The sequence below is a fragment of the Ekhidna sp. ABH4_415 genome, from assembly GCF_056161305.1.
The window spans coordinates 458,224-515,894 of the sequence record NZ_JBSWYW010000002.1; the positions used below are offsets into that span (position 1 = coordinate 458,224).

The 57,671-nt window shown below is 42.3% G+C and carries 51 protein-coding genes and 2 tRNA genes (2 of these 53 only partly in view); 23 read left to right on the forward strand and 30 right to left on the reverse strand.

Features of this window, described 5'->3' with window-relative positions; translation table 11 throughout:
* Positions 1 to 288, forward strand: the end of a protein-coding gene (locus ACXAH9_RS05010) for a bifunctional alpha,alpha-trehalose-phosphate synthase (UDP-forming)/trehalose-phosphatase (protein WP_474893765.1). The gene continues 1,890 nt to the left of window position 1, outside the view; only the last 288 of its 2,178 coding nucleotides appear in the window; the start codon falls outside the window, past its left edge; its stop codon occupies positions 286 to 288.
* On the opposite strand, the gene ACXAH9_RS05015 is transcribed toward ACXAH9_RS05010, so the two are convergent.
* The 3 genes from ACXAH9_RS05015 to ACXAH9_RS05025 form a co-directional block, all read right to left on the reverse strand.
* Entirely contained in the window at positions 278 to 2,062 is a 1,785-nt protein-coding gene (locus ACXAH9_RS05015) for a glycoside hydrolase family 15 protein (protein ID WP_474893766.1), read from the reverse strand. The genes ACXAH9_RS05010 and ACXAH9_RS05015 overlap by 11 nt on opposite strands.
* A 132-nt stretch (positions 2,063 to 2,194) precedes the next feature.
* Positions 2,195 to 2,551 (reverse strand): hypothetical protein, encoded by a 357-nt coding sequence (locus ACXAH9_RS05020; protein ID WP_474893767.1) that lies wholly within the window; start codon positions 2,549 to 2,551, stop codon positions 2,195 to 2,197.
* A gap of 573 nt (positions 2,552 to 3,124) precedes the next feature.
* Positions 3,125 to 3,198, reverse strand: a tRNA-Ile gene (locus tag ACXAH9_RS05025).
* A 192-nt stretch (positions 3,199 to 3,390) separates the two neighbouring features.
* Here ACXAH9_RS05025 and ACXAH9_RS05030 point away from each other — a divergent pair.
* The gene (locus ACXAH9_RS05030; RefSeq protein WP_474893768.1) at positions 3,391 to 4,026 is read left to right on the forward strand and encodes an HAD family hydrolase; all 636 of its coding nucleotides are present in this window, start codon (positions 3,391 to 3,393) and stop codon (positions 4,024 to 4,026) included.
* Complete coding sequence (locus tag ACXAH9_RS05035; protein ID WP_474893769.1) at positions 4,019 to 5,239, forward strand: site-2 protease family protein; 1,221 nt, start codon at positions 4,019 to 4,021, stop codon at positions 5,237 to 5,239. The genes ACXAH9_RS05030 and ACXAH9_RS05035 overlap by 8 nt, the downstream gene beginning before the upstream one ends.
* Here the strand turns inward: ACXAH9_RS05035 and ACXAH9_RS05040 are convergent.
* The 7 genes from ACXAH9_RS05040 to ACXAH9_RS05070 are packed head-to-tail and all read right to left on the reverse strand — an operon-like array spanning position 5,236 to position 13,917.
* Positions 5,236 to 5,535, reverse strand: a complete 300-nt coding sequence (locus ACXAH9_RS05040; RefSeq protein WP_474893770.1) for a rhodanese-like domain-containing protein — start codon at positions 5,533 to 5,535, stop codon at positions 5,236 to 5,238. The two genes, ACXAH9_RS05035 and ACXAH9_RS05040, sit on opposite strands and share 4 nt — an antisense overlap.
* Positions 5,532 to 7,376 carry a T9SS type A sorting domain-containing protein gene (locus ACXAH9_RS05045; RefSeq protein ID WP_474893771.1) on the reverse strand — a complete coding sequence of 615 codons (1,845 nt, stop codon included), beginning with the start codon at positions 7,374 to 7,376 and terminating at the stop codon, positions 5,532 to 5,534. The genes ACXAH9_RS05040 and ACXAH9_RS05045 overlap by 4 nt, the downstream gene beginning before the upstream one ends.
* On the reverse strand, positions 7,373 to 8,224 hold the full coding sequence (locus tag ACXAH9_RS05050; protein WP_474893772.1) for a PASTA domain-containing protein: 852 nt from the start codon (positions 8,222 to 8,224) through the stop codon (positions 7,373 to 7,375). Before ACXAH9_RS05050 ends, ACXAH9_RS05045 begins: the two co-directional genes overlap by 4 nt.
* A gap of 33 nt (positions 8,225 to 8,257) precedes the next feature.
* Complete coding sequence (locus ACXAH9_RS05055; protein ID WP_474893773.1) at positions 8,258 to 11,236, reverse strand: choice-of-anchor J domain-containing protein; 2,979 nt, start codon at positions 11,234 to 11,236, stop codon at positions 8,258 to 8,260.
* Positions 11,202 to 11,480 carry a NifU family protein gene (locus tag ACXAH9_RS05060; protein WP_349562528.1) on the reverse strand — a complete coding sequence of 93 codons (279 nt, stop codon included), beginning with the start codon at positions 11,478 to 11,480 and terminating at the stop codon, positions 11,202 to 11,204. The genes ACXAH9_RS05055 and ACXAH9_RS05060 overlap by 35 nt, the downstream gene beginning before the upstream one ends.
* 3 nt (positions 11,481 to 11,483) lie before the next feature.
* Positions 11,484 to 12,575 carry an Mrp/NBP35 family ATP-binding protein gene (locus ACXAH9_RS05065; RefSeq protein ID WP_474893774.1) on the reverse strand — a complete coding sequence of 364 codons (1,092 nt, stop codon included), beginning with the start codon at positions 12,573 to 12,575 and terminating at the stop codon, positions 11,484 to 11,486.
* Between the two features lie 31 nt (positions 12,576 to 12,606).
* Positions 12,607 to 13,917, reverse strand: coding sequence for a hypothetical protein (locus ACXAH9_RS05070; RefSeq protein ID WP_474893775.1), 1,311 nt, complete (start codon positions 13,915 to 13,917; stop codon positions 12,607 to 12,609).
* An 83-nt stretch (positions 13,918 to 14,000) separates the two neighbouring features.
* On the opposite strand from ACXAH9_RS05070, the gene dnaG reads away from it, so the two are divergent.
* The 4 genes from dnaG to surE are packed head-to-tail and all read left to right on the forward strand — an operon-like array spanning position 14,001 to position 18,507.
* Positions 14,001 to 15,935 carry a DNA primase gene (gene dnaG / locus ACXAH9_RS05075; protein WP_474893776.1) on the forward strand — a complete coding sequence of 645 codons (1,935 nt, stop codon included), beginning with the start codon at positions 14,001 to 14,003 and terminating at the stop codon, positions 15,933 to 15,935.
* The gene (locus ACXAH9_RS05080; protein ID WP_474893777.1) at positions 15,935 to 17,134 is read left to right on the forward strand and encodes a bifunctional 3,4-dihydroxy-2-butanone-4-phosphate synthase/GTP cyclohydrolase II; all 1,200 of its coding nucleotides are present in this window, start codon (positions 15,935 to 15,937) and stop codon (positions 17,132 to 17,134) included. Before dnaG ends, ACXAH9_RS05080 begins: the two co-directional genes overlap by 1 nt.
* Entirely contained in the window at positions 17,131 to 17,733 is a 603-nt protein-coding gene (locus ACXAH9_RS05085) for a hypothetical protein (protein ID WP_474893778.1), read from the forward strand. The genes ACXAH9_RS05080 and ACXAH9_RS05085 overlap by 4 nt, the downstream gene beginning before the upstream one ends.
* Before the next feature lie 3 nt (positions 17,734 to 17,736).
* Positions 17,737 to 18,507 carry a 5'/3'-nucleotidase SurE gene (gene surE, locus ACXAH9_RS05090; RefSeq protein ID WP_474893779.1) on the forward strand — a complete coding sequence of 257 codons (771 nt, stop codon included), beginning with the start codon at positions 17,737 to 17,739 and terminating at the stop codon, positions 18,505 to 18,507.
* Here the strand turns inward: surE and ACXAH9_RS05095 are convergent.
* From ACXAH9_RS05095 to ACXAH9_RS05125, 7 genes are all read right to left on the reverse strand, one after another.
* A complete protein-coding gene (locus ACXAH9_RS05095) occupies positions 18,485 to 18,916 on the reverse strand; it encodes a hypothetical protein (protein WP_474893780.1) in 432 nt (143 codons plus the stop codon). The genes surE and ACXAH9_RS05095 overlap by 23 nt on opposite strands.
* Before the next feature lie 10 nt (positions 18,917 to 18,926).
* Complete coding sequence (locus ACXAH9_RS05100) at positions 18,927 to 19,388, reverse strand: hypothetical protein (RefSeq protein ID WP_474893781.1); 462 nt, start codon at positions 19,386 to 19,388, stop codon at positions 18,927 to 18,929.
* Between the two features lie 64 nt (positions 19,389 to 19,452).
* On the reverse strand, positions 19,453 to 20,979 hold the full coding sequence (locus tag ACXAH9_RS05105; protein WP_474893782.1) for a bifunctional GNAT family N-acetyltransferase/carbon-nitrogen hydrolase family protein: 1,527 nt from the start codon (positions 20,977 to 20,979) through the stop codon (positions 19,453 to 19,455).
* Positions 20,980 to 21,011: 32 nt separating this feature from the next.
* Entirely contained in the window at positions 21,012 to 21,947 is a 936-nt protein-coding gene (locus ACXAH9_RS05110) for a lipid A-modifier LpxR family protein (protein WP_474893783.1), read from the reverse strand.
* Positions 21,948 to 21,957: 10 nt separating this feature from the next.
* Complete coding sequence (locus ACXAH9_RS05115) at positions 21,958 to 22,836, reverse strand: cation diffusion facilitator family transporter (RefSeq protein ID WP_474893784.1); 879 nt, start codon at positions 22,834 to 22,836, stop codon at positions 21,958 to 21,960.
* Between the two features lie 9 nt (positions 22,837 to 22,845).
* Positions 22,846 to 24,174, reverse strand: a complete 1,329-nt coding sequence (locus tag ACXAH9_RS05120; protein ID WP_474893785.1) for a dihydrolipoamide acetyltransferase family protein — start codon at positions 24,172 to 24,174, stop codon at positions 22,846 to 22,848.
* Positions 24,175 to 24,225: 51 nt separating this feature from the next.
* Positions 24,226 to 25,470 carry a competence/damage-inducible protein A gene (locus ACXAH9_RS05125; protein WP_474893786.1) on the reverse strand — a complete coding sequence of 415 codons (1,245 nt, stop codon included), beginning with the start codon at positions 25,468 to 25,470 and terminating at the stop codon, positions 24,226 to 24,228.
* An 81-nt stretch (positions 25,471 to 25,551) separates the two neighbouring features.
* On the opposite strand from ACXAH9_RS05125, the gene ACXAH9_RS05130 reads away from it, so the two are divergent.
* From ACXAH9_RS05130 to mtgA, 3 genes are read left to right on the forward strand one after another with little or no spacing between them, the layout of a single operon-like run.
* Entirely contained in the window at positions 25,552 to 26,253 is a 702-nt protein-coding gene (locus ACXAH9_RS05130) for a DUF4197 domain-containing protein (protein WP_474893787.1), read from the forward strand.
* Positions 26,254 to 26,278: 25 nt separating this feature from the next.
* Positions 26,279 to 26,839, forward strand: a complete 561-nt coding sequence (locus ACXAH9_RS05135) for an EF-hand domain-containing protein (protein WP_474893788.1) — start codon at positions 26,279 to 26,281, stop codon at positions 26,837 to 26,839.
* 20 nt (positions 26,840 to 26,859) lie between these two features.
* Entirely contained in the window at positions 26,860 to 27,561 is a 702-nt protein-coding gene (gene mtgA, locus ACXAH9_RS05140) for a monofunctional biosynthetic peptidoglycan transglycosylase (protein ID WP_474893789.1), read from the forward strand.
* Here the strand turns inward: mtgA and ACXAH9_RS05145 are convergent, their stop codons facing one another.
* From ACXAH9_RS05145 to ACXAH9_RS05170, 6 genes are all read right to left on the reverse strand, one after another.
* On the reverse strand, positions 27,562 to 31,647 hold the full coding sequence (locus ACXAH9_RS05145) for a S8 family serine peptidase (RefSeq protein ID WP_474893790.1): 4,086 nt from the start codon (positions 31,645 to 31,647) through the stop codon (positions 27,562 to 27,564).
* Entirely contained in the window at positions 31,644 to 32,438 is a 795-nt protein-coding gene (locus tag ACXAH9_RS05150) for an SDR family oxidoreductase (protein WP_474893791.1), read from the reverse strand. The genes ACXAH9_RS05145 and ACXAH9_RS05150 overlap by 4 nt, the downstream gene beginning before the upstream one ends.
* On the reverse strand, positions 32,419 to 32,820 hold the full coding sequence (locus ACXAH9_RS05155; protein ID WP_474893792.1) for a hypothetical protein: 402 nt from the start codon (positions 32,818 to 32,820) through the stop codon (positions 32,419 to 32,421). The genes ACXAH9_RS05150 and ACXAH9_RS05155 overlap by 20 nt, the downstream gene beginning before the upstream one ends.
* A 7-nt stretch (positions 32,821 to 32,827) precedes the next feature.
* A complete protein-coding gene (locus tag ACXAH9_RS05160; RefSeq protein WP_474893793.1) occupies positions 32,828 to 33,328 on the reverse strand; it encodes a dihydrofolate reductase in 501 nt (166 codons plus the stop codon).
* Positions 33,329 to 33,521: 193 nt separating this feature from the next.
* Positions 33,522 to 34,448, reverse strand: a complete 927-nt coding sequence (gene fmt, locus ACXAH9_RS05165; protein WP_474893794.1) for a methionyl-tRNA formyltransferase — start codon at positions 34,446 to 34,448, stop codon at positions 33,522 to 33,524.
* A gap of 26 nt (positions 34,449 to 34,474) precedes the next feature.
* Positions 34,475 to 35,641: an aspartyl protease family protein gene (locus tag ACXAH9_RS05170; protein ID WP_474893795.1), complete on the reverse strand. Its 1,167-nt coding sequence runs from the start codon at positions 35,639 to 35,641 to the stop codon at positions 34,475 to 34,477.
* Positions 35,642 to 35,773: 132 nt separating this feature from the next.
* Between ACXAH9_RS05170 and ACXAH9_RS05175 the strand changes: the two genes are divergently transcribed.
* Positions 35,774 to 36,634 carry an oxidoreductase gene (locus tag ACXAH9_RS05175; RefSeq protein ID WP_474893796.1) on the forward strand — a complete coding sequence of 287 codons (861 nt, stop codon included), beginning with the start codon at positions 35,774 to 35,776 and terminating at the stop codon, positions 36,632 to 36,634.
* 13 nt (positions 36,635 to 36,647) lie between these two features.
* On the opposite strand, the gene ACXAH9_RS05180 is transcribed toward ACXAH9_RS05175, so the two are convergent.
* The 4 genes from ACXAH9_RS05180 to ACXAH9_RS05195 all read right to left on the reverse strand — a co-directional run bounded on the left by ACXAH9_RS05180 (position 36,648) and on the right by ACXAH9_RS05195 (position 39,481).
* Positions 36,648 to 36,827, reverse strand: a complete 180-nt coding sequence (locus tag ACXAH9_RS05180; RefSeq protein ID WP_474893797.1) for a hypothetical protein — start codon at positions 36,825 to 36,827, stop codon at positions 36,648 to 36,650.
* A 173-nt stretch (positions 36,828 to 37,000) separates the two neighbouring features.
* Positions 37,001 to 37,369, reverse strand: a complete 369-nt coding sequence (locus ACXAH9_RS05185) for a VOC family protein (protein WP_474893798.1) — start codon at positions 37,367 to 37,369, stop codon at positions 37,001 to 37,003.
* A 42-nt stretch (positions 37,370 to 37,411) separates the two neighbouring features.
* The gene (locus ACXAH9_RS05190; RefSeq protein ID WP_474893799.1) at positions 37,412 to 38,329 is read right to left on the reverse strand and encodes a glutaminase; all 918 of its coding nucleotides are present in this window, start codon (positions 38,327 to 38,329) and stop codon (positions 37,412 to 37,414) included.
* Between the two features lie 3 nt (positions 38,330 to 38,332).
* The gene (locus ACXAH9_RS05195) at positions 38,333 to 39,481 is read right to left on the reverse strand and encodes an exo-beta-N-acetylmuramidase NamZ family protein (RefSeq protein WP_474893800.1); all 1,149 of its coding nucleotides are present in this window, start codon (positions 39,479 to 39,481) and stop codon (positions 38,333 to 38,335) included.
* A 60-nt stretch (positions 39,482 to 39,541) separates the two neighbouring features.
* Between ACXAH9_RS05195 and ACXAH9_RS05200 the strand changes: the two genes are divergently transcribed.
* Entirely contained in the window at positions 39,542 to 40,759 is a 1,218-nt protein-coding gene (locus ACXAH9_RS05200; protein WP_474893801.1) for an ABC transporter permease, read from the forward strand.
* Here ACXAH9_RS05200 and ACXAH9_RS05205 read toward each other — a convergent pair.
* On the reverse strand, positions 40,756 to 41,490 hold the full coding sequence (locus tag ACXAH9_RS05205; RefSeq protein ID WP_474893802.1) for a polyprenol monophosphomannose synthase: 735 nt from the start codon (positions 41,488 to 41,490) through the stop codon (positions 40,756 to 40,758). The genes ACXAH9_RS05200 and ACXAH9_RS05205 overlap by 4 nt on opposite strands.
* Before the next feature lie 77 nt (positions 41,491 to 41,567).
* Positions 41,568 to 42,953 carry a type III PLP-dependent enzyme domain-containing protein gene (locus tag ACXAH9_RS05210; RefSeq protein ID WP_474893816.1) on the reverse strand — a complete coding sequence of 462 codons (1,386 nt, stop codon included), beginning with the start codon at positions 42,951 to 42,953 and terminating at the stop codon, positions 41,568 to 41,570.
* 170 nt (positions 42,954 to 43,123) lie between these two features.
* Between ACXAH9_RS05210 and ACXAH9_RS05215 the strand changes: the two genes are divergently transcribed.
* The 9 genes from ACXAH9_RS05215 (at position 43,124) to ACXAH9_RS05255 (ending at position 53,212) form a co-directional block, all read left to right on the forward strand.
* Complete coding sequence (locus ACXAH9_RS05215) at positions 43,124 to 44,038, forward strand: dimethylarginine dimethylaminohydrolase family protein (RefSeq protein ID WP_474893803.1); 915 nt, start codon at positions 43,124 to 43,126, stop codon at positions 44,036 to 44,038.
* Positions 44,031 to 44,966, forward strand: a complete 936-nt coding sequence (gene ctlX / locus ACXAH9_RS05220) for a citrulline utilization hydrolase CtlX (RefSeq protein WP_474893804.1) — start codon at positions 44,031 to 44,033, stop codon at positions 44,964 to 44,966. The genes ACXAH9_RS05215 and ctlX overlap by 8 nt, the downstream gene beginning before the upstream one ends.
* 11 nt (positions 44,967 to 44,977) lie before the next feature.
* A complete protein-coding gene (gene argS, locus ACXAH9_RS05225; protein WP_474893805.1) occupies positions 44,978 to 46,762 on the forward strand; it encodes an arginine--tRNA ligase in 1,785 nt (594 codons plus the stop codon).
* Between the two features lies 1 nt (position 46,763).
* Positions 46,764 to 47,660, forward strand: a complete 897-nt coding sequence (gene menA, locus ACXAH9_RS05230; protein ID WP_474893806.1) for a 1,4-dihydroxy-2-naphthoate octaprenyltransferase — start codon at positions 46,764 to 46,766, stop codon at positions 47,658 to 47,660.
* 91 nt (positions 47,661 to 47,751) lie between these two features.
* Entirely contained in the window at positions 47,752 to 48,597 is an 846-nt protein-coding gene (locus tag ACXAH9_RS05235) for a universal stress protein (protein WP_474893807.1), read from the forward strand.
* A gap of 39 nt (positions 48,598 to 48,636) precedes the next feature.
* Complete coding sequence (locus ACXAH9_RS05240; protein ID WP_474893808.1) at positions 48,637 to 51,762, forward strand: caspase family protein; 3,126 nt, start codon at positions 48,637 to 48,639, stop codon at positions 51,760 to 51,762.
* Between the two features lie 89 nt (positions 51,763 to 51,851).
* A complete protein-coding gene (locus ACXAH9_RS05245) occupies positions 51,852 to 52,079 on the forward strand; it encodes a hypothetical protein (RefSeq protein ID WP_474893809.1) in 228 nt (75 codons plus the stop codon).
* A 379-nt stretch (positions 52,080 to 52,458) separates the two neighbouring features.
* Positions 52,459 to 52,530, forward strand: a tRNA-Glu gene (locus ACXAH9_RS05250).
* A 274-nt stretch (positions 52,531 to 52,804) separates the two neighbouring features.
* Positions 52,805 to 53,212 carry a hypothetical protein gene (locus tag ACXAH9_RS05255; protein ID WP_474893810.1) on the forward strand — a complete coding sequence of 136 codons (408 nt, stop codon included), beginning with the start codon at positions 52,805 to 52,807 and terminating at the stop codon, positions 53,210 to 53,212.
* Between the two features lie 307 nt (positions 53,213 to 53,519).
* Here ACXAH9_RS05255 and ACXAH9_RS05260 read toward each other — a convergent pair whose 3' ends face one another.
* A complete protein-coding gene (locus ACXAH9_RS05260; protein ID WP_474893811.1) occupies positions 53,520 to 53,729 on the reverse strand; it encodes a hypothetical protein in 210 nt (69 codons plus the stop codon).
* 238 nt (positions 53,730 to 53,967) lie between these two features.
* Here ACXAH9_RS05260 and ACXAH9_RS05265 point away from each other — a divergent pair, with 238 nt between their 5' ends.
* Both ACXAH9_RS05265 and ACXAH9_RS05270 read left to right on the forward strand, forming a co-directional pair.
* Positions 53,968 to 54,405: a lipocalin family protein gene (locus tag ACXAH9_RS05265; RefSeq protein ID WP_474893812.1), complete on the forward strand. Its 438-nt coding sequence runs from the start codon at positions 53,968 to 53,970 to the stop codon at positions 54,403 to 54,405.
* A gap of 5 nt (positions 54,406 to 54,410) precedes the next feature.
* Positions 54,411 to 57,671 carry the beginning of a DUF6443 domain-containing protein gene (locus ACXAH9_RS05270; protein WP_474893813.1) on the forward strand. The gene runs 3,825 nt beyond the window's last position, so the window shows 3,261 of its 7,086 coding nt (coding positions 1-3,261); the start codon lies at positions 54,411 to 54,413; its stop codon lies off the right edge, out of view.

The window sequence follows — 57,671 nt, forward strand, 5'->3', positions numbered from 1 at the left end:
AAGTACGTTTCTGCTGAAAGAGACATACAGGTTCAGGAGGGTGATAAAGTGATCGAGGTGAAAAACTCAAACGTAAATAAAGGAATAGCAGCAGCTTCATGGATCAAGAAAAACAGCTTTGATTTCTTCTTAGCCTGTGGAGATGACTGGACGGATGAGGATACGTTTAAGGCCATGCCACCCAAAGCTTTTACGGTAAAAGTTGGTGCTGCATCCAGCTCAGCTAAATACCGGGTGAAGGATTATCATGATGTCAGAGAGCTCCTTGAATCTTTGGCTAATCAATAAAGTCAGGCTTGTCCAGTTTTCGTGAAATTCTGCTTGCGGCATTGAGAAGTCCAACGTGACTGTAGGCCTGCGGAAAATTACCCCACATGCTGCCATCTTTTGCATTTACATCTTCACTTAGTAGCCCTAGATGGTTGCTGTACTCATTCAATTTCTGGAAGAAAGTGAGTGCTTCATCAATACGACCAACACAAGCTAACGCTTCCACATACCAAAAGGCGCAAATAAGGAATGTGCTCTCAGGCTTTCCAAAATCATCTTCGTGTAAATACCTGTAAAACAGGCCTTCACCAGCATGTAGTTCTTTCTCCATCGCTTTCAGGTGATCTTTAGCCGCTTGTGTATGTCCGGGCAGGTAATTCATCAGGATGAGCTGAAGGTTACTTGCATCCATTCGGTCAACGCCCACAGCTTGAGCATAGGCTTTCTTCTTTGGTACATAGCACTTTTCAATCATCTCAGTTGCTCTCGCTTTGAGTTTGGTCGCCAGCTCTCCAATTTTTTTGTCCTTGAGTGTTCGTGCTATTTTGATTGCTGCACTGCTTCCTGCCCAATGAAACAAGTATGTGTAGCAGTGATGTTGAGCCAGGTTTCTAAACTCCCACAATCCGGCATCCTTCTCATCAAATGTCTTTTCGATCATTTTTAGGGTCTTGTAGATCAGCTCTGGTGTATTGTATCGCTCATCAAAGATGATCCGCATGTCATTGAAAAGTGGGAGGAGGGAGACAAGCACCTGTCCATAAACATCATTTTGAATATGTGTATAAGCATCATTTCCGATCCGCACCGGCTGATTATCCAGGTATCCCTGAAGGGGTAGTTCTTGTTCAGTTAATATTTTTCTGCCATCAATGCCATATAGTGGTTGGAATCGATCGTTTTCCCCGGATGTTGTATTGAGAATAAAGTGGAAATACTTTTCAGACTCCTCAAAGTGGCCAATGTTATTGAATGCATTTAGTGTGTAGTAGGTATCACGCATCCAGCAAAAACGGTAATCCCAGTTTCGGGTACTGTCTGGGCTTTCCGGCAAACTGGTGGTGGTAGCAGCTACAATGGCTCCTGTATCTTCATATTGATGGATTTTAAGTATCAGTGCCGAGCGGATGGCATTGCGCTGGTAGAAATTGACAATGTTGGCTGATTTGATCCAGCCTTGCCAATACTTGGTTGTTTTGATCAAAAATGATTCACTGGTTTCCTCTAGGGCTGCTTCTAATGGTGGACCCCACGTGAGCACCATGTATTTTGTTTCGTTCAACACGAAGCTTTGCTCATCCAGGATGTGTGTGAGCGAAATGTTGGTGGTCAAACGGACGGCCGAATCCAGTCCCAGGAACCGAATATGGTTACTGCCAAAACTAGGCTCAGGTGTGACTTCACCGTAATTTCCTTTGGGTTTGCATCGAACTACCAGATTGGGAGACCCTTCCAGCCGTTCGATTTTTCGGATCAACATCAAAGGCTTGAAGTATCGATCTTGTTGAAAAAAACGTGGAGCAAAATCTGTAACGCGATAAGATCCTGAAGCACTGGTAATTTCAGTACACAGGATGTTGGTGTTTTCAATATAATACTGATGAGTCCGTTTGATTCCTTCTGAAGGCGATATGCAGAAAGTTCCTCCCTTTTCAGGATCCAGCATTTTACCAAAGATGAAACTGCTATCAAATTTGGGCCAGCACATCCAGGAAATATTGGTGTCTTTATGAATATGTGCGGTGTAAGCGCAATTTCCTATTACTCCATAGTCATATGAATGTCTCGTCATGCTCAGTATTAAAATGAAACATGTGGGAAAATTATGGAGGAATGATGAGCTATTTTAATCTGCAAGTAGAATTCTATGCAATCGATTTAAATAATGTGATACATTTCTGCAGATATCAAACAACTGGCAGCATTATGAAGCTAAATAATCTTTTGCTTCTTCTTCATCATCAAAAGGCTGTACGTCAGTTTTTGTTACCATGGCATAACCTTTAAGCATGATCTTTTTTATTCCACTAACACCTAGAACAGCTCTTTTTTTCGATCTTCCACTGAAGTATTGCTTGCCGTAGTGTTTCAGCTTGTCCATCACTTCAGGATCCGTAAATGTACCTCTTACATCGAGTAGCAAATAGATTTTATCTGTTGCTTCCAGATAGAATTTTTTCATCTCCTCAATGTTGGTAAGAACTGCTTCTTTGGATTTTATGTCCTTAAAATCGACATATAGAATTTTTCTTCCTTTGTGTGTTATGTATGATACGGGCATGGGTTAAATGTATATTTTATTTAGTGAAACTATAAAGGGTGATTGATGTTTGTCTGATTACAAAGTTGGGGCGTTAGAACATGCCAAGAAGTAGTGTTTACATTGCTTTAGTTCAACCTTGCTGAAATGATTATAAAACCATGAAAAAAGCAGATAAAAAAGGTATGCTTGCCTAATAAAATGCTTCCTTCGTCAAAATGAGGATAAATCCCTCGCCTAAAATCTCCATAAGCAACAAGACCCTACCAGATAGCAGGGTCTTGCTGTTTGTGGGCCCACCAGTCCCGATAGTTATCGGGACGAACACTTTACGTGTAGTGATTTAGTAGTCTTTGTTGCAATTCAGGATACTGAATCAGATTTTCAATGAATTTTGAGCTCTTCATCCTTTTTTTAGCGACTTGCTGTAAAGTATGTAGCAGTAGGTTTTCATAAAACAAAAAAAAGCACAACTTCTTTCGCTGTGCTTTATGTGGGCCCACCAGGGCTCCCTGTGCTCGTCACACTCCACGGGGCACGCTTCTCGCCCATAATGAGGTATAAAAAAACCCAACCTTACGGTCGGGTTTATTGTGGGCCCACCAGGGCTCGAACCTGGGACTTACTGATTATGAGTCAGTTACTCTAACCAACTGAGTTATAGGCCCATATAATAAACTTAGGGACTTACTGATTATGAAGCTACGCGCTCCGGACTATGCGTCCCAGTCAGTTACCCTAACCAACTGAGCCTGCCTACCTGTGGTAGGTTATAGGCCCATGAAGAATCGTCCAATATAGAATATTCTTCTTTTAAAACGGAGCGCAATATTACATATTTGCGACTTAATAGCCAACGAATGTCAGACCTACTACAAGGCATTGATGCCGTAATTTTTGATTTTGGAAATGTACTGATCGACCTGGATTACCCCAAGGTCATCCGGAAGTTTTCAGAAGTAGCAAAAAAGAATCAGGATGAGATCGAAGAACTGGTCGTCACCGCTCCTGTACTTCAAAAATTCGAAATGGGGATGATCGGTCCGGATGAGTTCCGGGCCAGCATCAATTCACTTTTAGGTACCAAGATGGGTGAGCGCCAGTTTGAGAGTATCTGGAACAGCATGCTCAAGTCCATCACGAAAGAACGCATGGACAAAGTGTTGAAAATAGGAGAGAGGTTTGACACGTTTATTCTTTCAAACACCAACATGATTCATGAGATTGCCTACGAGGAGATGATCATGGAAGCGACTGGTAGGTTTAGTCTTAGGGACTTTGTGAAGGAGGTATACTATTCTCACGAAATTGGTATGCGAAAGCCAAACCTGAACTGCTTCAAGTTTGTTATAGACGATATCGGTCTTTATGCATCCAGGATGCTCTTTCTGGATGATCGCTTAGATAACGTAGAAGGAGCACAACGTGCGGGAATGAAGGCTGTTCAAATTTTTGATCCTGACACACAATTAAACCAAATATTTGGGCTTGAATAAACAACGGAAGACACTTTTAATTCAACTCGGTTTATTCATAGTTACACTCATAACCACCACATTTGCTGGTGCAGAGTGGACCCTTGGGAAGTATGTGATTTTTGGGATGACTTGGGATGATTTTCTCTTTGGATTCAATTTTTCAATCCCGTTTTTGCTCATTCTTACTGTCCATGAATTTGGACACTATTTTACTGCACGTTATCACAAAATCAACGTTACACTTCCTTACTACATACCCATGTGGTTTGGATTTGTTGGACTGGCTTCTCTTGGTACCATGGGCGCTTTCATACGCATCAAGGAAAATATTTTGAGTCGGACCAAGTATTTTGATGTGGGTGTTTCAGGACCCATTGCCGGATTTGTAATAGCCATTGCTCTTTTGGTTTATGGCTTTCAAACACTACCAGAGACGGATTATATCTACGAGATTCATCCGGAGTATGAGGTATTTGGAGAAAATTTTGAAGAACGAATGGAGGGTCTGGACACACTCATTCTTAAGAAGGATTTGAATCGGGATCGGCTTGCATTTGAAACCCTGCAGGATACCATTGATACTGGTAGAGAAGGGTCTGTTTACTTTGGGGATAATATTCTAATGAACCTCGGCAGGCAATACCTGGCTCCTGATGATCGATATGTCCCGAGCTCAAAAGAGCTGATGCATTATCCGGTACTTTTAGCTGCTTACCTTGCCTTTTTCTTTACTGCACTAAACCTACTGCCGATTGGACAACTGGATGGGGGACACGTACTATTTGGGCTATTTGGCGCAAAAAATCATGCGATCATTTCCAGAGTACTATTTACTGCTTTTCTTTTCTATGCTGGTTTAGGATGGGTAACCACGGCGGATCTGCCTAATAACTCCATGGAAGCCATGAGTAACTTCGTCATCAGTATAGCGCTATACCTCTTTGTGGTTTACTGGAGTGCGTTTAGTGTGTTTAAGCAGAAACGAGATCGGCTGCTCTTCGCAACCGTATTGTTTACTGTGCAATTTTTTGTGGCCTCCATTTTCAAGGTGGAGGGCTATACCGGCTGGTTGTTATTCTCTATTTTGATTGGACGATTTATTGGTGTAGATCACCCACCTGTTGTGGACAATTCTGAACTGACCATCGGAAGGAAAATACTTGGCTGGGTAGCCCTTATCATATTTATACTGAGCTTCAGTCCCCAGCCATTAGTAATAGAGGGACTTTAGAGTTCCAGGTAGGCTGTGATGCCGCCTTCCATGTTTCTGACGTTAGTGAATCCCTGCAAATTGAGAAATTTCTTTGCTCTTCCCGATCTTGCGCCAGACTTGCAATGAACGATTACTTCATCATCTTTCATGTGTTCTATTTCTGAAAGTCTGCTCGGTAGATCTCCAAGGGGTATCAATTTTGCGCCGATGTTGGCTTCTTCATATTCCCACTCTTCTCTTACGTCAATGAAATTGAATTTTTCGCCGTTTTCCAATCGTTGCTTTACTTCCTGGCAGGTAATGTCTTCGTTCATTTTTTGATGATTTTTATGGTTTGGTCACCTTCCTTTCGGTGAATGGTGAGCAAATATAAGCCCGGCTTCAAACTTGTAAAATCATGGATTGATTGTGCATGCTCGCTATGCAGTTTTCTTCCCGAAAAATCGATAACTGAAACTGCCTCATATTCACCCTCAATGGAAACCATTCCAGTTGTAGGGTTAGGATATACTTTTAGCTTTTGTTCTGGTTTTGCATTCAGCACTATGCTGTCTATTTTGGCGAAGACCGGGCGAACCATAAGCGCTCCGGAAAGGCGTACATTCTGCTCCCATTCACCCGTTTTATTTTCATAGATATACTGAGAGGCCTCCGGATTGCTGCGGTCAAAACCTACCCCGATATATTCATTTTTACTTTGCTGATACCCAAGATAAAAGGTATCTGAAAGTAGTATTGGCTTGCTCAGTTCATACCGGGTAAACTGATTAAGAGCGCCTGCGTTGATCACCAGGATGTCTTGCGATTGAATAGGGTCATCATTCAGGTCCTTAAAAATGTTAAGATCCAGTGGACTTCCATTGCTGATCGGATCAATATTCGGAAAGTGGATGTCTACATGGGTTAGCGTATCGGGTGCTTCCAGCCAAAATTTGATAGCTACCTGTCCACCACTGATATTGGTACCTGCAGCATATTCAGCCGTCCCATCATCAAACGCATAATAATTATGAAGGAGGTATTGAGTTCTGAGAGTATCGTTGATTCGTAGATCAACGTTGGTTCCATCAAGAAACTCATCGTCAGAACTCTCAAGATACACCTCAGAAAGCAGGTTAATTGAATCTTCATTAGGAATGGTTGACAGGTCAATTCCATCTAATTCGATGAATCGTTCAACGCTGGCTTTTAAGGGATTAGGGTTAGGAAATAGGGGGTCTTCGTCACCATATTCTATCGAATCGATCTGAGTTCCATTATTTGAATCCCTAATAACCAGAATATACTCAGTAGGTTGGAGTTGTTCATCTAGGTTGAATCCCTGTACAAATTGACTGTTGGTTAGTTCAGCTTGATTTAATTTGAATTGATGAATAGGCATTGATTTGAATGGGGCAATTGGAGAGGTTAATTGTCCTGTTAAGCCTCGATCCAAGTAGTAAAAATCATCGTCCTGTCTGTTTTCATTCAGGTAAATCCAGTCCACGTGCCAGGCATCAAAAGGGCCATCTTTATCTCCATAGGATTGAAACCGGAATACGAATGCGTCTGTCAGGAAGATGGATTCAACATCCGCTGCGACCTGGGTAAAGACTGAATCCTGATCAGACTCCAGGTCTCCTCCATCTTTTGACCAGACGGTTCTCCAGCCCTCATTTGTTTCGATGTTTGGACTGTAAAACTGAAGGATGAGTGAGTCGCCCTCCTCCGGTATTTCTACATTACCACCAGCCTGCCAATAGAATGATAATACCACATTGGCTTTTCCTTGCAGATTTATGGTGTCCGACACCAGTTGATCAGCCAATCCAATATCACTTCCGTCGTGAAAGCCACCGTTTGCATCCAAACCATCAAAGGTGGCTACCTTGTAAGTGGGAGGATTGATTGCTAGCGTAGCGTTTACATAGACATTCTTGCTTAAGTCATAATTCCACTGTAAGGAGGTGTCGCTTTCCCAAACTCGTATGCTATCAGGGGAATCTGCAGTAATAGAAAAATCATCCCAAAATGGTAGATTAGATGGGTTTAGCGTTTGAGTAGCGGAAGTTCGTGCACGAGTATTCTGCTCTGGTTTTTGGATAGGCTTTATTGTTAGCTGAGTAAACCCTAGCTGAACAGCCAAAACGAATGTTGCAAAAACGAATTTCCTCATTGATTATCTAAAATCGTTGCGGTGTTGCTTACAGAGTCCGGCTTATAGATCCAGATATCTACAGGATCACCGATTTTCACCCTTCTTTCCGGACGAGGGTACTGTTGCTGAACGGTTCCGGGAGCGATCTGTCTATATTCCAGGATGTCATTTCCAGCAGAATCAATCGCAGCAAATCCAGCTAGTGACTTATCTGTGATTTCAATCTTACCAATCTTTAAACCTGATCCAATGATGGCCACCTCTGCTTCTTCTTGCTCCAGACCTATTAAATTAGGTGACTGGAACTGTGTATTTCCATATCCATCACCAGCTACCAGATTAATAACTGATCCCTTTTCAATCTTTTCACCTTCCAGAACAGTTCTGCCATTCATTTTGGCTTCATGTACAACACCAAAAAATACATCTGGAATGTATTTTACTTCACCTAACTTCAAATCATATGACTTGAGAACCATCATTGCACTTTTAAGTGAAAGGTCTTCTACTTTAGGCATCCGTACTTTTGGTGGGCTTTCTGCATTAAGGGTAACGTAGATTTTTCGATTTTCTTTCACCTTGGTATTTGGCTTAGGTACCTGCCGGAGGACTGCCAGTGGTGGATGATTGGGAGAGTAGCTCGAGTCTGCAGTTGCCTCGTATCTTAGGTTTCTCTTACCCAGAAAATCATCCAATTCATCCACGGTCATTCCTTGAATATCAGGTACAGTGATAGTTTCGCCATGATTGGTGGTGATCGGTAGCCACACATAAAAAACGATAATGATAATTAATACAGAAGCGCCAATCAGAATCGCAAGGTGTTGAAGAAAGTCTTTAATACTGGTTGGTTTTTTAAATGACATAGCTCTTTTTAATGAAGGGATAAACCTAATGAATTAGCGACTAATAAACAGCTTTTGAGAGTTGCAGAATCCAGTACCTGTCACAGTAAGGAAATAGAGTCCTCCCTGACTTGGGGCCTTATATTCCAGAACTTGGTTAAGTGCATTATCAATGCGCTCTTCAAAAACAATTTTTCCACTTATATCCTGCAGCCGGATAACCACTGATTCTTTTTGAGGTAAGTTCAATCCAACGTTAAATTGTAATACGGCCGGATTTGGGTACGTTCTTACAAAATCCACATAGGTAGGGGGATCATTACCCCGGATACTGATGTCGTCTATATAGAGATCATTTCCTCCGCCGGGTGTAAAAACAAACGCAATTCGAATATCTTCATCGAAGAAAAATGTTTGCGAAAGGTCTATTCGATATTCTTTCCAGTCTGAGTCATCAGAAGGCACCCATTTTTCACTAGAAGTTGTAACTGCCAAGGAATCAGAATCGGCATCCAATAGATGTGTTTGATAATAATTTTGTCCGCAATCAGTAGATAATAACACTTCTAGGCGATCATCAAAACCATCTCGAGAGGCGTAAGAAGCTCGAAAGTAAAGCCCTGCACTATCCAATCCACCGGTATTTAACCTTGGGCTTATAAACCAACTTTTTTCTCCAAGCTCTGTCGCATCAAAACCATTAGCTCGGAGTGTGCCATTTGATGCAACTTCGACTCGCTCCCATAGGTTGTTCTGACCACTTGTAGCTAGTTGCCAATTGTCCTGAACTTCAAAATCTACAGTAAGCGGATATTCATCGTCGATATTATCCCGATTTAGAGGGGTCTTTATAATATTTTCATCCACCGACTCGTCTGCGACATTGTTTACCGTGGTAATCTTAATACCCACTTCATTTTCACCAACATTTAAATCACTTACCAGAAACGAAAAACTTCCTGATTTTTTAGAGGAGAGGTTTAATCCATTAAAGGAAGCTGTTAACGTATCACCATTTACGAAGTACTTAATACCAAAGGAAGTAACAGTTTCAGAACCATTATTACGGGCAGTCAAACTAATCTCAGATGTTTCGGAGCATATAATTTGAGGTACTGATAATGAAATAGGTTTTACATCATTTTCAAAAAGATTTGTTTCTACAACTTGTACATCGTCTAGGTAAATATTATTACCACCTCCATTCATTCCTACAAAGGCAAATTGGACCCCATCAATTCCTCGATAATCCGTAATGCTCACAAGAGTGTCTATCCATTCTAGTTGATTGGCTGGAATGAAAAAATCATCTGTTTCATTAGCTGTTGCCAGATCAGGTCCAAAAGTTGAAAACAGGATGTCAGGAAAAGTGTTACCACAATCGACACTGGCTTTGATCATGAAGCCATCGTAAAATGCGTCCGGCCTGTTGGCATGTGCATAGCTAAATTGGATTTCCCCCGAAGTGATATTTGTCAGGTCAAACACGGTAGTTTTTAGTATTGTTTCTTCGCCAAACCACTCGGTATTATTGTGTGCCTTGAAAATTAATGCATTATTTGAAGGGCTTTCTTTGGGAGCAGTGGTCACTTCCCATGGCAAATCAGTTCCAATATTTCCCAGTAATCCTGGTGCAGATTCCATATCCTGAATGAATGGTAGCGTAGTAGAAGAAGTAGATGTTAGTAATTGGCTAATGGAATTATTGCCTGTATTACCATCTATTCCGCCATTCACATTGCTGATTTCAAAGGAAATAGTGGAGTTAGCATTGATGGTTTGAGAGCTAAACGAAACGGTATCTGAGTCTAAAGGTTGGAGACTGGTAGAGATGCTTTGTGGGCTTCCTATAGGACTGGAATCTATTAATAATTGGACATCATAAGATGTGATTTCCGTGTTGCCGTAGTTGACCACTCTCAATTCTGGAGTCAAAGTGGTTTCACATTCTGCTAAAGCCGGACTCAGGATGTCAACTGCAGCTAAGTCATCTGCAAAACGACTAGGTTCTGAAAGGCCAGGGCTAGAAATAAGTGAGGTTCGGTTGGGAGCATTGTCCATCACTGTTCGCATTCGAGTTTTCTGACCTTCGGTAAAAAGGTTCATGCAGATATCATCAGTGTAGTCCATGTAGTTTTGAAACATTTCCGGCTCACCCATGACGCAAACAATGTTATCATCTGGGTTTGGGAAGGTGCATGGAGAGGAGTAATCGCCATTATCCGTATCAGCAAGTGGTGTATCATCTACAAAATCATCCACGGAGCAGCCGCCATCGCCCCAAATATGACGCAACCCAAGGTAATGTCCAACCTCATGTGTTAGTGTTCTTCCATAACTTTCAAATGCAGGGGCAGAAGGGTTTACACCAAAATACTCGTGATCAATAAGTACACCGTCTAAAATGTAGTCTTCTGTACCATTCGTTATTCCTTCAAGTGTAATCAGGGGAAAAGATGCATAACCCAGAAATACTTCCAGGTCTGTCACAAAAATGTTGAGATAATGTTCTGCAGGCCAAAAGCTTTCGGAACGAAGCAGTGGTCGATGCGAATTTGCACGATAGCTGTCTCTTGATCCCCTTACCCGGACAATTCCGTTTGTAGGATTTCCATCCGGATCTTGCTTGGCTAGTACAAACTCAATTTCTACATCTGCAGCGACAGCATCAAACTCCATCGGAGTATTTTCTGCATCTGCATTCATCCGTCTGAAATCAGCTGTCAATGAGTCTATCTGTGCTTTGATTCGCTCTTCGGAAAGGTTCACACCTGTTCCTACCGGTTCTCCTTTGTGGAATACATGTACTACAACCGGAATTTGATAAAGTGGAGCAAGCGGTTGTTCGGCTCTGGCCTGACGCTCAGCTATTTTGGTACTGATCCAGTTTTCAAATTCACCAGTTGTAGGTGCCTGAGTTCCACACCTTTTCTGAGCGTTAAGGTTGAATGTGGCAAAAGTGAGTAAAACAATGAGTAACCCAAATCGCATGGGTTCATCAATTTGCGAATGGAAGTTTGGCGTTTGGATCATCAGGCGAGGTAATGTTGACCGCTTGCACGCTTTTGATTTCAGGGACTTCACGTTTGATTGCTTCTTCTACACCAGCTTTTAATGTCATTGTAGACATGGGACAAGATCCACAGTTACCCATTAGTTCCAGCACCACATTCATGTCTTTGTCCACTTCCAGCACTTTCACATCACCACCATCTGCTTCCAGGTATGGTCTGATAGTGTTGAGAGCTTTTTCTACTTTTTCTACTAATTCTGACATATCCTAAACGGTCACTTCTACTTTTTTAGTCTCAGGAGCGGAGGCATTTCTGATTGCAACCTGTCTGGCCACATTTTCAGCCAGGTTTTTAAAAGCATCTGCCAATTCTCCATCTTTCATAGCTGCGGGATATCCGTTATCACCACTTTCTCTGATGGATTGTACGATAGGAATTTGTCCCAGCAGTTCGACTTCATTTTTCTCAGCCAGCTTCTGCCCCCCACCTTCACCAAAGATAAAGTATTTATTGTCAGGAAGCTCATCCGGCGTAAACCAGGCCATATTTTCAACTAAACCTAAGATAGGTACGTTGATTTGTGGCTGTTTAAACATCGAAATTCCTTTTTGTGCATCTGCCAGGGCTACTTTTTGAGGAGTAGTTACCACAACAGCCCCAGTAACCGGTACCGCCTGAACCAATGTCAAGTGGATATCACTAGTTCCTGGGGGCAGATCGATGATGAGGTAATCCAAATCACCCCATTTAGCATCTGATATAAATTGTCTTAATGCAGAGCTGGCCATCGGACCTCTCCAAACAACAGCATCTTCACTGTTGGTGAGAAAACCAATGGATATCAGCTTGACACCATACTGTTGAATCGGTACAATCTTGTTTTTTCCATCTTCCTGTACAATTCCAGGCTGTTCAAATTCACAGTTGAACATGGTAGGAATAGATGGTCCATAAATATCTGCATCAATAAGGCCTACATCCGCACCGGAGCGTGCCAGTGAAACAGCCAGGTTAGCTGCGACAGTAGATTTACCAACGCCACCTTTTCCGGATGAAACGGCAATGATATTCTTTACTCCGGGCAGAACCGGTCCTTCATCCCTTTTCGTTGTAACATTAGACGTCATATTGATGATCGTCTTCACATCACCTAAATGCTTTTTAATTTTCTTTTCACAGTCTTTCTTGATGACTTCTTTTAACGGACAGGCTGGAGTCGTTAAGACGACATCAAATGCTGCCTTATTGCCATCAATGTGAATATTCTGAATCATGCCGAGCGAAACCAGGTCCTTTTTTAGGTCCGGATCAATTACTTCACTCAGTGCTTTTAGTAGATTTTCTTTCGTCAATTCCATTCGCGCCGCAAGTTAAAATGAAAAGTGCACATTAGCTCTCTCTGAGGTAGCCCCAGGCGTGCAACTTGTCACTATCTTCAAACCAACGATTTCCAATATCAGTTCGATAATACATGTTTGGAATCATAATATTTCTGATGCGGGCATAAAGCTGTTGCTGGGCTTGCTTCATTGTGAGACCCAGTCCGGTGACGATAAGCGCTACACCACTACCTCCGGTTATCAGCCATTCATTATTCACCATTTTCACATCCTCGATATGAACACCTTCAGCCATCGGTTTCTTAAATACGATAGCAGCATCTTTTGAGAAGGCCTCAAATGTTTTTTGATCCTTGTAGGGAAACGGTGGAACGACCACCCTGGCGCCTACCTGAAAACCACTTTTTACTTTCAGGTTTGGCTTCTCACCTTTCGCAAGTTGGTAGAAAAAGTCACCAATCCCACTATTCATTCCATCTGCCTGAATGGAAATGGTAGGATAGCCGAAACGTGAGGTAAACTCCAATGGATATATTCCATTGCTGTTTACAATACAATTAATATCAATGTACCCCACATAGCCTTCTTCAGCCAGGGTAGGCTCCATTTTTTTCAGGGTGGCATTGAAAATCTTGTTGGGCCCACTCCAAAACATGCTGGTACCCATTTCTCCTGTTGCGACACCTAGTTCACCGGGAAATAGTTTTTTGTGCTCGAAATTGATGTTGATTGGATAAATAAATTCCTTTCCATTGAAAAATGCTCCTACACCTATTTCAACCCCGGTATCTACCTTTTTCTGAAGTTGATAGATCTTCACCTCTTCACTCCAGGCATTTTTATACGCACTCAGGATTCGTAGTACGTCGCTACCATCCTCCTCCATTCCTACAAACAGCAATCGTTTAATGTTTTGAGCTTCACCACTGGGCTTCAATACATACTTGCCGGGATTAGCTTTAATGTGTTCAATGCCTGCATCAAAGGAATCAAACTCGTGATAATTGAGAATATTGACTTTATGCTTCTTTAGCTCACTTTGTCCAAACGACCGATCGTCTTCCAATTTATCAGTGTAGGGGGTACCACCTACAACATATTTACCTTTCTCACGAAGCTGCTTCGCTTTTTCACCCTGACCTAACACGTCATCAAAAACGATCAGATCAGCCCAGTCTATCTCCGATTCCCAGTCGTCTACCTTTGGCAGAAACCCATTCCCAATCTCTTTTTCACTTTCCTCTTCTATAAAATACTTAACCTCATGGCCTTCTCTCACACATTGCCAGGCTATGTCACTGATCAATCCGGAGATGGAAACGAATAAAATATTGACTGGATGAGTGGTTTGTTTTGGCATTGATTTTTTTATTCAAATGTATGTGTAAATCCTGATGATTTTGTATCCTATTTATCTGGTAATTTTGCATTCCAATTTCGCGTATGATCCATCCCTCTACCATCGAAGAAATTAAAAACCGAATCGACATAGTCGAGGTGGTTGGGGATTTTGTAAACCTCAAGCGATCTGGCTCAAGTTACAAAGCATTAAGCCCTTTCACGAACGAGAAGACGCCTTCTTTCTATGTGGTACCATCAAAGGGCATCTTTAAAGACTTTAGTTCCGGAAAAGGTGGTGATGCCATCACTTTCGTGATGGAGGTAGATGGGCTGAGTTATGTAGAAGCGCTGAAATACCTGGCCGGGAAGTATGGGATCGAAGTAAAAGAGGAAGAACAGTCCGACGAAGCTCAGCAGGCCCAAAACAAACGAGAGAGCTTATACATCGTTCTCAATTTTGCCAATGAGTATTTTCAGAATGTGCTCCATGATTCTGAAGAGGGCAAATCCATCGGACTTTCTTATTTCAAAGAAAGGGGGTTTACCGAGGAGACCATCAAAAAATTTGAGCTTGGATACTCAAAGGAACTATGGGATGGCCTTTTAAATGAAGCTACAAGCAAAGGTTACAACAAGGAGTTGCTGGCAGAAGCTGGATTGGTCATTGACAAGGATGGAAAAAATTATGATCGGTTTCGTAGTAGGGTCATGTTTCCCATTCACAACGTGTCAGGTAAGACCATTGCATTTGGAGGCAGAAAACTTTCCAGCACCGACAAGTCTGCCAAATACATCAATAGCCCGGAGACAGAGCTATACCATAAGAGCAAAGTGCTCTACGGGATGTCTCAGAGCAAAAACGCGATTCGAAAAGAAGACAATTGCTACCTGGTTGAAGGTTATACGGACGTCATTTCCATGCATCAGGCAGGAGTTGAAAATGTTGTGGCTTCATCGGGAACCGCACTCACAGAAGATCAGGTTAAGCTCATTCGTCGCTACACCGAAAATGTTACCGTCATTTTTGATGGTGATCAGGCTGGCATCAAAGCTTCCATGAGAGGGATTGATCTTTTGTTGGAGGGAGATTTGAATGTGAAGGCGGTCGCTCTTCCGGAAGGTGAGGATCCTGATAGCTATGCCAGGCAATTGGGGGCTGCAGGCTTCCGTGAGTATGTAGCTGAGGAAGCGCAGGATATCATCCGGTTCAAGACAAAGGTGCTCCTTGACGAAACAGGAAATGACCCGGTCAAAAAAGCGGGTGTCATTAAAGATATCGTTTCCAGTATTACCAAGATCAATGATCCGGTAAAACGCACGGTCTACATCAAGGAATGCAGTGATTTACTGGGAATAGCGGAATCGGTTCTGGTTGCTGAGCAAAATAAGATTCTGATTGAAAACCGTAAGAAGACTCGCTCAGATCAACCATCCCAGCCTGAAGTGGAGATACCTCCATTTCCGATGGATCAAAACGAAGACCTGGTTGATCAGCTGGACATTGGAAAGATTATTGAGTTTCAGGAAAGAGAAAGTATCCGTGTGCTGGTAAACTACGGAAAAAACAAGATCCAGACACGTGAGATGCAGGATCAGAACTTAATTGACTATTTTCTGAACGAAGCGGATGAAATTCAGTTTACCAATGAGACATATCGGAAAATCATTGATGTATTTCGTGAAAAGCTAAATGAAGGTGAAGTAATTGACGGAGAATATCTGTTAAATCATGAGGATGAGGATGTACGGAAAACGGTTATTGACTTAAGCGCTGATAAGTACGAAATAAGTGAAAACTGGAGTGAAAAATATCAGATCCATGTTCCCAGAGAAACGGAGTTTTTGAAGGATGTAACGTACACGAACGTACTACGATTGAAATTTAGAATTGTACAGCAATTGATTCAGGAGGAAACCGAAAAATTGAAACATGCGACAAATGAAGCTGAGGTAGATGAACTTTTGGACGACATAAATGAGTTGAAGAAGGTGTCGGTGGAGATTGCCAAAATATTAGGAAACGTATTAGTAGGATAATGCTAGATAAAATAGAAGAGGCCATTGAGGCCATTAAAAATGGAGAAGTGATCATCGTGGTAGATGATGAGGATAGAGAAAATGAGGGAGACTTCATTTGTGCTGCGGATAAGGTTACTCCGGATATTATCAACTTCATGTCAAAGGAGGGCAGAGGGTTGATCTGTGCTTCCTTGTTGGAAGATCGTTGTAAAGAGCTGGATTTAGACCTGATGGTAGGCAAGAACACAGCTACTTTCGAAACACCCTTTACGGTCTCTGTCGATTTAATTGGACATGGAACGACCACCGGTATTTCTACTTCAGATCGGGCCAAGACAATCAAGGCATTGGTTAACCCAGATACTAAACCGGAAGACCTGGGGCGCCCCGGGCACATTTTTCCATTAAAAGCAAAGCAAGGAGGAGTGTTGAGACGTGCAGGTCATACAGAAGCTGCTGTTGACTTCTCGCGTCTGGCCGGACTTACACCAGGAGGTGTGCTGGTAGAGATTCTGAAAGACGATGGAACAATGGCGCGCCTACCCGATTGCCGAAAAATAGCTGATAAATTTGGTTTAAAGCTTGTTTCGATTGCCGATCTCATCAAGTATCGCATGGATAAAGAATCCATGGTTGAAGAAGAGATTGAGGTGAGTATGCCAACCAATTGGGGAGATTTTCAACTAAAAGCATTTAAACAAAAGAATACCGGAGAAGAGCATTTGGCATTGATAAAAGGAACCTGGAAAGAGGGAGAACCAGTAATGGTTCGAGTGCACAGTTCGTGTGTTACAGGAGATATCTTTGGCTCATGCCGATGTGATTGTGGTGGTCAGCTGCATGGAGCGATGCAAATGGTGGAGAAAGAGGGTAAAGGTGTTGTTTTGTATATGAACCAAGAGGGGCGTGGAATCGGACTGATGAACAAATTGAAGGCGTATAAACTACAGGAAGAGGGAAAAGATACTGTAGAGGCAAACCTGGAGTTGGGCTTTAAATCTGATCAACGTGACTATGGGGTGGGAGCTCAGATCCTAAGAAAGCTGGGAATTTCTAAATTGCGCCTGATTACCAATAACCCTAAGAAACGAGTAGGGTTGATGGGATATGGCCTGGAAATTGTGGAAAATATTGCAATAGAAATAGCTCCAAACCAGCACAACCAAAAGTATCTTGAAACCAAAAGAGACAAACTGGGGCACGAAATTTTAAAATGAGAAAAGTATTTTCGATTGTTCTGTTACTCGTTGCGTTTGGTATTTCAGCGCAGACGTTTTCTTCGGAGGTATTTCATGAAGGGTTCATGGTGACTACTGACAAGGATACAATCAAAGGAAACCTGAAATATGATCTGGATGCAAATATTTTAACTGTGATCCATCAGGGAAAGACCAAGTCATTTTCCAGCCACAAGGTTTTTTATTTTGAGATTTTTGATCAAATCCTTAACAATTATCGTCAGTTTTATTCCATACCCTATACTGTTAATATTGATTACAAAATTCCGGTTTTCTTTGAGTTGGTGTATGAAGGAAAACTGTCCTTGATGGCGAGGGAGCATATAGTTAGTCAGACGGTAAATAGTTCTTCTGCCTATTGGGGTGGTGGAAATACCTCCCGGTTGGTGATTAAATATTCATACTATTTCATGGATAGCAAAGGAAACATCACCTTCTTCAATGGAAAGAAGAAAGACCTTCTTCTATATATGCGAAAGAAGCAATCTGACATCAAGAAATTCATTAAAGACAACAGACTAGATACGGATGAGATGTCTGATCTTGTTCGTATTACCGCATTTTACAATTCAATTTGATCTATGGCAAAACCACTAATTCTTGTAAGCAACGACGATGGTATCACTTCCCGCGGAATCAGGAAGCTGGTAAATGTAGTGAAGGAGTTGGGTGAGGTTGTGGTAGTGGCTCCAGATAGTCCGCAATCCGGGATGGGACATGCCATTACTGTTGGAGATACGCTACGATTGAAAAAGAGTGAATTGTTTGAAGGCATAGAGGCATATGAGTGTACAGGCACACCTGCAGATTGTGTGAAACTGGCTAAGCACTATGTGCTGAAAGATCGAAACATCGATTTAGTGGTTTCTGGAGTGAATCATGGAAGTAACAGTTCCATCAGCGTACTTTATTCCGGGACGATGAGTGCAGCGATAGAAGGAGCCATCGAGCACCTTCCGGCGATCGGTTTTTCGCTGTGTGATTATGATCCGGATGCGGATATGGATCACATCGATAACTATGTGAAGAAAGTAACCGGGGAGGCGCTCAAGAACGGGATTCCGAAAGGTATTGCCCTAAATGTCAACTTTCCAGCCAGACAAAAGGAAGAGATCAGAGGCATTAAAGTATGCCGTCAAGCCAACGCCAACTGGGAAGAGCAATTTGATGTGAGAAAAGATCCTTACGGCAGAACCTATTTCTGGATGGTAGGAAATTTTGTAAATCATGACAAAGGGGAGGATAACGACGAATGGGCCCTTGCCAATAACTATGTTTCTGTAGTGCCTTGCCAATTTGATATGACCGGGCACCATGCTATTTCCCAGATCAACGAGGAGTGGGATATTTAGCCTTTCCAAATGTGTTTAATTCTGAACGTATATTAGGTTTTAGTTCAGCTTTCTGAATGTCGTGTTGGTAGAGTTTTGCTGCTTTCTTTAGCCTGGCATCCGATGCAACTGCTGTTATCAATCCGGCAATCAGCAATGTGCCACCATAGAAAGTAGTTAGTATAACATTCTTTTCGTCTGATGGATTTTGACTCATGAGGGTTATGAAACCACTACCAAAGAATACGTAAGAAAATATTCGAGAAGTATTGTGCTTTTTGATCATTTCCAAAGCCATTTCTGATTCAGTTTGTGTCATCAGGTACCTTCTAATTTCAGTCTGCTTCATCCCTTCAAGGCTTTTTGTTTTTTGGCCAATACATATGGATTGGAGCAGAAGAGCCAAACTAAATAATACAATCTTTTTCATGGATGTGGATTTACTGAAAAATAATATGATTAATACTGACCTCATCCCTAATGACAGGAGATAACCCTCTTTTGTCCAAGAGACCAATTTCCATATTAGAGCCAACATCATCCAGGTATATTTTTTTGGCCTTCTTCATTCGTTCACTTGCTGAAATGGTACATGCAAGGCTGATCAACCCACATGACCAGGCGCCCACAGCAGCTAAAATGGAATCTTTATTGTCCTCATCAGGGTTCACGGAGTTGTTGGAGATGATTGCAAGAAGTATGGTTGAGCCAAAAAAGACAAATGCGCTTTTTCTGGACCGATTGTGTTTGATGATCATTTCCTTAGCTTCATCAGACTCATTCTGAGTCATTAAAAACTTTCGGATTTCTCCAGGATTCATGTCTTCAAGGCTTTGTGTTTTCTGAGAATAAGTTTGACATGTAACCAGTAATACTAGCAGAGAGGTGAGTAGGGACTTCATAATATAGTTGTTTGTGATAGGTTGTGTATTAGTCTAATGAACCTATCATACCCCCTAAAAACCCCTACTTCTTTTTTAACTCGTACACATCCTTCCTGCGATCCTTCAGGTTGTTGACACTACCAAATTCATGAAGCTCTCGCAGATCATCTACGTCTACATCTGCGATCAGGATCATTTCGGTATTGGGTGTAGCTTCAGCTTTGATGCCATTGGTTGGAAATGCAAAATCACAAGGGGTAAAAACTACCGATTGAGCAAATTGAATGTCCATGTTATGTACGTTAGGTAAGTTCCCAACACTACCCGCAAGCGCGACGTAGCACTCATTTTCAATGGCTCGTGCCTGAGCACAGTTTCTCACTCTGGAATATCCATTTTGCGTATCGGTTAAGAATGGGACAAACAAGATGTCCATATCTTCATCAGCTAGAAGTCTGCTGAGCTCTGGAAACTCCACATCATAGCAGATCAGCACACCAATCTTACCACAGTCGGTTTCAAATGATTGTACGGTTTTTCCACCTTCCATACCCCATATCTTAGATTCATCAGGTGTCACGTGGATTTTTTCAAAGCGCTCAATGGTACCGTCACGTCTGCACAGGTAACCAACATTGAATAGCCGCTCATTTTTTATCTCCGGCATGCTACCGGTGATGATATTGATATTATAGGATACCGCCAATCTGGAAAAACGATTAACGATCTCATCGGTATGCTTTGCCAGCTCCCGAATAGCATCCGGCTCAGACATGTGGTTGTTTGGAGCCATCAATGGGGCATTGAAAAACTCAGGAAATAAGGCAAAGTCCGATCGGTAATCGGAAACTGCATCCACAAAGTATTCAGCCTGTTGCATGACATCATCCAGGTCTTTATATGGGCGCATCTGCCATTGAATCAGCCCTAATCGAACTACACGCTTAATGCTGCTGGCCTGATCCGTCGGTTCCTCATAGTAGATATTATCCCACTCCAGCAGCACGGCATATTCCATCGACTCCTGATCCCCTTCTAAATATCCTTTTAGAATCTTCGAAACGTGAAAATCGTTGTTGATTTGAAAATTGAGGACCGGGTCATCTATTTCCTTTTTTCTGACTTTATCGATATACTGACGAGGGGTAAGTTCGTCTGCATGATTGTGATAATTAGGAATACGCCCGCCAAAAGCAATCCCTCTCAGATTCATGCGTTCGCACAATTCTTTCCGATAATCATACAGTCTTCGACCCAGTCGCAACCCACGAAACTCCGGCTTGATAAACAGATCTACACCATAAAGCATGTCGCCCTCCGGATCATGTGTGCTGAAGGAATAATTACCGGTTATCTGTTTGTAGGTATGTCGCTTTTGGGCCAACCTGCTTTTGACGATAAGAGATAGGGCACAGCCGGCCAGCTGTCCATTGATTTTAAGGACCACCTGACCTTCCGGGAAAAGGTTGATCAACTTCTCAATTTCATGTTTTTCCCAGTAGTTATCCTCTACCTTTTGGTAGGACTCGATCATGGCTTTTTTCAGCTCCTGGTAATCCTCCAGACCCAGGTAAGTCAGCTCAATGTTATCAATGTCAATGTCTTGCATGATGCAAAGGTAGGGTGGAACCTAAGTAGTTTTCAAAACCGCTGATTCATACGTATTCCTACATACTTGTGAATGGTCGCTTCGGTGGTTTCTTTGGTGCGTCGGTAGTAAAGGAGAGCAAAATCGAATTTCGTCCAACTCGCCATGATTCCTGCTCTCATCTGGTAAATCCAGGGCTCACGAGTTTCAGTATAGATGGATTCCTTTCCAAGCCAATTGCCCTCAATCGTGGCATTGTAAGCGGCATATTCTACCCCTGGGCTAAGAAAAAAGTAAAATTCGTGGTTGTCAGTACCGGTATTTTCTATACCGAGAACGCCATTGTATTGGGTGGAGCTTTGGATCGGCTTGAACGTGCCAATACGAACCATAAATTCCTGCCTAATGTGAGTAAAAGTTGTTCCAAGTGCCAGATTGGATTCAGACGTGAGATCCAGGATCTTTCCGTTCAGGAGTGTTTGAGCGTATGTTCCATAGGTGTTAATAATGGGTGCATCATTGATTTCATATTCCCATCCAAGTGGCAGCTGCATACCAAAAGCTTTGTGCCATTCGAATTGTAAATCGCCGGTTCTCAAGGAGGGGCCCATCCAGCCAAGTTCGAGTTCAGCTCTTAGGTATGCTCCATGCTTGTAGTAATATTCATTTGAGGCAGCCAGTGTGATTTGTCCAGCATACGGACGATCCATTTGTGATGAATCTTCCCAAAACAAATGACGGGGACTGTAAATCCTATGATTTAACTCATAGGCACGAATCACTTTCTCATGATTATTGCTCCAATTGGAAGAGTCAGTAAGCATGCGGTAGCGGAGAGCTACGCCGTTACTGTAGTATTGGTCCCGAGTTAGGTTTAGTGTATAGGCATCATTGTCATTTTCCACCTGCAGTTCATGCGTGAGGAACTTTTTTTGTCCAAACCCAAAAAGGGATATGAGGCCTAGCAGAATGACGGTTAAGAGTTTCATTGCTGCGAAATTAACACGGATCGCAGTTTTCATCCTGTGTTTCAAATTCGATTGTCGTGTGATTGATGCCTAACTTAGAAACCCGGCTCTTGGTTTCTTTCTTGATGCTTTCCAACTCTGAGAGAGAAAGGTCTTCTGAAATAACTAAATGAATTGAGAGAATGTGGTATTCTCCGTCCATCGACCAGGTATGGCAGTCGTGTACGTCCAGTACCTTTGGAATGTTCTTAATTGCTGTATGAATTTGCTTAATGCTGATGTCTGTAGGAGTGCCCTGCAGGATGATACGGAAGCTCTCCCGTAGGTTTTTGATGACATTGTAAAGAATAAATGTGGCAATAAGCACAGAAAGGATAGGGTCTAAAATTGGCAGGTCCCAGAAATTCATGACCACTGCTCCAATCAATACGGCTACCCAGCCAAGGATGTCTTCAAGCAGGTGCATGTATACCGCCTTTTCGTTCAGACTATGCCCCTTACTCAAACGGAATGCTGCTGCACCATTCACAATTACACCACCAATGGCCAGGTAGATCATCCCTTCTGTGTTTGGTGTTACAGGATTTAATAGACGAGGAACTGCTTCGATGATAATGAAAACGGATCCGGTAACCAGAACAATTGAATTGATAAGTGCTCCCATGACGGAAAAGCGTTTGTAGCCGTAGGAATATCTTTGATTTCGATCCTTTTTGGCCACTTTGGCAAAGTACCAGGATACTCCAAGGGTCAGGCTGTCGCCCAAATCATGGAGTGCGTCAGAAAGGATGGCAACACTGTTTGTCCACAATCCGCCAATGATCTCAATGATGGCGAAACTGAGGTTAAGAAAGAAGGCAACTTTAATGTTGCCTTCCGAGTGATCCTGATGGTGGTGCGTGTGCCCCACTTGATGTGATTAAATACCTCTGTTTAGGTCGTATTCTTCCAGGTAATCTGCTACTTTTCTTACAAACATACCTCCAAGTGCTCCGTCCACAACTCTGTGATCGTAACTGTGGGATAGGAACATTTTACTTCTGATTCCGATCATGTCCCCCTCCGGAGTTTCTATCACCGATGGTTTCTTCTGGATCGCTCCCAGTGCCATAATCGCTACCTGAGGCTGCATAATGATCGGTGTACCCATCACATTTCCGAATGAGCCTACGTTGGATACTGTATACGTTCCGCCTTGAAGCTCGTCTGGCTTGAGTTTGTTCTCTCTTGCTCTTTTAGCCAGATCGTTTACTTTCTTGGTGATTCCTACTAAGCTTAATTGATCGGCATTATGGATGACAGGAACAATCAAGTTGCCGGTAGGTAGTGCAGTAGCCATGCCGATATTGATGGCTTTTTTCTTCACAATGTTGTTTCCGTCCACTTGCACATTGATCATCGGGAAGTCTTTGATAGCTCGTACGATCGCCTCAATCAGGATTGGCGTAAAGGTTAATTTCTCACCTTCACGGTTTAAGAACTCATTCTTCACCTTATTTCTCCAGGCGACAACTTTTGTGACATCTGCCTCAACGAATGAGGTCACGTGAGGAGAGATGTGCTTGGATGCAACCATCCGTTCAGCGATCATCTTACGCATTCTGTCCATTTCGATGATCTCATCACCACCGTCTACGGCAACTGGCATTGGCTGATGAGAAGCAGAAGGCATAGTAGGAGCTGCTGCTGGTTGAGCTGATGGGGTAGGAGCTCCTCCAGGTTTTCTATTCTCAACGTAGCTTAGAATGTCATTTTTGGTTACTCTCCCGTCTTTTCCGGTTCCGTTGATCGACTCAAGTTCGGCAACTGAGATTCCTTCTTCTTTGGCGATACTTCTTACAAGGGGGGAGAAGAATTTACCAGAATCTGATGTTCTTGGTACGGCAGTTCCATTACTGGATGATACTGTGCTCATGGCAGTTTCAACCATCGCCTCTGCTTGCTCTACTGGCGCTGGCTCTTCCTTAGGTGATTCTGCTGGTGCCGGGGCTGCACCATTTGAGTCTCCTTCCGTTTCTATTATGGCAATGGGCTTTCCTACTTCCACTACATCACCTTCCTGTGCCAAAACTTCTTTCAGCACTCCGGCATGGGTAGCAGGTATTTCAGTATCTACCTTGTCAGTAGCTACTTCCAGGATTGATTCGTCTTCTTCGATGGTTTCGCCCACATTTTTTAACCATGCAAGCACGGTTCCTTCCATCACACTTTCGCCCATTTTAGGCATTACCATTTCTACAGTTGCCATATTATATTCTGTTTTCGGTTGTTTATTTTATTCTCAAAGATAATAATTTCGTCAATTCTTATCTAGGTTTATTCTAATCATGTTTAAAGCAGCAATAGCACTATATTGAATATTGATGCCTCTATCTTTAGTAAACTGGAATTTCTTTGCAACAGTTTTGTCTTTGTCTGAATAGCCAATCCAAACAGTACCTACAGGTTTTTCTTCACTTCCTCCTGATGGTCCGGCTACACCACTAATCGAAACGGCTACATCCGCATTAAACTCTTTTCTCACATTCTCCGCCAAAGCTAAAACAACGGGCTCACTGACAGCCCCTTGTTCCTGAATGATTTTTTTGTCTACTTTCAGCTGTTCGTTTTTCAATTCATTTGAATAAGGAACAAAGCCACCATGAAACCAGGCAGAGCTCCCAGGTACAGAAGTAATCTTATGAGAAAGAAACCCTCCGGTACAGCTTTCTGCCACCGCTAGCTTAAGTCCTTTTTCTTTTAGCATCCTCCCGATCGCTTCTTCTATTTCTTCATCATCAAAGCCATACACATATTTTTCAATCTGTGGGAGCACTCTATCTATTTGTTCCTGAACTTCCTTCTTAGTTGCTTCATTTTCACCAGATGTGGTTAGTCGAAGTTTTACACTACCCATGGTTGGTAGGTAGGCAAGCTTAATGTGCTTGGGGAGGCTATCCTCCCAGTCTTTGATTTTTTGGGCAAGCACGGACTCAGGGATGCCAATGGTTCTGATCATTCGATGATAGATGTTATCTCCGGTAAACATCTCTTTGATCTTTGGCAGGATGGTTTCCTGCATCATGCGCTTCATCTCATAAGGAACGCCAGGCATGGAGACGATGACTTTCCCATTTCTTTCAAACCACATACCTGGTGCAGTACCAAGTGTATTCGGAATAGGCGTGCAGCTTGCTGGCATATCTGCCTGTTGTTCATTGAGTTCTGAAATCTCACGCCCTGCCTTTTCAAATAATTTTTGAATATTTTGAAGCATCTCCTGGTTCCTCACCAGATGAGTGTCGAAATATTCTACCAGGCATGGCTTGGTCAGGTCATCATTAGTCGGTCCCAGACCACCGGTTATTAATACCATGTCGGCCAGATTTTCAGATTCTTCCAGGTAATGAAGGATCTCCTCTCTCGTATCCCCGATGGTGATTTTTTTCATGACTCGTATTCCAAGGCTGTCCAGCTCTCCGCTGATCCAATGTGAATTGGTATCGAGGGTTTGTCCGTAAAGAATTTCGTCACCGATTGAGATTAGTATGGCTTTTGAAGGCATGCGATAATAAATATGACAGTGAAAGAATATTCACTACTTTTATAAAGCCCCAAAAATACGATTAAGCAAATGAACTCACGAGTGAAAATCTTACTATTAGGCATCCTTTTTTTTGGATGTACTGCGCAACAGATTCAGTCCATAACTGATGCGATTGGATACGAAGATGAATTAACTACCGATCAGGTGGCAAACGGACTGAAAGAGGCCCTGATTAAAGGTGTTTCTACTGGGACAAAAAAGGTGGGAAAAGTGGATGGGTATTTTAAGAACCCTCAAATCAAAATTCCGTTTCCACCGGATGTGCAAAAGGTCGAAAATACGCTTCGGGATATTGGTTTAGACAATGAAGTAGATCGTTTCGTGAAAACGCTGAATAGGGGAGCAGAGGAAGCAGCAAATGAAGCAAAGCCTGTATTTGTTAGTGCGATCAAACAGATGACAATCAATGATGCATGGAATATTTTGAAGGGTGAGGATAAAGAAGCTGCTACCAACTATTTAAAACGAACTACCAGCACTGAACTGAGGAGTAAATTTTCTCCGATAGTGCAGAAAGCATTGGATCAAACGAATGCCACAAAATACTACTCTGATATAATTACAAGGTATAATAAGATACCTCTGGTTGACGATGTGAATCCGGATTTGGAAGCTTATGCAACCGAAAAAGCTATGGAAGGATTATTTGTGATGATAGCGGAAGAGGAGAAAAAAATTCGGGCAAATCCTGCAGCACGAACTACTGATTTATTGAAAAAGGTCTTCAAAGAGCAGGATTAATTATTTTCGCAACAAAATCACTACAATGCTGACTGAACTGCAAATCAATAAGTTAGAGCGATTTTTCTACGTGTTAGACTATGATCGCAACGGAATCATTGAGAAAGACGATTTTCTTGGGATAGCCGAAAACCTGTGTATCCTTTGGCGAATCAGGGAAGGAGATCCAAAATATGATGAGATTAAAAGCAAGTTTGAAGCAGGCTGGAATCATTTCGATTTGTTTGTCAATAACAATGACGGCAAGGCAAACTGGGATCACTGGATTCATTTTGCAGAGGAAGTAATCATCAATGGTGATGAGGATTTCTTTAAGCACTATGTGGATGAGTTTGTAGGTGAGATCTTCGATAATTTCGATACGGATAATGACGGTTACATCAATCTGGATGAGTATATCGACTTATTAGTTGGATACCGTATTGAAGTGCGATTTGCTGCAAAATCTTTTAGAAAGCTGGATCGAAATAAGGATGACTTGATAAGCCGTGGAGAATTGATAAGCGCGGTAAAGGAGTTTTTCCGCAGCAATGATCAAGACGCCCCTGGCAATTGGTTGTTTGGGATGGGAATACTCCCTGACTAATTTTCACTAATCAAAAGTATTTGAAAAAGGCCTTTAACCATATCTTAAAAACGGTTGCAGGCTTTGTGCTGCTGTTCAATATCATCTCATTGATTTGGGTGATTATCTATGCGCTTATACCTATTCCAGTTACTAAGCTGATGGTGAGTGAGGGGCTAGATAAAGAGATACGCTATGAATGGCGTGACCTGGAGCAAATATCCGGACGACTACAACTGGCCGTGATGTGTGCGGAAGATCAGTATTTTCTGCTTCACAGCGGCCTGGATTTTAGATCTATCAAAGAGGCTGAAGAGGCTAATATGCGAGGGGGAAATATGCGTGGAGCAAGCACAATCACGCAGCAGGTCGCCAAGAATGCCTTCCTGTGGTCTGATCGTACCTATATTAGAAAAGCTGCAGAGCTCTATTTTACATTACTTATAGAAATGATTTGGAGCAAGGAGCGCATCATGGAAGTTTATTTAAACATCGCGGAGTTTGGTGACGGCATTTTCGGAGCAGAGGCTGCCGCTCAGACTTATTTCAACCGATCAGCAGATGGGTTGAGTATCGCTCAAGCCGCACGGCTGGCTGCTATTTTGCCTAACCCCAAACGATATTCGGCTGTGGCTCCCAGTCCTTATGTCCAGCGTCGTGTTGATTGGATCAAAAAACAGATGTGGTATTGGGGATATGAAATGACGTATGAAGAGGACTTTGTTAAGAAAATGATTCAATGATCACCGAATGATCAAAGTAGTTTTAATTTCTTCACTTTCAGTATTGATTTTCAGCAGATAAACACCACCAGGTAGCTCCGATAGGTCTAGCCTTACACCTGGATTGTCCAGCTTCCACACCACCTTTCCTTGAAGGTTTATGATGCGTATCGATTCAACCTTATCTTGTCCTTGTATATGAATGAAACCATCTGAAGGATTTGGATATATGATTGTTTGATCAGGGCTTGCTAAGCCAAGAGGAGTAGTGAAATCAAGCTGAAGGGTATCACTTTCCGAACACCCAGCCTCAGTGGTGACGTTGAGTACAATTTCAAACTGTTGACCATCGTTCAGGAAAAATGTAGGGTTGCTGATGGTTTCTGATAACTCACCATTGATAAACCATTGATACGAGTCTATCACATTATTGGTAACGGCAAATAAATTTACTTCATGTTTGCTACCAATCGGATTGCTGACCAAGGCAATATCCAGCTCAATGATTTCCAGCTCAATATTTACTTCAATGGGCATTCCCGGCAGACCATCATCGAGGCTTACCACATAAACCTTATCGTATGCTGAGGTGGCTAATTGAGTGCCCTTTATAATTAGTTGGGTGAGGTCAGGGTCAGCATAGAATCCAAAGTAACTTCCATTCTCCGGCACAAGCATGGCTTCATCTGTACATGTGATAATATCCGGATGTGAAGCAAAGGGAGAGGAGCTGATGGTAATGCTTTTGTCTATTGTCTTTATGCAATCATCTGCACTTGTGATCTCCAGCGAGATATCGATATCTCCTTCAACTGCCGGCACTGTAAGTGTGCTTGTGGTTCCTGATAGTTCACCATCAACGAACCAACGGGTGGTGGCTCCAGCCTCCAGATTGGTAGCTGAAAGGAGCATTTGGTGAGCCTCGGAGGTGGTATCTGGCTCTACTTTGAGGTTCCCGCTAACCTCCAGTACATCAATCCCAAAGGGAACTTTTGCACTTTCGAAGGAGCCATATACCCCACTGACATATATAGTGGTGTCGTATATGATGGATGGAATTTCCAGATTGCTGCCAATCAGTGTAGGTTCCTCTTGGTCTTCAAATCGATAAATATGGATTTTTTCAGCTGACGGATCGTCTACAATTACACTTTCACCGGGACAGATGGTTTGATTAGAAAGAATCGGAGGATCCGGTCTATTTGCAACTAACAGATCTTTCGTGATCATGTCAGTGCATCCCTGAGCGTTCTCAATGGAAAGTGAGATTTGATAAGTTCCGGCTTCAGAAAAGGATAAAGATGGATTTTGTAGCGTAGTGGTGGTCCCCTGGTCAAAATTCCAACCCCATGAAACAGCATCCAAACTTAGATCGGTAAATTGAACAACATTGGTAGTGGGGTGATCGAGGTAAAGCGTGTCAGTGGACATTTCGAAATCAGCAATATCGCTCAAAAGGTTAACTCGAATCTCGAATATCTCAGAGGGATAACTTTCATCTGTGTTCTTTACAAAGAAAAGAGAATCATTAGAGACACTGACTGCTAAACTTGAGCCTGAAGAAATAAGCGTTTGAGCAAGCGGATCTTCGTAGAAATCATAATTCGTACCTGCAGCAGGATCGATCGTTACTGAGCCATCACAGGTATAAAATATCTCAAGTACCCGTGGTTTTTGAATAAACTGATTGATGCGAATTGTTGCATCCTGTACTTCTGCATCCAGGTTTGCTTTGGAATCTGCAATAGCATAGATCACATCAATGTAAGTTTCGTCATAGGCCTCTAATTGTGTGATAGTCACACCATTGATGGTAGCTACATCATTCCCCGCACCCACGCTACCAGCCATCAGTTTATTTTGATTAACCAGAAAATGATATTTAGTCGCGTCACTAAACAGATCGTTGATATCCTGAGTGTTTCCGTTGAAAGCACCCATGTCGAGTGCGCTGTATTCGAGATTATCTCCACCTATAACCTTCACTGCAGCAAACAGATTGCTTGTAGCATTTCGGGCAAAAATATATTCATTAGTTCCATCAAAAACCGCATAATTACTTGTGGGATCATCCAGGTCCCAGTCTGCGAATACACCAAAGGAGAGGTTGTTTATCGGAGAGGCAGAATTATTGACAATTCGGTACCTGATGATCAAATAATCTTCACTACCCCAAGTCATGTTTGATTGTTCAATGATGAGTGGATGATTTGAATCTGTAAATTCAGAATATCCAAAATAGTCAGCAACCTGGTGATGATAGAGTTTATAATATTTTCGCTGATCAAAGTCTTGCTCTCTCGATCGGTCGTTATAGTCTAATATTATGTTATCAGAAACTGTAGTTGAATTGGTAGCTAACATTATTCCGGTGTAATCCATTAGCTGATTCATTTCATATACAAATCCGGATCCTTCAAAATCATTGTATTTGTCATAGCCGAGATTTCCATTCCCGCTAATGGTCATGCTAACCTTAGCATTTCCAAAATCCGCATAATCAGGTGAAGTTGTTACTTGTAAATGCTGAAAATCTGAATATCCCGACTCAGTATAATCAATCCGGATGTCAACCATAGATTCTGGCTCAAGGTTCTCGTCGATCACTATTTCAAATGAGATTTCCTTAGTCTCAGCAGTTCCGAGATATCCGGGAAAAAAGGTTCCCTTAGATATACTGAAATCATTGCTGGGAGAAGAAATAGTGAGGGTAGGATTATTGACAGCTGATAAGTGATTTGTGATAGTAGCAGTAACCCGAACAGTGTCTCCAAAAAAAGCAACGTTTCCATAATTTGACATGAGGCTAGGGGTAGATACTCTTAACGATTTCACGTTCGACTCACTTACAGCGCGAAAAGTGTTTAATCTTCCTTTTCCTAGCTTCCCCTCATAGTTGGAATTGTTACCGATATCATAAATATCATCTGCTGTCGCCCGTACGCGTTCCATTATTTGAATAGCCGAAAGGTTCGGAAATACATCTTTCACCAAAGCTGCTGTTCCGGCTACCAGTGGTGCGGCATATGAGGTGCCGGGACCTCCATTTGCATAGCCATTATTATTCACTGTTGAATACATTGAAACGCCCGGAGCAATCAGATCTACGGCATAGTTGAAAGTAGAACCCGAAGATTTGTTGTCGTTGGCGTCTGAGGCTCCCACGGAAAGGACATTTTCATAGCTCGCCGGGTACCAAAGGTTTTCTTCTGTGGATTTTCCTCCTTCATTTCCGGCAGCAGCCACAATGACTACATCGTGATTCAAAACCGCGTCATTGATAATGTCTTGCTCGGATTGAAGCGGAGTACCCATTCTACCCCACGAAAGATTGAGCACATCAATGCCATTTTCTGCGGCATAGGTGATTGCCTCGTAGAGACCACCATCTGTACCAGAAGAGCTTTTAAAGCCTTTAAGTGCAGCAATTTTGGTGTTATATCCTACTCCTGCTATACCCTTGCCATTATTCGCTGAAGCAGATGCAATCCCGCCTACGATCATTCCATGGTTTCCATTCTGGATGCTCGGATCATTATCCTCATCTGCAAAATCATACCCATAATAATCATCGATATAGCCATTCCCATCGTTATCGTTTCCATCGATAGGGTCGGCTGTGTTTAGCCACAAGTTGTTGATGATATCTTCATGATCAAGATCCAGCCCTGAATCAATAATGCCAATTGTGAGATCGTCATCACCCTGTGTAATGGTCCAGGCTTCAAATGCCTGAATATTTTCGAGATAATATTGATTGTCAACTAACGGATCTGAGGTACTTAAGAGTTCGTATCTAACAATAGGGTCTGCGTAGACATAACTGGTTTGCCTTCTCAACTTATTGCAAAACGTGATTGGATCCATGCCATCTGGCACACGCATCTTTACAGCATTTCTGAGTGGTCCATTTGACTTTGAACCTTTAAGGTTTCGAATGTTTAGATTCTTAGCTTGTAGATCCACATTGGGTTTATACTTGACATAAACCCACTCACTGTTGATTTCCTGGTCTTCGAAATCTTGCGGTTTTAAGAGTTGTCGACTCTGGGAGTAACTTTTCAAAAGCGTACTACATAGCAGCAGTATGGTGATGAGTCGAATCACGTTACTCTAAGTTTTCTTACGGCTTTTGCAGCAGCTTTAGGCCAGAACCTTTTCAGGTAGATGCCCATTTTCTCTTTTAATCCGCCGATATACACTTCATTTCTATTTGTTTCGATCGCTTTGATGATCAATCTTGCACATTTTTCAGGGGACATGCCTTTTTCCTGTCCCGGATCCATTTTATTCTGCTGCCTACCATCTCCAATCAGTGCGTTGTAGGAGATGTTCGTTTTAATATATCCGGGCAGTACAATGGTAACCTTTATATTGTCATCGTGATGCTCCGCTCGGAGCGCATCGTAGAATCCATGTAGTGCATGTTTTGAAGCTCCATACCCTGACCGGTAGGGGGTATTTATGATACCTACGGTGGAGGTGACTATGACATGGTGGCCTTTTTTACGCTCAACCATCCCTGGTAAAAGCATTTTGGATAGGGTGATCGACCCGAAGTAGTTGACTTCCATGAGCTTTCGATCCACTTCCAGACTGGTATTGAGAATAGTGTCTCGCTGACTGATGCCTCCATTGTTGATCAAAATATCAACCTCTCCAAAAAAGGTATCTGCTTCTTTGGCTCTTTGTTTTAGTGAAAAGCTATCCTCCAGGTCCAAATTGAGTATTTCTACAGTATCCGATTTACAGTTTGCTTTTACTCGTTCTAATTCATCTTTCCTTCTTGCTGAAATGATCAGTTTAGCACCTTTTTCTGCCATTTGATAAGCCAGATGCTCCCCTATATCCGAACTGGCTCCAGTGAGCCAAACCACACTACTCCTGATTTTGGTCATTCTTGTATTTATTGTTTTCTATAAATACGTATATGCTATAAATACCCACTGCTGTGCCAAAAGGGAAGCTAAATATGGAAACACATCCAGCGATCAGTGCTATCACTACGCCCCAGCTTTTCTTTTGCAGCAATCCAATTCCGGCAATAATGGAGGGAAGTGCTGAGAAAATGAGAAGTAGTATGAAGATTGTTCTTATTAAAGAGCTGACCATAAAAAGAATTTCATCTGCATCATTGCCCATGTCTTTGGCAATCTCCTCAGAGATAAACGGAAACAGAATTGATATAAGACTGCCAATGAAAATGAATGCTACTGTAATAAGCGAACCATACACGATATGTAAAATACCGAGTGTTCGTTTGTGTGATTGAATGTCCATGAGTTGATTATTTCTTTGAATATACAACGAAATCAAAAGAAAACTTATGTTTTTCGTCTGACGGGTGATGCTCTCTTGACACCTCTTTCCATATATTCTTATCAAATTCGGGGAAGGTCACTTGTCCATCAAACTCTCCATCAATTTCGGTAAGGTAGATTTTATCGGCATACTTTAGCCCCATTCGGTAAATCTCACCTCCGCCGATTATGAAGGCCTCTCGCTCTCCGTTTTCTTTGGCTACTTCCAGTGCTTCTTCCAAGGAGTTTACTACTGCTGCCTCCTCTAGAGGATAATCCTCCTGACGGGTAATGACTATGTTGGGACGACCTGGCAATGGCTGGAAAGAATGGGGCAAAGACTCCCAATTTTTTCTCCCCATGATGACGTGATGACCCTTGGTAATATTTTTAAAATACTTGAAGTCATCCGGCAGATGCCACGGAATGTCATTGTCTTTTCCTATTACCCGGTTGCTGCCCATTGCAGCTATCATTGAAATGATCATTATCAAACTTTTATCTTATTAGAACGTAACATTGAGAAAAAACAACAATGGAAATTATTTTCACTTTGTTCGCTGTAACTATTATTCTTAATATTATTATTTCAACTTACAGAAAAGAAGACTGGTTTCGCTGGGTACCATTATCAATCATTGTAGGACCACTAAGTCTTCCAATTCAACTATTCTCCAAAGACTAATCATAAAACGAATAGCCCCTAAGAAAGTCTTGCACTTTCATCCTTTTTTTACCCTCCAACTGGAGGTCTAAAACTTCTAATGTGCCATCCTTGGTATTCACCCGGATGTGACTTTTTCCATCAGAGTAAAACTCCCCAATCGGCTTATTTGTGCCCTCACTAGCAGGTTCAACTCCAAAGACCTTGAGTGTTTTACCATGCAATTTCGTCCAGGCAGCAGGATAGGGTGATAACCCTCTAATGAAATTTCTGATGTCTTCAGACTTTTGTTGCCAATCGATCTTACAGTCTTCTTTAAAAATCTTGGGTGCGTGCTTGATTTCCTGATCGATATGTTGTGGGATTTTTGGATAGTCTCCAGCTTCCACAGCTTTCACTGTCTTTAAAACCAAATCAGCACCTTTATTCATCAGTCGCTGGTACAGGCTCCCCACATTATCCTCTTCATGTATGGGTTCCTTTTCCTGAAAGATGATTTCTCCGGTATCAATTTCATGCTTTAGGAAAAACGTTGAGATACCTGTTTCTTTTTCGCCATTAATAATTGCCCAGTTGATAGGTGCGGCTCCTCTGTACTGAGGCAGGAGGGAAGCATGCAGGTTGAAAGTGCCCAAAGGAGGCATATCCCAAACTGCTACAGGAAGCATTCGGAATGCCACCACTATTTGAAGGTCTGCCTCATAACTTTTGAGCTCTTCGAGAAATTCTGGAGACTTAAGGTTGGTAGGTTGTAATACGGGAAGGTCGGCTTCCAAAGCATATTCTTTCACTGCAGAAATACCCAGCTTCTTCCCACGGCCCTTTGGTTTGTCAGGTGCAGTGATAACCGCTACGATGTTCACATGATTTTCAACAAGCTTTTTCAAGCTGGCAGCTGCAAAATCGGGAGTCCCCAGAAAAATGATTCGAAGTTCTTTGCTCATAGGTGCAAAGAAATCAAACCTGAGGATTAATCAATCAATGATCGTAGTTTCAATGAGACAGTTTTTTCTTTTCCACCCTGATTTACTACCAGCTCAACCGTTTCGCCTTCCTGCTTCAGCATCTTTTTTACCTCAGCCAGGTTTACCTCCAGCATAGATTTTCCGTTGATTTTTACCAATTCATCGTTCACGTTGATTCCAGCCTCTGATGCAGGACTGTCGTCGAAAACCTGGTGGATCAGTATCCGCTCTTTATCCTTAGAAAGTTGTACGTCAATGCCGCTGCAGTTTACCTTGAAATTTGCATCATAGGTGTGGTCCTTTTCCAGATACAACATCTTTGTGCCATAATCTATGGTCATGTTATACATTCTCAATATTTGTGAACCAATGATCCCTGCTACCTTCTTATCCGCTTGAATCCCTGAGGTAGCAGTGCTTATTCCAATGGGTAGGTCTTCAATTGTCTGGTTGCCAAAACTGAATGATTGCACATGGCCTTCATAGTGTGGTGTTTCTTCATCTGAAAGCCCTTTTACCAGATACGAATAATGCTTTCCTGTTTTATGGATTACGTCCCATTCTTCCGCGTAAGGAGAGTTAAAATCCAACGTAGTGCCGGCACCAGTCATGACGAAGAAAGTACCTTCATGAGGCTCCCCATTGTTTAAAACAACCGTTCCTTTAATCACCGGAATAGATACATGCAATGAGAATGGGATAGCATCTCCTCGTTTTGGAGAGTTACTGTGGTCATAAATATTCATCGTTTTTGTATCAAAGTTGATGTATACAGAATGATGACGTAAAAGATCGTATCCGATGATACCATCTAAATCCATGCCCAGGCTAATTTCAAGATGATCAAGATCAGTCGCATAGACCTTTGTATTTTTTTCCATTAAAAAATGATTAATGGCAATGGTGTTATGTTTAATTAGATGCCAAGCAGATGATGCTTGATTCATTTCAATGTTTTTTCCTTCCAGACCCAGTTCTTTTTCCACATCAGTATCGATCACCGTATATCCTGATCCAGTATCAAAAATGAAGTCGAGAGGTTCAGAGTCGTCTACACTCACCTGAATGATGATATGGTCACCAAACAGTTCAAAAGGTATTGTTGTAATAGGTGCCTGTGCGAAAACAGTGCATGAAATAGCAAGTGATAATAGGTAGGTTAGTTTCTTCATGACGTGGTTATTTGAAAAATGACTGGATGAAGTTAAAAAGTTTAGGTGACATTGGAGATAAATCCTGAATATTAAAGTTGCAACCGAACAATTTGCATTATGAGTGCGTTCTCGATTGAAACTGAAAAATTTATGAGTAAACGAGTTTGGTTAATCACGGGGTGTTCAACAGGATTTGGTAGAGAGCTGGTTAAAATAGTAGCTGAGAAAGGCGAAATAGCGATAGGTACTGTAAGGAAGGAAGAACAAATTGCAGAGTTAGAAGCTATCAATCCTGATCTGGTAAAAGGAGTGATTCTGGATGTACAAAAGCAGGAAACGATTGACCAAACCGCCCAAATCATTGAAAAAGAATATGCCAGACTGGATGTGTTGGTGAATAATGCAGGTTATGGTACGCTCGGCCCAATCGAAGAGACATCTGAGGAGGAAATTCAACGTCAGTTTGATGTGAATGTCTTTGGTTGCATACGTATGATGAAGCTCGCCTTGCCATTCATGAGAAAGCAACGGAGCGGAAATATTCTAAACATTACTTCTATCGCTGGACTGAATGGATTTCCGGGCGTTGGTATTTACAATGGAAGCAAGTTTGCTTTAGAGGGAATAGGTGAAGCTCTTGCGGCAGAGACAAAGCATATTGGTATTAAGGTGACCAACATTGAGCCCGGACCTTTCCGAACAGATTGGGCCGGAAGATCAGCAACATACAATGAAGCAACGATAGATGAGTACAATGAGACCGCTACCAAAAACATGGAAAGCATTCGCGAAGTGAGTGGCAACCAGATCGGTGACCCAGAACGTGCCGCAAAAGCGATGTTTGAAGTGACGACATTAGATGAACCTCCTGTTCATCTGCCATTGGGTGGGCCAGCTTATAAGCGTGTAGGTATACGTCTGGAAGAATTCAAAGATGAAATAGAGAGGTTCAGACACCTGGGCGAACCTACTGATTTCACTGAGGAGGAATTGGCAAAGATGGGCGAATAGCCCAGCCAGTGCTTCAACTTTTGGATTTCAGGAAGTTTTCAATGGATCTCTGATCCAAATTCAATGCTTCCAGCATCTTAATAGCAGACGCCTTGTTCTTTTTAAGCGCACGCTTGAAGGCCGCATACTGACCGGTAACTTTTAAACGCTGCATAATGGTCATGCCGACAAAATTGGATTGTATGGTGCTCATATATGATAATGTTATTTAACAGTTTATAAAAAATGAGCTGGTTGTGTTGTCTTTATTAGACACCTAATATAACGAGGTAGTTTGATTCTTGTTGGAAGAAATTTAAAGTTGTAGATGATGTCCATCGTTTGATCGATGAAATGCAATTAATAAGGACATCTTTCTCAATCGAATTAAGAAACGGACTGATGTAGCGCTACGCGATTTCCTTCAGAATCTTCGAAGTGAGCAACAAAACCATGCTCACCAATGCTCATCTTTTCATTGATGATCTTACCTCCATTGGATTCGATTTTTGGAAGGACATCATTGATCTCCTGCACAGAGAAATAAACCAATGCACCCTCATGTGATGGTACATACGTTTCTTGCTTTATCAACGTACCGGTAGCTCCATCCTGATCGGTTTCAAATGGGAAGAATGACATGACGGATGTGCCCATGGCAAAATCATCGCCCATGTCAATATTAAAAATGGAAGCGTAGAATTTCTTTGCACGGTTCATATCATTGACGGGAAGTTCAAACCAGTTTGCTCGCATGATTGTAAGTGCTTAGTTTGCTATGAAGTTACTTAAATCTGCTCAAAAAATAGATGAGCCTGTTATCTCGGTAAGCAATTCCAACGCACGCATCCCTGCCGTACTGTTCCCTTTTTCATTGAGTTTAGGACTCCAGACCGCCACGCTGTACATGTTGGGGTAGACGGCTACTATTCCACCGCCTACGCCACTTTTGCCAGGCAAACCAACACGGAAAGAAAACTCACCTGCCTCATCATAAAACCCACAGGTCTGCATGATGGCATTGATACGTTTGGTGTGGACCTCACTCAGTACCTTTTCATCTTCTTTCAGCAGTTTACCCTGATTAGCAAACATTAAAAACGTTTGTGCCAGCTCTCTGCATGACATACTCAAGGAACAAGTATCGAAGTAAAAGTCGAGCACTTCTTCTACATCATTGTGGATGTTTTCATATCCCTTCATCAGGTTAATCATTGCACGATTATTGAAGCCCTGTTCTTTTTCAGAAGCAGCCACCTTTTCGTTGTAGTCGATGGTACTTTTTCCGGCAATATGTCTGACAAAATCAAGGTATTCTTTTTTTGGATCCTGAAGATGAGTGACCAGAATATCACAAATGACCAAAGCCCCTGAATTGATCAACGGATTTCTTGGAATGCCATTTTCGTACTCTAGCTGTACCAGAGAGTTGAACGGATCGCCGGATGGTTCAACATCCACTCGCTCCCATATCACATCATCTTTCTCCTTTAGCAAAGCCAAAGCAAGTGATAGGACCTTGGTGATACTTTGAATGGAGAATCGTTCCTCAGAATCACCAAAATGAAATTCTTCGCCGATCACACTGGTAAGGTGCATGCCCAGTTTTTCAGGTTTTACCTTGGCCAGTTCTGGAATGTAGGTAGCTACCTCTCCATATAACTTTTCGCCTGCCAGCTGATCTTCAATTACGTTTAGTATGCCTTGATAATCCATTAATTACTCGTACAGTAAATACTGTTCTCTCTTCTTTTTAAAATTTGATAATTCCGGTTCCCATGAAGCCCGAATCTCTTCTTCGGTTTGTCCTTCTTCTATTTGTTTTTGGAGTGAATTAGTTCCAGCTAGGCGCTTAAAATAATTATTAAAGAAATCCTCACGATTCATTACTTGGTAAGCATCGATAAGTGGCTGGAGTGTAAATTCATATTTTGGTTCTTGATCTATCCAGGATTTACCATAACAAAGCTGATCCTCATACGGAGGCCATTTTGCTCCTTTTCTTGATTTTGGCGTGAAGGAATAGGTGGTATCTGGGTAATCAGGATGACCAATCTGCTGAAAGGCATAGTCCGTTCCCCGACCAACTGACATGATGGTGCCTTCAAACAGGCAAAGGCTTGGGTATAGTGCAATGCTCAAATCATTAGGAAGATTAGGAGAGGGGTTTACTGGCAATGAATACCTCATGCGGTGATTCCAATTTTTCATTTTCACCACCCTTAGATCAACTTTCGCCTGACCTTTTAGCCAGCCCCCCTCATTGATCATTTGTGTCAGCTCACCTACGGTCATTCCATGCACAATAGGGATAGGATGCATCCCAACAAATGACTGTAATGCAGTATCTAAAACAGGACCATCGACATAGCTTCCATTTGGATTTGGCCGATCCAGAACGATGAATGGAATATTGTTTTCGGCACAAGCTTCCATCACGTAGTGCATGGTACTGATGTATGTATAAAACCGGGCACCTACATCCTGAATGTCAAAAACCATAATATCCAGGCCAGTTAGCTGTTGATCTGTAGGCTTTTTATTTTTTCCATAAAGTGAAATGAGTTCGAATGAGGACTCTGTGCTGTCATACTCTACCAGGACTCCATCGCTAATAGTCCCAGTGAAACCATGCTCCGGAGTGAACACTTTAGTTATCTGTATTCCATGTTTGAGTAGTGAATCCGTCAGATGAGTGCTTCCAATAAGTGAACTGTGATTGACGGTTAGTCCTACTTTTTTATCTTCTAGCAGCGGGAGGTACTCTTCTGTCTGATAGGCTCCCGGAAGAATTTTCGAAGTACGTTCCTGGGCTTTGTTTGCACAACCCAGAAGGATCAAAGCAAGTAAGAAATAAAGTCTTTGCATATTAATTCACCAAGTTAACTTGTTCTTACAGGATTGAAAACCCTATTTTGCAGAGCAGCAATGAATCTCCCATTTTTTATATCGAAGCGAATCTCTAAGGAAGAAGCAGGCTCCTTTTCAAGTATCATCAATCGCATCGCTGTGGTCAGCATTGGTTTAGGTTTAGCCGTATTGATTCTGGCGTTCATGGTACTGTATGGCTTTAAGAAGGAGATCAAAGACAAGATATATAGCTTTAGCGGTCACCTTATCATTAGCAAATACACGCTTTCCACTTCATTTGAGGAGGGATCCATTACTGTAGATGATTCATTGGTTCAGCAATTAAAGAACTACCCTTTAACTGCACGCATACAACCTTATGCGATGAAGGCGGCTTTACTCAAGACGGACGAGGAGGTTCAGGGAGTAATTGTCAAAGGGGTAGATGAGTCGTTTGACACGCTTGGATTTAGCAAGCATATGGTGGAAGGGAGGTTTCCTGATCTGTCGGCAGACGAGTATTCTACAGAAGTAGCATTGAGTAAGCGGGTATCCAATTATTTAGAGCTTGGTGTGGGGGATGAGGTGCTTATTTATTTTGTGCAAAACCCACCTAGATTCCGAAGATTGCAGGTTACAGGGCTATATGAGACCGGTCTGGAAGAGTTTGATGAAAAAATTATTCTTGGAGATCTGGATTTGGTTAGAAGAATTAATAATTGGCCAGATTCGCAGGCTGGTGGGGTGGAGGTGTTTCTATCGGACACTGATCAATTGGAAAGAGCGGAGAATGACTTATTCAATTCACTCGATATTGATTTATATGTTGATAAGGTCACCGATCGATATGTTCAGATTTTTGACTGGCTTAACCTACTGAACCGGAATGTGGTAATCCTGCTCACCATAATTCTGATTGTTTCCGGCACCAGTATTATTTCTATACTGTTGATACTGATCATGGAGCGGACGCAGATGATTGGCGTGCTCAAGTCTTTGGGAGCACCCAATAAATTAATAAGAAGGGTCTTTGTCTTTAATGGACTTCAATTGCTCGTGAGGGGTCTTTTTTGGGGCAATGTAATCGGGCTTTCTTTAGGTCTCATTCAATATTACTTCAATATTATACCTCTGGATGCAGCCAATTATTACATGTCTCATGTGCCTATTGAAATAGACATTCCCACTATTATCGGATTGAACCTTCTGGTTCTTACATTGATTGGGTTGACGTTGTTAATTCCGGTTGCCATTGTATCCAGAGTAAGTCCGGTGAAGGCAATCAGGTTTGATTAATAAACCGGTTCGTATTTTTTGAACAGGCTCTTAATTTTCATCTGAAGTACACCAAAAACGGCTTCTTTAAAGATACCTTTTGACATTTTGGATGTGCCCTTGGTACGATCGGTAAAAATGATGGGAACTTCTACGATTTTGAATCCATGCTTCCAGGCATTGAATTTCATTTCAATTTGAAAAGCATAGCCAATGAAATGAATTTTGTTTAAGTCAAGCTTATCGAAGACCCTTCTGCTGTAACACTTAAATCCAGCCGTGCTGTCTCTAAATGGCATTCCTGTGATAATACGCACGTAGAAGCTGGCAAAATAACTCATTAGCACCCGGCCCATTGGCCAGTTCACCACATTCACTCCCGTAACGTACCTACTACCGATGGCCACATCAGCTCCATCCACACATGCAGCATGTAATCTAACTAAATCATTAGGGTCATGAGAGAAGTCAGCATCCATTTCACAGATGTAATCATATCCTTGTTTCAAAGCCCATTTGAATCCGGTGATATAAGCAGTGCCCAGACCAAGTTTACCCTCACGCTCGATCAGGTACACACGATCAGGTGTTTTTTCCATCTCCTCTTTAACGATCTTTGCAGTCCCATCCGGAGAGCCGTCATCCACCACCAAAATATCAAAAAGTGGAGAGAGAATTCGTGTCACATTGATTATGTCACGAATATTTTCGCACTCATTGAAGGTTGGTATGACAACTAAATTTTTAGACATTTGGTAAGATGTCGGACTGATTGAAATCCAAAAATAACTGTAATTGATTTACGCATTTGCTAAATGCGTATTTAAAATCAATATCCCAAAATTTTCATCATAGCATCGCTCTGTTGTTCCGGTGCAAAAAGCTCGTGATGAATGTTTCCGTTTTCATCTCTGTCGATGATGATGTGTTTTGGAGCAGGGATCAGGCAATGCTGAATACCTCCATATCCTCCCAGTGATTCCTGGTAGGCTCCTGTATGGAAGAAACCAAAATAGAGGGTTTCATTTTCATCGTACTGAGGTAAGAATACTTCACCAATGTGGGCTTCTGAGTCATAATAATCCTGACTGTCACAGGTGAGTCCTCCCAGGTTAACCCGGTGGTACGGATTCTTCCAGTGATTAATTGGCAGCATGATGTATTTCTCGTTGAGACCCCAAACATCCGGCATATGGGTAATGAACGAACCATCCATCATGTACCAAAGCTCTTTATCGTTTTGAAGTTTCTGATCAAGCACTGAGTAAATGGTCGCTCCACTTTCACCTACTGTGAAACTGCCGAATTCAGTGAAGATGTTAGGAACCGGGACATGGTTTTTCTTGCAAATCCACTGGATGTTTTCAATGATTTGTTCGGCCATGTACTTATAGTCATACTCAAAGTGAAGTGAATTTTTAATTGGAAATCCCCCTCCAATATCCACTGTATCCAGTTCAGGACAGATCTTTTTCAGTTCGCAGTATTTGTAGATAAACCTGCTAAGCTCACTCCAGTAATACGCCGTGTCTTTGATGCCTGTGTTGATGAAGAAATGAAGCATTTTCAGCTTAGCCTTCGAGTCTTTAATCTGCTCTTTATAGTATGGTAAAATATCACTGTATCGAATGCCCAGCCTTGAAGTATAAAAAGCAAAATTTGGTTCTTCGTCCGCGGCAATACGGATTCCCAAACTAAAATCCTCTTTTACATGCTCCTTATAATGATTAAGTTCATTCAGGTTGTCGAGAACAGGAATACAATTGGTATAACCTTCGTTTAGCAATGAAGCAACTTCCTGTAGATATAGTGGCCTTTTAAAACCATTACAAATGATAAAATGGTCCTTCGTCAGCTTTCCGGCCTTTTCCATACTTCGGACGATGGGGATATCATAAGCTGAGGACGTTTCGATGTGTGCCTTATTGGATAAAGCCTCTTCTACGACAAACCGAAAGTGTGAACTCTTAGTACAGTAAGCATACGTATATGAGCCTTCATAATTATGTTTCTTGATGGCATCATTAAAGATTTCATATGCATATTTAATGTTCTGCTCAATCTTGGGAAGGTAGCTGAGTTTTAATGGAGTGCTGTACTCCTTGATGATTTCCATCAGATTCACCCCATGAAAGAAGAGGTTATCTTTTTCTACTTTAAACTCTTTGGTGGGAAAGTAAAAGGTCTGATCAATCAGGTCGGCGTATTTTCTCATTGGCTTGCTGGAAAAGTCGGTGCAATTATCAATTAAATTCAGCATTCTTGAAAGGATTTGCTTTTGATTTTGGAATAATCAATCGCTGAAGGCACTCTTCCAGAATCCTTTAATCCTGATGATACTAACCTTGATTATTAAGATTAATTTTGCGTGAATTTTTAAACAACATGATCACCGTTAAAATCTTAGACGAAACAGCACCCCTTGAAGCGGTCATTTTAGGCACAGCTGAGAGTATGGGGGGTACACCAAAGTTGGAAGAAACATATGATCCTAAATCGAAGGAACATATACGTGCCGGTACTTTTCCAAAAGAAGCTGACTTGATTGATGAAATGGAGGAAGTTGCGAGCGTTTTAAAGAAACATAACGTTAAGGTTTACAGGCCTAAAAGCATTCCTGATCTCAATCAAATTTTTGCAAGGGATATCGCCTTTGTCATAGATGATAAGTTAGTAATACCATGTGTTACTCCGGAACGAAAGCTGGAATCTGATGGGATTGATCACATCACTGGTGAGGTACAACATGTTTTGTTACCAGACGAGCATGAACGAATGGAAGGAGGGGATATCATGCCCTGGAGGGATCATATTTTTGTAGGCTACTCTAAATCAGAGGATTTTGAAAAATACACTGTGTCCCGGACGAATGAGGCTGCTATAGCGTATTTGAAAAAAACCTTTCCAAACTTCACTGTCAAAGCGTTTGAGCTAAATAAATCGGATGACGACCCTAGAGAAAATGCTCTGCATTTGGATTGTTGCTTTCAGCCGGTAGGGAAAGATAAAGCAGTGATTTATCCTGGAGGTTTTAAAAATTCCGAGGATGCTCAATTTCTGATTGAATTTTTTGGGAAAGAGAATGTGTTTGAGATAACACGAGATGAAATGTATGAAATGAATTCCAATTTCTTTTCCATCAGCCCTGAGGTAGTCATCTCAGATAGCAGCTTTACAAGATTGAATGAGCAGTTTAGGAAATGGGGCTTAAAGGTGGAAGAAGTAAAATACAGGGAAACAGCCAAAATGGAGGGCCTATTAAGATGTTCAACCATGCCATTAAGAAGAAGATATGAGTAAGCAGATTACAAATTATATTATGATGATTCGGCCGGTAGCTTTTCACATGAATGAGCAAACAGCAGTAAATAACTATTACCAGAAAAGCGAGAAGGGAATCAGTCCTGAAGAAATACAAAAGCAGGCGCAAGATCAGTTTGATCAGTTTGTGGAAAAGCTAAGATCTGAAGGGGTAGATGTCACTGTTTTTGATGATACTCCAGATCCTTCAACACCAGATTCAATATTTCCTAACAACTGGATTTCTTTTCATCAGGATGGCGTCTTGAGACTGTATCCAATGTACGCTGAAAACAGAAGACTAGAGAGAAGAGAAGATATCGTGGCAGGTTTGAAAGCGAAGTTCAAGGTATCAGATGTAGTAAGCTTTACGGGTTGGGAGCAAAAGGCTGCTTACCTGGAGGGAACAGGCAGTTTGCTGCTTGACCGACAAAATAAGATCGCCTATGCTGCAATCTCTGAACGTACCATGCCTGAGGTGCTCGAAGATTTCTGCGACGAGGCAGGGTATGATCCGGTTACTTTTCACGCGCTGCAAACTGTGAATGGTAAAAGGCTTCCAATTTACCATACAAACGTGATGATGTGCCTTGGAGAGGAGTTTGCGGTAGTATGCTTGGATAGTATCGATGATTTGGAAGAGCGTGAGAATCTGGTGGAGACGCTTGAGGAAACAGACAAAGAAATCATTGAAATTACCGAGGAGCAAAAGGAACAATTTGCCGGCAATATGCTTCAGGTTTTAGGTAAAGATGATCAAAGACTGGTAGTAATGTCTTCTGCGGCATTTCACTCTTTATCAGATGAACAAAAATCTCAGCTTTCGAAACATGGAAAGCTTGTATATAGTGACATTCACACCATCGAAAAGCTGGGAGGCGGAAGTGCCCGGTGCATGATGGCTGAAATTTTTAATCCATTAAAATAGAACCAGGTAACATGCTGGAACAGCACTTACAAGAATCAATTTCAAAGGCTTTTAGCGAATTATACAGTCACGATCTATCAGTAGATCAGATTATCCTCCAGCCTACCAGAAAGGAATTTGAGGGGAGCTACACCTTTGTGGTATTTCCATACTTGAAAATTACCAGAGGAAAGCCTGAAGATTCCGGTGCACAGATTGGTGAATGGTTGAAAACTAATACGGATTTTATTCAAAGTTTCAATGTGGTAAAAGGATTCCTGAATCTGGAACTGACAGATCGTTCATGGGTAGGTACCTTACACGACATTGCTTCAAATAACGATTTCGGAAAGCTTCCATCAAATGGTCAAAAGGTGATGGTGGAATTTTCATCACCTAATACCAACAAACCTCTTCACCTGGGCCACTTGAGAAACAACTTCCTTGGGGATTCTGCATCCAGGATTCTGGCAGCCAATGGATATGAAGTGAAAAAAGTAAACCTTGTGAATGACCGGGGGGTTCATATCTGCAAGTCGATGCTAGCCTACCAAAAACTAGGAAATGGAGAGACGCCAGAAAGTGCAGGGATGAAAGGAGACCATCTGATTGGTAAATACTATGTGAAGTTTGATCAGATGTATAAGGAGGAAATCAACACCCTTGTTGATCAGGGGATGGATCCTGAGGAAGCAAAAAAGGAAGCACCCTCGATCAAGGCAGCACAGGAGATGCTTCAGAAATGGGAGAAAGGAGATGAAGAGACAGTAGCTCTTTGGGAAAAAATGAATAACTGGGTCTACGAAGGGTTTGATAAAACCTACGAAACCATGGGCATTCATTTCGATACCATGTATAAGGAATCCAACACGTATCTTCTAGGTAAAGAGTTGGTAGAAGAGGGGCTGCAAAAAGGTGTCTTCTTTAAAAAGGAGAATGGATCAGTATGGGTAGATCTGACTGATGAAGGAATGGACGAAAAGCTGGTGCTGCGAGCCGATGGCACTGCTGTTTACATGACGCAGGACATGGGAACATGCGACATGAAGCATCGTGACTTTCCATTTGATAAGTCTGTATTTGTGGTTGGAAACGAACAGGATTATCACTTTAAAGTGCTTTTCGCCATCATGAAGAAGCTTGGAAGAACCTACGCTGATGGGCTGTATCATCTTTCTTACGGCATGGTGGATTTACCCTCAGGAAAAATGAAGTCCAGAGAGGGAACGGTAGTAGATGCAGATGATTTGCTGCAAGAGATGTTCGATACAGCAGAAAAACACACAAGGGAGTTGGGTAAGATCGAAGGAATGGATGAAAGTGAAGCTCAGGAGCTTTATCGTATGCTTGGTCTTGGAGCATTAAAGTACTTTTTGCTTAAAGTCGATCCCAAAAAACGGATGCTTTTCAATCCCCAGGAGTCGATTGAATTTCAGGGGCACACAGGGCCATTTGTTCAATACACGCATGCCCGTATCTCAGCTATTTTGAGAAGAGCTAAATCGCTGGAGGTGAAAACAGATTTTGATGTTGACAAGGTTGGAGAGCTCAATAAAAGAGAGGTGGATCTGATCTTCCGAATTACTGAATTCACTAAATCCTTGCGGGAAGCAGCCAAAGAGTATTCACCAGCAGTGATGGCGCAATACGCATACGATCTTGCAAAGGAATATAATGGGTTCTATCAGGAGGTACCGATTTTCAATGAGGACAATAAGGATAAGCTGGCTTTCCGTGTGTCCCTTTCTTCAATTACGGCAAAACTCATCAAAGAAAGTATGCGGTTGCTGGGAATCGACGTTCCGGAAAGGATGTAAAATGAAATCCTGGATTCAAGCCTTTCGATTGAGAACATTACCGCTTGCCTTTTCAGGTTGGCTGGTTGGCATTTCTTTGGCTACTATTGCAGCCACCCTCAATTACACCGTTGCTGGCTTGACTCTTCTCACTGCGATTTTTCTTCAAATCCTCTCCAACCTCGCGAATGATTATGGAGATGCTACCTCGGGGGTAGATGAAAAGCGCACAGGAGAAGCACGGATGGTCAGTTCCGGTCAGATCTCATCGCATGCGATGAAGAAGGCGATGATTGTATTCTCCTTACTATCACTAGCTTCCGGATCATGGCTACTATACCTCGCATTTCCCAATGATTTCATTAAGGCTGTCGTATTTCTTTCAATCGGACTAATTGGGATTGTTGCAGCGATCAAATACACCGTAGGAAAGAATCCTTATGGCTATGCCGGATTTGGTGATGTGTTCGTCTTTGTATTTTTCGGTCTTGTATTGGTTTTCGGTACCTATTATCTACAAGTACAACGATTGGACTGGCTGGTTTTTCTACCGGCAACATCTTTGGGACTCTTCAGTGTGGGTGTCTTAAACGTCAACAACATACGTGATATAGAATCTGATAAGGCAGCAGGAAAAAACTCCATTCCCGTAAGGATAGGAAGGGTAGCCGCCGTTCGTTATCACTCAGTCATTTTGGTTCTTGGCTTATTACTTAGTGCTCTTTATGTTCATCTAACGTTTAGCACCTTATGGGGCTTTTTGTTTTTGATGGTGGTCTTTCTGTTTCAAAAAAATATTCGAGCCGTAAGCACTCTTCCATCAGCCAAACTTGATCCCTACCTTAAGCAAATGGCTATTTCCACTTTATTGTTCGCAATTCTTTTTTCAGTCGGGCAGCTTGTTTCCTTACTGGCCTAACAAAAGTTTTCCGACGTTATGATTTTCATCAAAAAACAAAGATGGATGTCATTTTTCATTAAATTGGGTGTATTAAAAATTGACGATACACATGAAACAAATATTAGTACCCTACGATTTTTCAAAAGTGGCTGAACATGCCCTGGATTTCGCATGTCAAATAGCAGATAAATCTGAAGGAAATGTTCTACTTCTCAATGTCATTGAGCACCCTACGGCCGACTCATTCAAAACCATGGGAATCCAGAGTGATGATCCGATGGAGCAGCTGTATATCAAAAAGATGTATGAGCGTGTGCAAGATAAGCTCGCAGAGGTGGTTTCAAATGCGAAATATGCAGATGACAAAATCGCCACAAAAATCCAGCTAGGAAATGCATTCAATACCATCATTGATCAGATTACAGAAGAGCATGTAGACTTGTTAATTGTTGGAACTGAAGGAGCAGAAGGTTTGAATGAGTTTTTTGTTGGATCGAATACGGAAAAGATTGTACGCAAGGCACAATGTCCGGTTATTTCTGTAAGTGAGAAGGTAGACCTTGAGCCGATTGAAAAAATTGTCTTTGCATCTGACTTTATAAACACCGATGATTTCTTGATTGAGAAAGTCAAGAGCCTACAAGCTATGATGGATGCACAGTTGAAGATTGTGAAAATCAATACGCCGGCAAGTTTTACCTCTACCCGGCATGACCTCAAGCAAATGAATGAATTTGTAGAGAAATACGGAATTGAAAACTGCACCACTGAAATTTACAACTACAAGAATGAGGAGGATGGCATTATTTACTATGCAGAGGATGTGGAGGCAGATATGATTGCGCTGGGTACACATCAGCGAAGGGGAGTGGGACACTTCCTGGCTGGTAGTATAGCTGAAGACGTAGTAAATCATGCAAACGTCCCTGTGTGGACAGCCCACATTAAAGACTAATTATTGGTGAAAAAGTATTTTTCATTTTTGACATTGTGTTTGAGCCTCTGTTTCGCAGAGGCTCAGTCATTTCAGGCAGTTATTCAAAAAGGACATGGTGAGGCTGTGAAGTCTGCTCGGTTCACCCCTGATGGGAAGTATCTGATTTCTGCCAGCAGAGATAAGACAATAAAAATATGGGATGCGCTATCTGGCAAGGAAATTCGCTCCCTCTTTGGCCACAATCATACGGTCAATGGTTTTTCGTTGCATGGTAATATGCTTGCCAGCAGCAGCGCCGACGGTACAGCAGGTGTCTGGGATATCTCTACAGGGGAGATGCTCTGGCGAAGTGAGAAATTCAGGGACTATGTAACATCCGTTGATTTTAGCAATGATGGAAAGTTACTGGCGATTGGGAGTTACGCTGATTCCGTTTCTATTTACACAACCAGGGATTACTCACTGGTAAAAAAAATAAAATCGAATGCAGATCGTGGGACAGGCTATGGCGTAAGTGTGAAATTTAGCCCGGATGATAAATACCTCGTCATCGGAGAGGATAACAGAGCAGCAAAGGTCTATTCTGTGTCTGATTGGAGCCTGCAACATTATTTTAAGCCCTTAAAAGGCTGGTGTGGGGGTTGCGGAACGTTGACAGACCTTTATGGTGATGAACTCATCAAACTCTCGAATGGAACTACACTGACCAAATACCATCTAACCACCGGTGAACGAACTTTTGAAGGCACACGGGAGTATGATGATATTACTTCAGTCCATTTTCAATCATCCGGTAAGCACTTTCTGGCTTCCACTGAAGATACGGTATTTCTGTATGAGAATCGTAGTGGCATCCTAAAGCGCAAATGGTCTATGGATGGAGAAATTAATGATGCTGCATTCCATCCCACAGAGGAAGAGATTGTCATTGCAGTTGATAAGGTTATTGTAATAACAGATTTTGACGGAAAAGAGCTGAGGAGATATGACGGTATATTAAATCGCTCCAGCACCGGACTCGATTATGATTTGGGTAGTTATTGGGAGCACTACATAGCCATGTGGGTAAAGTATAAGCCGGCCAGAGCACTCAGTGGAAAGTCTTTTCTGGTTGGAAAAACAGGCAATAAAGCCCGAAAATGGAACGTAAATAGTGCCTCCATCGAAATGGAGTACCTGGGGCATGAGAAGGGTGTACTCTGCTTTGAAGAGCTGGATGAAAACACAATAGCCACGGCTGGAGGAGATGGGTCTATCATGCTATGGGAGAAATCTACCGGCAAGCAGATCAGGAAATTTAAAGCCCATCGTGAACCGATTTTTGATTTAGCGTTGAGTCATAATGGTAAATATCTGGCAAGCACAGGTTGGGATGGAGTGATTAGTCTGTGGAATACCAACGATTGGAGCCGTTACAATTACACCTATAACGAGGGAGCTTCTACCTATTCATTGGCATTTACCGAGAATGATGCCTATTTAGTGTTAGCCATGCTGGATAAAACACTGAGGCTGTATGAGGTAGAAACACGTCGATTGGTCAAGGAATTTATTGGACATACGAACAATGTCACTACCGTTTCTGTGGATGGAAGTGATATTGTGTCTGCCGGATGGGATGGAAAGATCATCGTTTGGGATCTCTACAGTGGACTTATCAAAACGAGAATGGATGCAGGGAGTCCAGTGTTTGGTGTTGCTGCCTATAAAGATCATCTTATCTCGGTTGGTGCAGACCGAATGGTCACTTTCTGGAACAGGTCAAAAGGAACATTTATCCGATCGATGGACGGTCATCAGGCGGAAATAAACGGTTTGGACATAAAAGAAGATCTAATGATTACATCAGATGTGGATGGGGTGACGAAATTTTGGAATCTAAAAGAGAATAAGGAGCTTTTTGAGCATATTCAGATAGGAAAAAATGACTGGATGGTCAAAACCCCGGAAGGCTACTTTGATGCTACGGATGATGCCATTTCTAACATCCACTTTGTGAGAGGAATGGAGGTTTTAGGAGCTGATCAATTGATGGATGAATTTTATGTGCCCGGACTCGTGGAAGAGATATTCACCTCATCACGATCGGGTAAGAAATCCGTTGGCAGTATCATGGATCAGGCACCACCACCTACGCTCAAGCTCTCCGGACTGTCAGAAAATGAGGTTGCTAAGCTTTACCTTAAGGCAACAGATGAAGGAGGTGGGATAGAGGATGTCAGGCTTTTTCATAATGGACGAAGGGTTTCATTGGAACCTCAAATTCAAAAAGTACGATCGGACAAAAACGCCAAAATTTATTCCATTGAATTTCCACTGGTGGCAGGTCATAATGAGTTTGTAGCGGTGGCTTCATCCAAATCCAACCTGGAGTCAAATAGAGCCTCCGTGACGCTTTTTTCTGATTCCAAAGTACCAGGAAGCACCTGTCATATTCTGGCGGTGGGTATCAATGAGTACCAAAACCAGGCATTGAATTTGAATTACGCCCGATCGGATGCCAGTTCATTTTCCAACCAAATGAAGCAACAAGGGGATGCAATTTACTCCGAAGTAATCCTGCATCAAATTTTTGACAAGCAAGCGACCAAAGAGAACATCCTAAGTAAGGTCGCAGAGCTGAAAAATAAAATCTCAGTCAATGATGTCTTTATTTTCTATTACGCTGGTCATGGCAGCATGATCGATGGGAACTTCTATTTGGTCTCATCAGGAGCAAGCAGGTTGTATGATAATAGTAGGATTGATGAGTACGGGATAGATGCAGCTTCTCTTCAACAAGCCATGCTTGAAATCAAAGCGCTGAAGCAGTTGATTGTGATGGATGCCTGCCAATCGGGGGGCTCGGTAGAAGTGTTGGCTCAGCGAGGCGCACCTGAAGAAAAAGCCATTGCTCAGCTTTCCCGAAGCTCCGGCATCCATGTAATGGCGGCAGCAGGAAGTGAGCAGTATGCAACGGAATTTGAATCACTCGGTCATGGTCTTTTTACATATGCATTACTGAAAGGGCTCTCAGGTGACGCTGATGGAGCCCCGAAAGATGGCAAGGTGACTATTTATGAGTTGAAATCATATCTGGACGATCAGGTTCCGGAACTTAGTATTCTTTATAAGGGTACTCCTCAATACCCTCACACATTTTCCAGAGGGCAGGACTTTCCAATTGTGATTGTAGAAGAATAAAACGATGAATTTGAAGCCTTTTAATTTTTTTTTCGTAAAACTGTAATAAATCTGTTCCTTTGGGTACTAATAGGATAAACACCATAATCATGAAAACCGCAATCACCAGAAAATCTTCACCTTTAAAATTGGTTCTAGTTCTTATAGGGTTTGTCATCAGTGGGCTGATCCTTGCTGAAGGGTTAGGTAAAAATGACAGCATGGTAGCTGATGGTGGAAAATATGATTCCCTAAAAACAAGCATTGAATCGAAGAAGAGCTTAATCGTAAATACATACCTGATAGGCGTTTCCATTTATCAAGAGGCCGTAGAATAGGTGATTGTAAAAGAGATATTTTGAAGGCGAAGAAAAATTCTTCGCTTTTTTTATTTCACTCCTTTGCTAAAAAGGGTTGGAATTCTATATTTGCACTCCCAAAACAAACACGGCGGTAAAGTTCGTCGGTGTATTTGGGAAATTTTATTGAAAAACGGTCCGTTCGTCTAGGTGTTAGGCACGGCCCGGTCAGGGCGACAGGTTTGCAAAATCTGGCTTTATTAAAAGCAATCGTACTTGGCGAAAAAGACATTTATTGAAACACGGTCCGTTCGTCTAGGGGTTAAGGGCGGACGGCTAGTCACGACAGGTTTTCATCCTGGGATGAAAACATCATATAACCCTCAGGCAGCTTAAAGGAGTTGCTGTAAAAATATTCGGTCCGTTCGTCTAGGGGTTAGGACGCCAGGTTTTCATCCTGGTAACAGGGGTTCGATTCCCCTACGGACTGCATTCTAAAAGCCACTCAACTGAGTGGCTTTTTTCATTTCGTCCGTAGGGGCCTAACGCGCAACCTGTCTCCTCACTAAAATGACCCACCGGGTCATTTCTTGACGCTCGGTCCTCCTACGGACTGCAAGAATAAGCCTCTCAGGAAACTGAGGGGCTTTTTTTGTATATAGGTGTCGTTAAAGGTGTCGTATAAATCGATGGATTCTATTATTTGAAAAAATCATTTTGCTAAATTTAGCGTTGAATTACACGGCATAATTAATAATTATCATATGGGTTGGATTTCAAAAACAATAGAATCAGGTAACAAGTCTGAGTTTCTAAAAATTGATAATTCAAAAAGAAGGATAGAAGGACGTTTTAAAATTTTCACTTTTGAAGATCATGGTAGAATAGTTTGTTATAACCCATCTCTTAATGTGTCTGGGTATGGAGATACCTTTGATACAGCTAGAGAAATGATGCATGATATTATTGAAGATTGGTTTTTAACCATACTGGACTTACCGCCTTACGCCCAAACCAAAGAACTATCCAAATACGGTTGGAAGAGAGAGCTGTATAGGAAGAAGCAATATCATTCAACTGTAACTGTGAGTAAAGAGGGCATTCTACAAAACTTCGAACTTCCAGAAACTACCGAAATCCAAGAGGAAGAGATCGCTAGAGTTATGGTATAGTGATATGGGTAGGAATGCGCCTATTAATAGAAAGTGCTGGGAGAAGTTTCTAAAGAGTAGAGGGTGTTATGAAGATAAGGGAACGAAACATGTTAAATGGAAGTGCCCTGGATGCACTCGTTCTATTATGTTTAGGAACGAAAAGGAAATCATTATGCCACATATTAGAACAAACTTAAGAGACATGGGAATACCTGTGGCTGATTTTTTTGAATGGATTGATGAAAACTGCTAATCCAATATTAACACCTCCAACTAAGCAGCAGTTTAAAAAAAAATTTCTTGTCATAGCTTGTAGCTGCCTTTTTTATCTTGTTGCTTTCATAGCAACATGTAATCCAATCCATGTCACAGCAATCAAATCAGGGATCACAAGTACACTTGCTTTCTCTCGTGACGGGCTGTATGGCAATGACTCTGAGTAGGAAAAGTCTGGCCCCTCACTAAAACCATCCAATTGAAGATTTCTTAACCTGCCTGCCGGCAGGCAGGCGCTCGATCCTCCTAAGGACTGCAAAAGGCTCGAGCACCAAATGATAGAGTATTTGTTTCACTTTATTTACATAACATTCGAAAATTTTCCAGTCATCTGGTGCTGGTGCTCGCCGACCGGCTCCTCATTAATGGCCTACTGATTAATTAAATTAGGTCATTACAATCGTTTTTAATTTTAATGAATACGTATTAGGTTTGGTGGCTTGTAACGCAACTAAGTTACTGTAACATCTTTTTTACCTACTGAACCTAGCCACTGTATGAAATTACTTTCTATACTACTATTGTTGTTATCTACCTTTTCAACAATAGGATATGCTCAATCAAATGCTAGACAACAATTTATTGGTAGCTGGGATTTACACGCCGCTGAAACAATTGACCTGATGTCTTATGCTAATAGGGCTAAGTTCGATTCCCTTGATGTAGATACGCAATCCCAAATTATCGCTCAACTGGAAAGTCAAAGATTTATTTTTGATTCAGATTCTTCATTTACGGTTTCGACAAATCAAGGATCAAACCAGGGATCTTGGAATGTTAATGATGATCAACTGACACTCACTTTTCAAAATGGTACTCAAACCACTCAGACAATAGAGGAATTACTTGAGGACAGGATTATTCTTAAGATTGTTTCAAATCCAAATTCACAGGCCCTTATCCAACGAATTGCTTTGCTACCCGCTATAAATTAATCACGATGACTCGCATTCTATCATTACTCTTCTTCCTTCTATTCGTTACGTTTTCTTCCTATTCCCAGTGTATTATCTGTCCTCCGGATTGTAAGAGAGATATAGAAGGTAACTGCATTGAAGATGGTGGAGGATCAGGAGGTGGAGGATCAGGAGGTGGGGGAGGCGGCTCTGGCGGAGGGGGTACCTTCACCTACTCTTTTGTCGGGCCAACCGATGTTGACTACAATGGAACGTATACTTACAGTGTAGAGGGAGGTGGCATAGTTCAGAATACGGATTACGCTATATCCGGAGGTATTATTATCTATGAAAACAATTACTCTGTCCAGGTTAAGTGGACCTCCTATGGTTCAGGCTGGGTAAGGGCAAATTCAACAGTGAGCAATGAGCCCTATACAGAAACGGTCAACGTGAATGTAACCGGCCCTCTTTCAGGCGGAAGTATCAGTACCTCCTCAACCAATGTATGCTATAATGGTAACCCATCTAATATAAGCAATAGTGCTAGCGCTACGGGAGGTGATGGGAATCATTCCTATTTCTGGCAGCAAAGTACGAATGGTGGCAGTTCTTGGTCCAATGCGGGAGGAAATGGAACAGGTTTTAATCCTCCAAACCTAACCTCTGATAGAAAATACCGGCGAAAAGTCACTTCGAATGGACAAACGGCCTACAGTAATGTGATCAGTTATAACGTTTATAGTAATTTAAATCCCAGAACCATTTCTTATAGCGGGGGCAATGTGAATCCCGGTGGCTCCCTTTCCATTGCCGGAGCGGCGGCCACTGGAGGCAATGGATCTTACAGTTACCAATGGCAAAAAAAGACGACTGGCGGATACAGCAACATTTCCGGTAAGACCGGAAGGGATTTAGGGAGTGTAACCCAAAGCGTTACAACTACTTACCGTAGGAGGGTACAATCTTGTGGGACCAAATATTCTAACGAAATAACTGTTACTACGAATCTTGTGGCGGGGGGCGTGAGTTCTGGGTCTGGTACGCAACTCTACTATGGTCAAGACGCTGCGCCCATCACCAGCGATGCAGCCAGAGGTGCTTCAGGAAGTTATACCTACCAATGGCAGGAAAGTAATGACAACATCACCTGGAGCAACCTGGGTAGTGCAAGTTCTTCACCCCAACCTTATGATCCACCTGCTCTCACAGCAGACAAGTGGTATCGTATGAAAGTAACTTCTGGGGGGCAAACGGCTTACAAAACCATTAAGCTTTCTGTTTATCCTGAATTGGTCAATACCGGTATTTCATATAGTGGTAGCTCAACGATTTCTCCTGAGGGAACAATTTCAATTACGGGTTCCCTACCAAATGGAGGATCCGGGTCCTATACCTATCAGTGGCAGAAGAAAGAAACCTCTGGATACGAAGACATTCCGGGGGCTACTTCAAAGGACTTGGTAGATTACCCGCAAACGGTTACAACAGCCTACCGAAGAATCACATCCTCCGGACAGGTACTAGCCTCTAATGAAGTTGTCATTACCACAGCATTACAGGCCGGGTCAATTGGAGCGGATCAACTGATTTGCCCTGGGGAACTGACATCTATACCCAGCGCACAAGACGCAACTGGGGGATCTGGAATATATGAGTATACATGGAAGAAAAGATCTGCAAACAATCCAATTGATGAATGGGAAAATTTAAATGGGTTTGTCACCTCATACCCTCACTATGACTTTGACCTTACGCCGATTTCTGAACCCACGGAATACATGCGTGAAGTAACATCAGGCGGACAGACGGTACAGTCCAATGTGATTACAGTCACACCGATGGAATTGGAAGCGGGTCAGCTGACCTATACCTACGGAAATGTATCAGAAGGTGAAATTCCCGGACCAATTGCAGGCGAAGAACTCAACGATCGTTCGGGTCTGACAGGGGTGACGTACGCCTGGAGTAAAAAAGGTACTTTTACCGGAACGAGTTTTGAATCCATTGCGGGTGCTACAGGTGCTAGCTATACGCCAACCGATCCCATCTATGAGCCTACGATCTTTAAGCGGACAGCCTATGTGTGCGATCAAAATGAGGAAGCGACCATCCATGCCGATATTCAATATCCAACCTTGATAGCAGGAAGTCTTAGTACGCCTGATGAAAGAGTGTGTTTTAGTTGTGATTTAAATGAAATCACAGGAACAATTCCCTCTGGTGGCACAGGAGAATACGCTTACCAATGGCAAATGCTGAATATCGGTACAGGTATCTGGGAGGACGTAGCATGCCCCTTCAGCGAATCTGACGTGACAGGGGGAGGCCCCAGTGACTGTGAGCTGGAGCTGATCGCTGATCAAAAAGATTTTGATCCTCAGCCTTCCCTTATCGGTGCAGCGAAAATCATGAAATTCAGACGACTGGTCACTTCTTACAATCAAACGGCTGCCAGCGATACTGTGGTGATTTTGCGGGAAGACCCTTTAGTTGCAGGAAAGATCACTTATGGAAGCAATCCTTGTCAGGATGCACCACTGGGATTAGTAAGTGGAGCCGAGCCTACCGGGGGCATGGGTGGATATGCCTATACCTGGGAGCAATATGATGGAACGAACTGGATCACTGTTGGGAATGAACAAAACTATTATTCCGAAGAGCTATTGTCCGGGGAGGTGCAATTCAAGCGAACGGTTACGTCTTCTGACGGTAGCACATCCACAAGCGATGTACTCACAATCACTCCAATAACATGCAAAAGAGAAGACTTTAATTACGTTCGTGTGGAGGTTCCCAAGCAACCGGTGACTTCTCACCTGCAACTTTCTAATTTGCCGTACACTGAGAAAGCAACTACTTACAGCTATTCGGATGGCTCAGGCCGACCACTGCAGACCGTGGTAGTTGCGGCCGGGCAGAATCAGGAAGACGTGATTTCCTTTCATCATTACAATGCGTATACCGGAAAGCAGGATAAGACCTACCTGGCGTACTATCAGGACACCACCGTGCCCGGTATGATCCAAAACCAGCCCGAAGTGGGGCAAGCGAATTTTTACGCCAGTGCGGATGGGATCACGCATGATTCACATCCGTTCTCCAAACATACTTTCGATGACCGGGGCAGGCTCAAGTCCACCACCTCGGTGGGGGAAGAGTGGCATACCAATAACAAGAAAACAAGATTTGATTATCAGTTTTACGTGCCTGGCACAGATGCCGCGATTGGTCAGTGGAAGATCAATGAAAACGGTAAGCCTGAAAACCATGCGATCTATGGTGCCAATGAGGTGCGAATGACC

What these genes read in the sequence shown, in the direction of transcription:
- ACXAH9_RS05015 (WP_474893766.1), bottom strand. Translation starts at nt 2,062, where the DNA reads ATGACGAGACATTCATATGACTATGGAGTAATAGGAAATTGCGCTTAC.
- ACXAH9_RS05020 (WP_474893767.1), bottom strand. Translation starts at nt 2,551, where the DNA reads ATGCCCGTATCATACATAACACACAAAGGAAGAAAAATTCTATATGTC.
- ACXAH9_RS05030 (WP_474893768.1), top strand. Translation starts at nt 3,391, where the DNA reads ATGTCAGACCTACTACAAGGCATTGATGCCGTAATTTTTGATTTTGGA.
- ACXAH9_RS05040 (WP_474893770.1), bottom strand. Translation starts at nt 5,535, where the DNA reads ATGAACGAAGACATTACCTGCCAGGAAGTAAAGCAACGATTGGAAAAC.
- ACXAH9_RS05045 (WP_474893771.1), bottom strand. Translation starts at nt 7,376, where the DNA reads ATGAGGAAATTCGTTTTTGCAACATTCGTTTTGGCTGTTCAGCTAGGG.
- ACXAH9_RS05050 (WP_474893772.1), bottom strand. Translation starts at nt 8,224, where the DNA reads ATGTCATTTAAAAAACCAACCAGTATTAAAGACTTTCTTCAACACCTT.
- ACXAH9_RS05055 (WP_474893773.1), bottom strand. Translation starts at nt 11,236, where the DNA reads ATGATCCAAACGCCAAACTTCCATTCGCAAATTGATGAACCCATGCGA.
- ACXAH9_RS05060 (WP_349562528.1), bottom strand. Translation starts at nt 11,480, where the DNA reads ATGTCAGAATTAGTAGAAAAAGTAGAAAAAGCTCTCAACACTATCAGA.
- ACXAH9_RS05065 (WP_474893774.1), bottom strand. Translation starts at nt 12,575, where the DNA reads ATGGAATTGACGAAAGAAAATCTACTAAAAGCACTGAGTGAAGTAATT.
- ACXAH9_RS05070 (WP_474893775.1), bottom strand. Translation starts at nt 13,917, where the DNA reads ATGCCAAAACAAACCACTCATCCAGTCAATATTTTATTCGTTTCCATC.
- dnaG (WP_474893776.1), top strand. Translation starts at nt 14,001, where the DNA reads ATGATCCATCCCTCTACCATCGAAGAAATTAAAAACCGAATCGACATA.
- ACXAH9_RS05080 (WP_474893777.1), top strand. Translation starts at nt 15,935, where the DNA reads ATGCTAGATAAAATAGAAGAGGCCATTGAGGCCATTAAAAATGGAGAA.
- ACXAH9_RS05085 (WP_474893778.1), top strand. Translation starts at nt 17,131, where the DNA reads ATGAGAAAAGTATTTTCGATTGTTCTGTTACTCGTTGCGTTTGGTATT.
- surE (WP_474893779.1), top strand. Translation starts at nt 17,737, where the DNA reads ATGGCAAAACCACTAATTCTTGTAAGCAACGACGATGGTATCACTTCC.
- ACXAH9_RS05095 (WP_474893780.1), bottom strand. Translation starts at nt 18,916, where the DNA reads ATGAAAAAGATTGTATTATTTAGTTTGGCTCTTCTGCTCCAATCCATA.
- ACXAH9_RS05100 (WP_474893781.1), bottom strand. Translation starts at nt 19,388, where the DNA reads ATGAAGTCCCTACTCACCTCTCTGCTAGTATTACTGGTTACATGTCAA.
- ACXAH9_RS05105 (WP_474893782.1), bottom strand. Translation starts at nt 20,979, where the DNA reads ATGCAAGACATTGACATTGATAACATTGAGCTGACTTACCTGGGTCTG.
- ACXAH9_RS05110 (WP_474893783.1), bottom strand. Translation starts at nt 21,947, where the DNA reads ATGAAACTCTTAACCGTCATTCTGCTAGGCCTCATATCCCTTTTTGGG.
- ACXAH9_RS05120 (WP_474893785.1), bottom strand. Translation starts at nt 24,174, where the DNA reads ATGGCAACTGTAGAAATGGTAATGCCTAAAATGGGCGAAAGTGTGATG.
- ACXAH9_RS05125 (WP_474893786.1), bottom strand. Translation starts at nt 25,470, where the DNA reads ATGCCTTCAAAAGCCATACTAATCTCAATCGGTGACGAAATTCTTTAC.
- ACXAH9_RS05135 (WP_474893788.1), top strand. Translation starts at nt 26,279, where the DNA reads ATGCTGACTGAACTGCAAATCAATAAGTTAGAGCGATTTTTCTACGTG.
- ACXAH9_RS05150 (WP_474893791.1), bottom strand. Translation starts at nt 32,438, where the DNA reads ATGACCAAAATCAGGAGTAGTGTGGTTTGGCTCACTGGAGCCAGTTCG.
- ACXAH9_RS05155 (WP_474893792.1), bottom strand. Translation starts at nt 32,820, where the DNA reads ATGGACATTCAATCACACAAACGAACACTCGGTATTTTACATATCGTG.
- ACXAH9_RS05160 (WP_474893793.1), bottom strand. Translation starts at nt 33,328, where the DNA reads ATGATCATTTCAATGATAGCTGCAATGGGCAGCAACCGGGTAATAGGA.
- fmt (WP_474893794.1), bottom strand. Translation starts at nt 34,448, where the DNA reads ATGAGCAAAGAACTTCGAATCATTTTTCTGGGGACTCCCGATTTTGCA.
- ACXAH9_RS05170 (WP_474893795.1), bottom strand. Translation starts at nt 35,641, where the DNA reads ATGAAGAAACTAACCTACCTATTATCACTTGCTATTTCATGCACTGTT.
- ACXAH9_RS05175 (WP_474893796.1), top strand. Translation starts at nt 35,774, where the DNA reads ATGAGTAAACGAGTTTGGTTAATCACGGGGTGTTCAACAGGATTTGGT.
- ACXAH9_RS05180 (WP_474893797.1), bottom strand. Translation starts at nt 36,827, where the DNA reads ATGAGCACCATACAATCCAATTTTGTCGGCATGACCATTATGCAGCGT.
- ACXAH9_RS05185 (WP_474893798.1), bottom strand. Translation starts at nt 37,369, where the DNA reads ATGCGAGCAAACTGGTTTGAACTTCCCGTCAATGATATGAACCGTGCA.
- ACXAH9_RS05190 (WP_474893799.1), bottom strand. Translation starts at nt 38,329, where the DNA reads ATGGATTATCAAGGCATACTAAACGTAATTGAAGATCAGCTGGCAGGC.
- ACXAH9_RS05195 (WP_474893800.1), bottom strand. Translation starts at nt 39,481, where the DNA reads ATGCAAAGACTTTATTTCTTACTTGCTTTGATCCTTCTGGGTTGTGCA.
- ACXAH9_RS05200 (WP_474893801.1), top strand. Translation starts at nt 39,542, where the DNA reads ATGAATCTCCCATTTTTTATATCGAAGCGAATCTCTAAGGAAGAAGCA.
- ACXAH9_RS05205 (WP_474893802.1), bottom strand. Translation starts at nt 41,490, where the DNA reads ATGTCTAAAAATTTAGTTGTCATACCAACCTTCAATGAGTGCGAAAAT.
- ACXAH9_RS05210 (WP_474893816.1), bottom strand. Translation starts at nt 42,953, where the DNA reads ATGAGAAAATACGCCGACCTGATTGATCAGACCTTTTACTTTCCCACC.
- ACXAH9_RS05215 (WP_474893803.1), top strand. Translation starts at nt 43,124, where the DNA reads ATGATCACCGTTAAAATCTTAGACGAAACAGCACCCCTTGAAGCGGTC.
- ctlX (WP_474893804.1), top strand. Translation starts at nt 44,031, where the DNA reads ATGAGTAAGCAGATTACAAATTATATTATGATGATTCGGCCGGTAGCT.
- argS (WP_474893805.1), top strand. Translation starts at nt 44,978, where the DNA reads ATGCTGGAACAGCACTTACAAGAATCAATTTCAAAGGCTTTTAGCGAA.
- menA (WP_474893806.1), top strand. Translation starts at nt 46,764, where the DNA reads ATGAAATCCTGGATTCAAGCCTTTCGATTGAGAACATTACCGCTTGCC.
- ACXAH9_RS05235 (WP_474893807.1), top strand. Translation starts at nt 47,752, where the DNA reads ATGAAACAAATATTAGTACCCTACGATTTTTCAAAAGTGGCTGAACAT.
- ACXAH9_RS05245 (WP_474893809.1), top strand. Translation starts at nt 51,852, where the DNA reads ATGAAAACCGCAATCACCAGAAAATCTTCACCTTTAAAATTGGTTCTA.
- ACXAH9_RS05255 (WP_474893810.1), top strand. Translation starts at nt 52,805, where the DNA reads ATGGGTTGGATTTCAAAAACAATAGAATCAGGTAACAAGTCTGAGTTT.
- ACXAH9_RS05265 (WP_474893812.1), top strand. Translation starts at nt 53,968, where the DNA reads ATGAAATTACTTTCTATACTACTATTGTTGTTATCTACCTTTTCAACA.